General features: G+C 65.2%; 58 protein-coding genes (2 of these 58 running past the window's edge). 21 read left to right on the top strand and 37 right to left on the bottom strand.

The features are described 5' to 3' along the window. The 3 genes in view from CO669_RS01260 to CO669_RS01250 are tightly spaced (each overlapping or abutting the next) and all read right to left on the bottom strand, a layout consistent with a single transcriptional unit that may run on beyond the window. Positions 1-1,076 carry the 5' portion of a nickel/cobalt transporter gene (locus tag CO669_RS01260; RefSeq protein WP_097657385.1) on the bottom strand. 55 nt of this gene lie to the left of the window's left edge, so 1,076 of the gene's 1,131 nt are visible here — the first part of the coding sequence; its start codon is at positions 1,074-1,076; the stop codon falls past the left edge of the window. Beyond that, entirely contained in the window at positions 1,067-1,705 is a 639-nt protein-coding gene (locus CO669_RS01255; RefSeq protein WP_097657384.1) for a DUF1007 family protein, read from the bottom strand. The genes CO669_RS01260 and CO669_RS01255 overlap by 10 nt, the downstream gene beginning before the upstream one ends. Continuing rightward, on the bottom strand, positions 1,705-3,786 hold the full coding sequence (locus CO669_RS01250) for a M3 family metallopeptidase (RefSeq protein ID WP_097657383.1): 2,082 nt from the start codon (positions 3,784-3,786) through the stop codon (positions 1,705-1,707). The genes CO669_RS01255 and CO669_RS01250 overlap by 1 nt, the downstream gene beginning before the upstream one ends. Positions 3,787-3,925: 139 nt before the next feature. On the opposite strand from CO669_RS01250, the gene CO669_RS01245 reads away from it, so the two are divergent. From CO669_RS01245 to CO669_RS01220, 5 genes are all read left to right on the top strand, one after another. Next, entirely contained in the window at positions 3,926-4,180 is a 255-nt protein-coding gene (locus CO669_RS01245; protein WP_097657382.1) for a hypothetical protein, read from the top strand. A 686-nt stretch (positions 4,181-4,866) separates the two neighbouring features. Beyond that, positions 4,867-6,009, top strand: coding sequence for a type III PLP-dependent enzyme (locus tag CO669_RS01235; RefSeq protein ID WP_097657381.1), 1,143 nt, complete (start codon positions 4,867-4,869; stop codon positions 6,007-6,009). A 134-nt stretch (positions 6,010-6,143) separates the two neighbouring features. Then, positions 6,144-6,731, top strand: coding sequence for a GNAT family N-acetyltransferase (locus CO669_RS01230; protein ID WP_097657380.1), 588 nt, complete (start codon positions 6,144-6,146; stop codon positions 6,729-6,731). A gap of 135 nt (positions 6,732-6,866) precedes the next feature. Then, positions 6,867-7,256, top strand: a complete 390-nt coding sequence (locus tag CO669_RS01225) for a RidA family protein (RefSeq protein ID WP_097657379.1) — start codon at positions 6,867-6,869, stop codon at positions 7,254-7,256. Between the two features lie 65 nt (positions 7,257-7,321). Then, the gene (locus tag CO669_RS01220; RefSeq protein ID WP_097657378.1) at positions 7,322-8,764 is read left to right on the top strand and encodes a homospermidine synthase; all 1,443 of its coding nucleotides are present in this window, start codon (positions 7,322-7,324) and stop codon (positions 8,762-8,764) included. Between the two features lie 179 nt (positions 8,765-8,943). Here CO669_RS01220 and CO669_RS35810 read toward each other — a convergent pair whose 3' ends face one another. The 11 genes from CO669_RS35810 to CO669_RS01165 all read right to left on the bottom strand — a co-directional run bounded on the left by CO669_RS35810 (position 8,944) and on the right by CO669_RS01165 (position 17,097). Continuing rightward, entirely contained in the window at positions 8,944-9,270 is a 327-nt protein-coding gene (locus tag CO669_RS35810) for a hypothetical protein (protein WP_198963755.1), read from the bottom strand. 101 nt (positions 9,271-9,371) lie between these two features. Continuing rightward, positions 9,372-10,088: an MgtC/SapB family protein gene (locus CO669_RS01210; RefSeq protein WP_097657376.1), complete on the bottom strand. Its 717-nt coding sequence runs from the start codon at positions 10,086-10,088 to the stop codon at positions 9,372-9,374. A 73-nt stretch (positions 10,089-10,161) separates the two neighbouring features. After that, entirely contained in the window at positions 10,162-11,184 is a 1,023-nt protein-coding gene (locus CO669_RS01205; protein WP_198963802.1) for a WD40 repeat domain-containing protein, read from the bottom strand. Next, on the bottom strand, positions 11,184-12,236 hold the full coding sequence (locus CO669_RS01200; RefSeq protein ID WP_097657374.1) for a CobW family GTP-binding protein: 1,053 nt from the start codon (positions 12,234-12,236) through the stop codon (positions 11,184-11,186). The genes CO669_RS01205 and CO669_RS01200 overlap by 1 nt, the downstream gene beginning before the upstream one ends. 54 nt (positions 12,237-12,290) lie before the next feature. Then, on the bottom strand, positions 12,291-13,154 hold the full coding sequence (locus tag CO669_RS01195) for a metal ABC transporter solute-binding protein, Zn/Mn family (RefSeq protein ID WP_097657373.1): 864 nt from the start codon (positions 13,152-13,154) through the stop codon (positions 12,291-12,293). A 2-nt stretch (positions 13,155-13,156) separates the two neighbouring features. Further along, positions 13,157-14,026: a metal ABC transporter permease gene (locus tag CO669_RS01190; RefSeq protein ID WP_097657372.1), complete on the bottom strand. Its 870-nt coding sequence runs from the start codon at positions 14,024-14,026 to the stop codon at positions 13,157-13,159. Between the two features lie 6 nt (positions 14,027-14,032). Continuing rightward, on the bottom strand, positions 14,033-14,788 hold the full coding sequence (locus CO669_RS01185; protein ID WP_198963754.1) for a metal ABC transporter ATP-binding protein: 756 nt from the start codon (positions 14,786-14,788) through the stop codon (positions 14,033-14,035). A gap of 2 nt (positions 14,789-14,790) precedes the next feature. Then, positions 14,791-15,039: a hypothetical protein gene (locus CO669_RS01180; RefSeq protein WP_097657370.1), complete on the bottom strand. Its 249-nt coding sequence runs from the start codon at positions 15,037-15,039 to the stop codon at positions 14,791-14,793. Positions 15,040-15,138: 99 nt separating this feature from the next. Then, positions 15,139-15,639, bottom strand: coding sequence for a hypothetical protein (locus CO669_RS01175; protein ID WP_097657369.1), 501 nt, complete (start codon positions 15,637-15,639; stop codon positions 15,139-15,141). After that, positions 15,636-16,247 carry a permease gene (locus tag CO669_RS01170; protein WP_097657368.1) on the bottom strand — a complete coding sequence of 204 codons (612 nt, stop codon included), beginning with the start codon at positions 16,245-16,247 and terminating at the stop codon, positions 15,636-15,638. Before CO669_RS01170 ends, CO669_RS01175 begins: the two co-directional genes overlap by 4 nt. Before the next feature lie 253 nt (positions 16,248-16,500). Next, positions 16,501-17,097: a superoxide dismutase gene (locus tag CO669_RS01165; RefSeq protein WP_014491764.1), complete on the bottom strand. Its 597-nt coding sequence runs from the start codon at positions 17,095-17,097 to the stop codon at positions 16,501-16,503. A 243-nt stretch (positions 17,098-17,340) separates the two neighbouring features. Here CO669_RS01165 and CO669_RS01160 point away from each other — a divergent pair, with 243 nt between their 5' ends. The 3 genes from CO669_RS01160 to CO669_RS01150 all read left to right on the top strand — a co-directional run bounded on the left by CO669_RS01160 (position 17,341) and on the right by CO669_RS01150 (position 19,876). After that, positions 17,341-17,868: a GNAT family N-acetyltransferase gene (locus CO669_RS01160; protein ID WP_097657367.1), complete on the top strand. Its 528-nt coding sequence runs from the start codon at positions 17,341-17,343 to the stop codon at positions 17,866-17,868. An 80-nt stretch (positions 17,869-17,948) separates the two neighbouring features. After that, entirely contained in the window at positions 17,949-19,334 is a 1,386-nt protein-coding gene (locus tag CO669_RS01155) for an MATE family efflux transporter (RefSeq protein WP_198963753.1), read from the top strand. Positions 19,335-19,441: 107 nt separating this feature from the next. Beyond that, positions 19,442-19,876, top strand: a complete 435-nt coding sequence (locus CO669_RS01150; protein WP_097657365.1) for a DUF2147 domain-containing protein — start codon at positions 19,442-19,444, stop codon at positions 19,874-19,876. Between the two features lie 4 nt (positions 19,877-19,880). On the opposite strand, the gene CO669_RS01145 is transcribed toward CO669_RS01150, so the two are convergent. Further along, positions 19,881-21,026 carry a DUF3095 domain-containing protein gene (locus CO669_RS01145; RefSeq protein ID WP_097657364.1) on the bottom strand — a complete coding sequence of 382 codons (1,146 nt, stop codon included), beginning with the start codon at positions 21,024-21,026 and terminating at the stop codon, positions 19,881-19,883. Between the two features lie 238 nt (positions 21,027-21,264). Here CO669_RS01145 and CO669_RS01135 point away from each other — a divergent pair, with 238 nt between their 5' ends. After that, positions 21,265-21,663, top strand: a complete 399-nt coding sequence (locus tag CO669_RS01135; protein ID WP_097657363.1) for a hypothetical protein — start codon at positions 21,265-21,267, stop codon at positions 21,661-21,663. A gap of 4 nt (positions 21,664-21,667) precedes the next feature. Here CO669_RS01135 and CO669_RS01130 read toward each other — a convergent pair whose 3' ends face one another. From CO669_RS01130 to CO669_RS01110, 5 genes are all read right to left on the bottom strand, one after another. After that, entirely contained in the window at positions 21,668-21,877 is a 210-nt protein-coding gene (locus CO669_RS01130) for a hypothetical protein (RefSeq protein ID WP_097657901.1), read from the bottom strand. A 126-nt stretch (positions 21,878-22,003) separates the two neighbouring features. Beyond that, positions 22,004-22,726: an SDR family NAD(P)-dependent oxidoreductase gene (locus CO669_RS01125; protein WP_097657362.1), complete on the bottom strand. Its 723-nt coding sequence runs from the start codon at positions 22,724-22,726 to the stop codon at positions 22,004-22,006. After that, entirely contained in the window at positions 22,719-24,101 is a 1,383-nt protein-coding gene (locus CO669_RS01120) for a class I adenylate-forming enzyme family protein (protein ID WP_198963752.1), read from the bottom strand. Before CO669_RS01120 ends, CO669_RS01125 begins: the two co-directional genes overlap by 8 nt. After that, the gene (locus CO669_RS01115; protein WP_097657361.1) at positions 24,088-24,333 is read right to left on the bottom strand and encodes an acyl carrier protein; all 246 of its coding nucleotides are present in this window, start codon (positions 24,331-24,333) and stop codon (positions 24,088-24,090) included. The genes CO669_RS01120 and CO669_RS01115 overlap by 14 nt, the downstream gene beginning before the upstream one ends. Positions 24,334-24,474: 141 nt before the next feature. Beyond that, positions 24,475-26,280: a long-chain-acyl-CoA synthetase gene (locus CO669_RS01110; RefSeq protein WP_097657360.1), complete on the bottom strand. Its 1,806-nt coding sequence runs from the start codon at positions 26,278-26,280 to the stop codon at positions 24,475-24,477. Between the two features lie 252 nt (positions 26,281-26,532). Here CO669_RS01110 and CO669_RS01105 point away from each other — a divergent pair, with 252 nt between their 5' ends. Beyond that, on the top strand, positions 26,533-27,513 hold the full coding sequence (locus CO669_RS01105; protein WP_097657359.1) for a Bug family tripartite tricarboxylate transporter substrate binding protein: 981 nt from the start codon (positions 26,533-26,535) through the stop codon (positions 27,511-27,513). Between the two features lie 55 nt (positions 27,514-27,568). Here CO669_RS01105 and CO669_RS01100 read toward each other — a convergent pair whose 3' ends face one another. The 7 genes from CO669_RS01100 to CO669_RS01070 form a co-directional block, all read right to left on the bottom strand. Continuing rightward, positions 27,569-27,856: a DUF3551 domain-containing protein gene (locus CO669_RS01100; RefSeq protein WP_097657358.1), complete on the bottom strand. Its 288-nt coding sequence runs from the start codon at positions 27,854-27,856 to the stop codon at positions 27,569-27,571. A 9-nt stretch (positions 27,857-27,865) separates the two neighbouring features. After that, positions 27,866-28,144, bottom strand: coding sequence for a DUF3551 domain-containing protein (locus CO669_RS01095; RefSeq protein WP_097657357.1), 279 nt, complete (start codon positions 28,142-28,144; stop codon positions 27,866-27,868). A 128-nt stretch (positions 28,145-28,272) separates the two neighbouring features. Further along, a complete protein-coding gene (htpG, locus tag CO669_RS01090; protein WP_097657356.1) occupies positions 28,273-30,150 on the bottom strand; it encodes a molecular chaperone HtpG in 1,878 nt (625 codons plus the stop codon). Positions 30,151-30,273: 123 nt separating this feature from the next. Then, the gene (locus CO669_RS01085; protein ID WP_097657355.1) at positions 30,274-30,726 is read right to left on the bottom strand and encodes a hypothetical protein; all 453 of its coding nucleotides are present in this window, start codon (positions 30,724-30,726) and stop codon (positions 30,274-30,276) included. A gap of 274 nt (positions 30,727-31,000) precedes the next feature. Next, entirely contained in the window at positions 31,001-31,861 is an 861-nt protein-coding gene (locus CO669_RS01080) for a lysozyme inhibitor LprI family protein (protein ID WP_097657354.1), read from the bottom strand. Positions 31,862-31,906: 45 nt separating this feature from the next. Then, positions 31,907-32,521, bottom strand: coding sequence for a nuclear transport factor 2 family protein (locus CO669_RS01075; RefSeq protein ID WP_097657353.1), 615 nt, complete (start codon positions 32,519-32,521; stop codon positions 31,907-31,909). Between the two features lie 142 nt (positions 32,522-32,663). Next, positions 32,664-33,470 carry a response regulator gene (locus tag CO669_RS01070; protein WP_026201627.1) on the bottom strand — a complete coding sequence of 269 codons (807 nt, stop codon included), beginning with the start codon at positions 33,468-33,470 and terminating at the stop codon, positions 32,664-32,666. A 210-nt stretch (positions 33,471-33,680) separates the two neighbouring features. Between CO669_RS01070 and CO669_RS01065 the strand changes: the two genes are divergently transcribed. Together CO669_RS01065 and CO669_RS01060 are read left to right on the top strand one after the other, a co-directional pair. After that, the gene (locus CO669_RS01065) at positions 33,681-33,914 is read left to right on the top strand and encodes a NepR family anti-sigma factor (protein ID WP_063197653.1); all 234 of its coding nucleotides are present in this window, start codon (positions 33,681-33,683) and stop codon (positions 33,912-33,914) included. After that, a complete protein-coding gene (locus tag CO669_RS01060) occupies positions 33,914-34,462 on the top strand; it encodes a sigma-70 family RNA polymerase sigma factor (RefSeq protein WP_011090521.1) in 549 nt (182 codons plus the stop codon). Before CO669_RS01065 ends, CO669_RS01060 begins: the two co-directional genes overlap by 1 nt. 85 nt (positions 34,463-34,547) lie before the next feature. On the opposite strand, the gene CO669_RS01055 is transcribed toward CO669_RS01060, so the two are convergent. The 8 genes from CO669_RS01055 to CO669_RS01020 form a co-directional block, all read right to left on the bottom strand. After that, a complete protein-coding gene (locus tag CO669_RS01055; RefSeq protein ID WP_097657351.1) occupies positions 34,548-35,246 on the bottom strand; it encodes a nitroreductase in 699 nt (232 codons plus the stop codon). 140 nt (positions 35,247-35,386) lie between these two features. Then, entirely contained in the window at positions 35,387-36,631 is a 1,245-nt protein-coding gene (locus CO669_RS01050; RefSeq protein WP_097657350.1) for an acyl-CoA dehydrogenase, read from the bottom strand. Positions 36,632-36,748: 117 nt separating this feature from the next. Continuing rightward, positions 36,749-37,993, bottom strand: a complete 1,245-nt coding sequence (locus CO669_RS01045) for an acyl-CoA dehydrogenase (protein ID WP_097657349.1) — start codon at positions 37,991-37,993, stop codon at positions 36,749-36,751. 118 nt (positions 37,994-38,111) lie between these two features. Further along, the gene (locus CO669_RS01040) at positions 38,112-39,239 is read right to left on the bottom strand and encodes an acyl-CoA dehydrogenase family protein (RefSeq protein WP_097657348.1); all 1,128 of its coding nucleotides are present in this window, start codon (positions 39,237-39,239) and stop codon (positions 38,112-38,114) included. A 143-nt stretch (positions 39,240-39,382) separates the two neighbouring features. Further along, positions 39,383-41,254, bottom strand: a complete 1,872-nt coding sequence (locus CO669_RS01035) for an AMP-binding protein (RefSeq protein ID WP_097657347.1) — start codon at positions 41,252-41,254, stop codon at positions 39,383-39,385. A 43-nt stretch (positions 41,255-41,297) separates the two neighbouring features. After that, on the bottom strand, positions 41,298-42,104 hold the full coding sequence (locus CO669_RS01030; RefSeq protein ID WP_097657346.1) for an enoyl-CoA hydratase/isomerase family protein: 807 nt from the start codon (positions 42,102-42,104) through the stop codon (positions 41,298-41,300). Positions 42,105-42,296: 192 nt separating this feature from the next. After that, positions 42,297-43,055 (bottom strand): SDR family NAD(P)-dependent oxidoreductase, encoded by a 759-nt coding sequence (locus CO669_RS01025; protein ID WP_097657345.1) that lies wholly within the window; start codon positions 43,053-43,055, stop codon positions 42,297-42,299. A 68-nt stretch (positions 43,056-43,123) separates the two neighbouring features. Next, entirely contained in the window at positions 43,124-43,702 is a 579-nt protein-coding gene (locus CO669_RS01020; RefSeq protein ID WP_245444124.1) for a TetR family transcriptional regulator, read from the bottom strand. Positions 43,703-43,936: 234 nt separating this feature from the next. Between CO669_RS01020 and CO669_RS01015 the strand changes: the two genes are divergently transcribed. Continuing rightward, positions 43,937-45,109 carry an acetyl-CoA C-acetyltransferase gene (locus tag CO669_RS01015; protein ID WP_097657343.1) on the top strand — a complete coding sequence of 391 codons (1,173 nt, stop codon included), beginning with the start codon at positions 43,937-43,939 and terminating at the stop codon, positions 45,107-45,109. 100 nt (positions 45,110-45,209) lie between these two features. Next, positions 45,210-46,754, top strand: coding sequence for an acyl-CoA synthetase (locus tag CO669_RS01010; protein ID WP_097657342.1), 1,545 nt, complete (start codon positions 45,210-45,212; stop codon positions 46,752-46,754). 130 nt (positions 46,755-46,884) lie between these two features. Here CO669_RS01010 and CO669_RS01005 read toward each other — a convergent pair whose 3' ends face one another. Next, positions 46,885-47,427 carry a methylated-DNA--[protein]-cysteine S-methyltransferase gene (locus CO669_RS01005; RefSeq protein ID WP_097657341.1) on the bottom strand — a complete coding sequence of 181 codons (543 nt, stop codon included), beginning with the start codon at positions 47,425-47,427 and terminating at the stop codon, positions 46,885-46,887. Between the two features lie 137 nt (positions 47,428-47,564). Between CO669_RS01005 and CO669_RS01000 the strand changes: the two genes are divergently transcribed. Continuing rightward, positions 47,565-48,383 (top strand): alpha/beta fold hydrolase, encoded by an 819-nt coding sequence (locus CO669_RS01000; RefSeq protein ID WP_097657340.1) that lies wholly within the window; start codon positions 47,565-47,567, stop codon positions 48,381-48,383. Between the two features lie 2 nt (positions 48,384-48,385). After that, positions 48,386-49,198 (top strand): alpha/beta fold hydrolase, encoded by an 813-nt coding sequence (locus CO669_RS00995; protein WP_097657339.1) that lies wholly within the window; start codon positions 48,386-48,388, stop codon positions 49,196-49,198. Positions 49,199-49,246: 48 nt separating this feature from the next. Here CO669_RS00995 and CO669_RS00990 read toward each other — a convergent pair whose 3' ends face one another. After that, the gene (locus CO669_RS00990) at positions 49,247-49,702 is read right to left on the bottom strand and encodes a carboxymuconolactone decarboxylase family protein (RefSeq protein ID WP_097657338.1); all 456 of its coding nucleotides are present in this window, start codon (positions 49,700-49,702) and stop codon (positions 49,247-49,249) included. Between the two features lie 99 nt (positions 49,703-49,801). On the opposite strand from CO669_RS00990, the gene CO669_RS00985 reads away from it, so the two are divergent. The 5 genes from CO669_RS00985 to CO669_RS00965 form a co-directional block, all read left to right on the top strand. After that, complete coding sequence (locus CO669_RS00985) at positions 49,802-50,659, top strand: sigma-70 family RNA polymerase sigma factor (protein ID WP_097657337.1); 858 nt, start codon at positions 49,802-49,804, stop codon at positions 50,657-50,659. 186 nt (positions 50,660-50,845) lie between these two features. Continuing rightward, a complete protein-coding gene (locus CO669_RS00980) occupies positions 50,846-51,523 on the top strand; it encodes a GntR family transcriptional regulator (RefSeq protein WP_097657837.1) in 678 nt (225 codons plus the stop codon). A 116-nt stretch (positions 51,524-51,639) separates the two neighbouring features. Then, complete coding sequence (locus CO669_RS00975) at positions 51,640-52,440, top strand: phytanoyl-CoA dioxygenase family protein (RefSeq protein ID WP_097657336.1); 801 nt, start codon at positions 51,640-51,642, stop codon at positions 52,438-52,440. Positions 52,441-52,584: 144 nt separating this feature from the next. Further along, a complete protein-coding gene (locus CO669_RS00970; protein WP_198963750.1) occupies positions 52,585-53,898 on the top strand; it encodes an NAD(P)H-dependent oxidoreductase in 1,314 nt (437 codons plus the stop codon). 182 nt (positions 53,899-54,080) lie between these two features. Next, positions 54,081-54,786: the 5' portion of a TRAP transporter substrate-binding protein gene (locus CO669_RS00965; RefSeq protein WP_097657335.1), read on the top strand. It continues 383 nt past the right edge of the window; only the first 706 of its 1,089 coding nucleotides appear in the window; it begins with the start codon at positions 54,081-54,083; the stop codon falls past the right edge of the window.

Genomic DNA, 54,786 nt, shown 5'->3' with positions numbered 1-54,786 from the left:
AACAGCAGCACGACGCCTGCAGCCGCGAATTCGATGCCCCTCATGAACAGCGCACCGCCGCCGTCGCGCCCGGCGCTGAGGCGGGCGGCGATGTCCTTGGCGGAGACCGCGACGACCGCGATGGTCGCGACCGTGATCGCGGTGCCGAGCCCCATCAGAAAGGTCGCGGCAATACCGGCCCAGAACAGGCCCTGGGCGAGCGCGAACACCAGCACCAGGATGGCACCCGAGCAGGGGCGGATGCCGACCGTGAGGATAGCGGCAAAACCGCGCCGCCAGCCGCCGGGTCCGGCGAGTTCGCTCGGCGTAGGGCCATGGGAATGGCCGCAATGCTCGTCGTGGACGTGGTCGTGTCCGTGGTGGGCATGGGCGTGCGCATGACCGTGCTCGGGGTGATGGTGATCATGGCCGTGATCATGATGATCGTGGGCATCATGATGATGGTGATGATCATGATGGTGCGGCACGCCGGCCATCGCCGGTACGGGCTGGACCGCCTGCAGCGCGCGGATGAACGTGCGGCCCTTGACCCACACCAGCCGCAGGCCGAACAGCGCGATCAGGGCGTAGCTCGCGATCTCGATCACCCCTTCCGCCTTGCACATGGTCTTGGCGGTCGCATTCAGCACCCAGGCCGAAATGCCGACGATCAGGATCGCCACCAGCGACTGCATGAGGGCGGAGGCAAACGACAGCGCGATGCCGCGTCGCGCGGTCTCGCGATTGGCGACGAGATAGGAGGCGATCACCGCCTTGCCATGGCCGGGACCGGCGGCATGGAAGATGCCGTAGGCGAACGAGATGAAGAGCAGGGTCCACACCGCCGAACCGTCGGACTTGGCCGCACGGATGGTTGCCGACATCTGCCGATAGAACTCCGACTGCTTTGCCAGCAGCCAGCCAATGACGCCCCTGGCCTCGGGCTCGGCAGCCTGCGCGGGTTTCGGTGCGCCGAAGGGGTTTTGCGCGAGGAGATCGTGAAGCGCGGCATCCGCGACGCCGAGTACGACGATGGCTGCCGCACAGGCAAGAAGCCCGCGGAGAAGCGGGGAATGAAGGCGGCCGTTCAAGGGCAATCCACCGTGATCTTGTTGGCGAACATCATGCCGAAATTCGAATTCTCGCCGTTCATGAAGGTCTGCTCGTTGAGCTTCTGCGCGCTCGCGGTGCCGTCGTTCGGGCGCTCCAGCTTCAGCTGGCAGCTGGCGGGCGCGCCCACCAGTTTCACCGGGCTCTCCTTGGCCATCTGGAAGTCGATGAAGAAGGAGCGGTCGAACACTTCGAGCACCAATTGCTTCGGCTTGACCGGGTTCTTCAGCGGCAGCGTGAAGTGCAGGGTCAGGACCGTGTCCTTGTAGTCGAGGAAATAGTCGACCGGCTCCTGGAATCGTTCCTTCTTGCCGTCGGCTCGCGCAAAGGTGAAGTAGGCGTATTCCTTCAGCGACTCGACATTGGTCTGCGCCAGCGGCCCGAGCTCCTCGCGCGTATAGGCGCCCTTGGTCTTGCTCTCGAGCCCCTGCACCGCATAGGCCGAGAACATGTCGTCAAAGGTCCAGGCGTGGCGCACGCCGGTGATGCTGCCGTCCTCGGCATAGAGCAGCTCGCTGGTCGCGGTGATCCAGACATGCGGATGCGCGTGTGCGGTGCCTGCCACGAGCGACAGGCCGACGGCGAACAGCAGGCCGAGAAGAGCGCGCATGTTCATCAGGCGGCCTTGGTGTCGTCGAGCAAACCGCGCCGGCGCAGCAGCGCATCGGGCTCCGGCGGACGGCCGCGGAAGGCCTCGTAGGCGGCTTCCGGGTCGACCGATCCGCCGCTCGAATAGATGTCGTCGTGCAGGCGCTTGGCCACGGCGGGATCGAAGATGTTGCCGGCCTCCTCGAACGCGCCGAAGGCGTCGGCGTCCATCACCTCCGACCACATGTAGCTGTAATAGCCGGCGGCATAATGGTCGCCGGTGAAGATGTGACCGAACTGCGTGGGCCGGTGACGCAGCGCGATCTCCTCGGGCATGCCGATCTTTTCCAACTCCTTCTTCTCGAAGGCCCGCACGTCGCTGGCCGCCGCGGCCGGCTGGGTGTGGAACTCGAGATCGACCAGCGCCGAGGAGACGAACTCGACCGTGGCAAAGCCCTGGTTGAATTTTCGCGCGGCAAGGAAGCGCTGCAGCAGATCGTCCGGCAGCGGCTCGCCGGTCTGGTAGTGACGGGCGAACTTCTGCAGCACCTCGGGGCGCTCCTGCCAGTGCTCGTAGAGCTGCGAGGGCAGCTCGACGAAATCGGTGAACACGGAGGTGCCCGACAGCGAGGGATAGGTCACGTTCGAGAGCATGCCGTGCAGGCCGTGGCCAAACTCGTGGAACAGGGTGCGGGCATCGTCGGGCGACAGCAGCGAGGGCTCGCCGTCGGCGCCCTTGGCGAAGTTGCAGATGTTGAGAACCAGCGGCGCGACGTCGCCGTCGAGCTTCTGCTGGTCGCGCAACGAGGTCATCCAGGCGCCGGAACGCTTCGACGGGCGCGCGAAGTAGTCGCCATAGAACAGCGCCTTGTGCCGGCCTTCCGGCCCCTTCATCTCCCAGACCCGCACGTCGGGGTGCCAGACCGGAACGTCCTTGCGCTCCTCGAAGGTGACGCCGAACAGGCGCGTGGCGCAATCGAAGGCGGCCTCGATCATGTGGTCGAGCGCGAGGTATGGCTTGATCGCGGAATCGTCGAAATTGGCGCGCTGGAGGCGCAGCTTTTCGGCGTAGAAGCGCCAGTCCCAGGGAGCGAGCTTGAAATTGCCGCCCTCTGTCGTGATCAGCGCCTGCATCTCGTCGCGGTCGGCGAGCGCCCGGGCACGCGCCGGCTTCCAGACCCGCTCCAACAGGCTGCGCACCGCATCCGGCGTCTTGGCCATGGAGTCCTCGAGCCGGTAGGCGGCATAGGTCGGGTAGCCCAGGAGATTGGCGCTCTCCTCACGCAGCTTCAGGACCTCGACGATGGTCGCGTTGTTGTCGTTGGCGTTGCCGTTGTCGCCGCGCGCGATGAAGGCCTTGTAGACCTTCTCGCGCAGATCGCGCCGCGCCGAGCTCTTCAGGAACTGCTCGACCGAGGAGCGCGACAGCGTGACGATGGCCTTGCCTTCCATGCCGCGCTCTTCCGCTGCAGCCTTGGCGCTGGCGACGAAGCTCTCCGGAAGGCCCTGGCGGTCGGCCTCGCCAAGCTCCATGAACCACTCCTGCTCGTCCCCGAGCAGATGATGGCTGAAGCCGGTACCGAGCTGGGCCAGCCTCTCGTTGATCTCGGCCATCCGCGTCTTGGCCTCCTCGGAGAGGCCGGCGCCGGCGCGGTGGAAGCGGGTGTAGGTGCGCTCGAGGAGGCGAAGCTGCTCGGGCGACAGACCGAGATTGGCGCGGTTCTCGTGCAGCTGGGCGATGCGACCAAACAGCACGGCGTTCATCATGATCGGATTCCAGTGCCGCGCCATCCGCAAGGAGACATCCTTGTCGATCTCCAGGATGGCCGGGTTGGAATGCGCCGAGACGAGGTCGTAGAACACCGCCGCGACCTTGCTCAGCAGCTTGCCGGAGCGCTCCAGCGCCGTGACCGTGTTGGCGAAGTCGGGTGCGGCCGGATCATTGGTGATCGCCGCGATCTCGGCGGAGTGGTCGGCAAAGGCCTGCTCGAAGGCCGGGAGGAAGTGCTCCGGCTTGATCTCGTCGAAGGGCGGGGTCGCAAACGGCGTCAGCCAGGCCTTCAGCAGCGGATTGGTCCCGGAGTCCGTAGTTTGGCGGGGTTCTGACATCACAAGTCCCGATTTTCATGGGTCGATTGTTGCTGCCAGCTATAGCACGCGATGGGGCTTTTTTGGGCCATTTGGCCTTGCTCCCGGCCGCCTTTTCGGGGAGATTGCGGCCCTCGACAGACCACGGACCCCAGAGCTCATGAACGCGACTTCCTCGTCCTCCCGCCGGATCGTCTGGCCCAGCGTCATCACCGTCATCAGCGCCGCCATCCTGATCGGCGCCGAGGTGTTCGGCGCGGCGTTCGCCGGCGGCTGGGCGCTCGCGATCCTGTTCGGGCTCGGCGATCAGGGCACGCACATCCTGCAGGCCGTGCTGTTCGCGCTCGGCGTGCTCGTGATGACCGCGTTCATCCGCGCAGCTCAGCGCGTCGAGCCCTTCACGAAGCGCGGCTGATATTGCTCGCGCGCGTGACGCGCGCACGGGGCTCAAAAACTTAACGCCCGTTCATCTTCCGCGTCGCTCGCGCAACACTGCGCAAGCAGATGTTAGGCAATTCTGTTCGCAGCCTAAAAAAATTCTTGCGAAGCAGAGTCAAAACGCTTATGTGCGCTCTTGCCCAATTTCGCACGTGCCTGTGGTCGTGTGTCAGTCGGTAGGTATCCGGACAAGAGGCCGGACAGCCGCCAAGGGGTGAAGAAGCCGAGGGGCTCTTCGGAAGTGCGGACGTCGGACGACTGAAGGTCGCAAGATCAGAAGGTCGGACGAGAAAGCAAACCCGGAGCGTCCAGCATCTCTCTCAAAGAGATGCCTTGTCGAAGGTGACTTCGCTCTTTGCAACCGTGACTGGCAGCCGGAGGCGAACCGGCGCACCCCGCTCTCAACGGGGGACGCGACTTAAAGCAACGACGGATCGGGCTTTTTTGGTCTCTACCGGCAGTCCAACGCCGGCGCGGGCTACTGAAAAGGCTTGTCCTTCATTGCCAGGTGTGCGGGCGGGAACACTCCCAACCAATCCACGGCAGCACAGTCTGATTTGAGTCTTTGGCTTGTCACGCCTCCATCGCGTGATCTGGCCGGGGCGCTTATCCGACGACATTTTTTGAACGGATCCCCGTCGCTGGGCCGTTTGGGAGAGTGCTATGACCGAACGTATTCAGGAATTCCTGCGCAACCGCCGCAAGGATGGCCTCGACACCGAGCCGTGCCTCGTCGTCGACCTCGAGGTCGTGCGCGACAATTACCAGACCTTCGCCAAGGCACTCCCCGACAGCCGCGTGTTCTACGCCGTCAAGGCGAACCCGGCGCCGGAAGTGCTGGCTCTGCTCGCCTCCATGGGCTCCTGCTTCGACACCGCCACGGTCGCCGAGATCGAGATGGCGCTGGCGGCCGGTGCGACGCCCGACCGCATCTCCTTCGGCAACACGATCAAGAAGGAGCGCGACATCGCGCGCGCCTTCGCGCTCGGCATCCGGCTGTTCGCGGTCGACTGCGCCGCCGAGGTCGAGAAGGTCGCCCGTGCCGCTCCCGGCGCGAAGGTGTTCTGCCGCATCCTCTATGACTGCGCCGGTGCCGAATGGCCGCTGTCGCGCAAGTTCGGCTGCGACCCGGAGATGGCGGTCGAGGTGCTCGACGCTGCCAAGCGTCTGGGCCTGGAGCCGTGCGGCATCTCCTTCCATGTCGGCTCGCAGCAGCGCAAGGTGAAGGCGTGGGACCGTGCGTTGGCGATGGCCTCGCAGGTGTTCCGCGACTGCGCCGAGCGCGGCATCAACCTCTCCATGGTCAACATGGGCGGCGGCTTCCCGACCAAGTACCTGAAGGACGTGCCGCCGGTCGTGACCTACGGCCGCTCGATCTTCCGCGCGCTCCGCAAGCACTTCGGCAACCAGATTCCGGAGACCATCATCGAGCCGGGCCGCGGCATGGTGGGCAACGCCGGCATCATCGAATCCGAGGTCGTGCTCATCTCGAAGAAGAGCGACGAGGACGAGGTGCGCTGGGTCTACCTGGACATCGGCAAGTTCGGCGGTCTCGCCGAGACGATGGACGAGTCGATCCGCTACGCCATCCGCACCCGCCACGACGGCGCGGACATGACGCCGTGCGTGCTCGCAGGTCCGACCTGCGACAGCGCCGACGTGCTGTACGAGAAGAGCCCGTATCCGCTTCCGGTCACGCTCGAGATCGGCGATAAGGTTCTGATCGAAGGCACCGGGGCCTATACGTCGACCTACTCGTCGGTGGCCTTCAACGGTATCCCGCCGCTGAAGACGTATCACATCTGATCCGCCTCTCTTTTCCAGAGGCCTGACGAACCCGGGAGCCGGCTTGCCGGCTCCTTCCCCAACATCTCGATTTCTGACGACGCCTTGAGCAGGCGTGCCGCGCGCACGCCCGTTCAAGCGGGGACTGATGCGCCATGACTGCTTTTTGGAAGCCACAGATCGCCCTCACCTCGAAAGCCGCTCCGTTCGTGATCCGTGCGGAACGTGCTGCCGACGCCGTCGCCCGTGAAGCGCTGCTGGATGCCAGCTTTGGCGAGGACCGCCATGGCCGCACCTGCCAGCGCCTGCGCGACGGACGTGCACCTGCCGCAGGCCTTGCCCTGTCGGCCGTGCGCGAGGGCAAGCTCGTGGGAACCGTGCGGCTGTGGCACGTCAGCGCCGGAGGCAGGCCCGCTCTGGTCCTCGGACCGCTGGCGGTGGACCCTGCCTGCCGCGAGCTCGGGATCGGCGCCGCGCTGATGCAACAAGCGCTGGCCGCCGCCCGGGCGCGCGGGCATGGCGCCGTGATCCTGCTCGGCGATGCCCCCTATTACGCCCGGTTCGGCTTCTCGGGCGGGAAGACGGCTGCGCTCTCGCTGCCCGGCCCGTTCGAGCGCGACCGCCTGCTGGCGCTCGAGTTCACCGACGGCGCACTGGACGGTGCCGAGGGGATGATCGTCCCGACTGGCGCGGCACTGGCCAAACGGAGGGTAGTTCGTCCCCTCCAGGCGCACGCGGCCTAAGACCTCACCATGATGGTGACGACCGGAGCCGCGTCCCGCGGCGACGGTCGGCTGCCACCGTTGCTTTGGGGTTGCACCGCACCCGGAAACGCCCTTTAACCCCGCGAAACACCCCCTTCAGTCGAGGCCCAAACCATGTCCCGTCGCCTGATCTCCACCGGCTCTCCCCTCGAGAAGTCCGTCGGCTACAGCCGCGCCGTGATCGACGGCGATTTCGCCTTCGTCGCGGGAACCACCGGCTATGACTACAGCACGATGACCATGCCGGCCGACGTCACGAGCCAGTCACGCAATTGCTTCAAGACCATCGAGGCCGCCCTGAAGGAGGGCGGATTCGAGATGGCCGATATCGTCCGTGCGACCTATTACGTCACCGACACGAGCTTCATCGATGCCCACTTCGCCGTCTGCGGCGAGGTTCTCGGCAACATCAGGCCGGCCGCGACCTTGCTGGTCGTCAGCGCTCTCGCCAAGCCCGAGATGAAGGTCGAGATCGAAGTCACCGCCAAGCGCCGCAGCATCTGACAAGCATCGCAGCGCCTGATCCACCCCACCCTTTGCCTGCCAGCACGTTCCGGAGAATCCAGTCCATGAGCCCTCCCTCGCAGATCTACGCGAAGATCACCGGTCCCATCGTCATGGTCGGCTTCGGCTCCATCGGCAAAGGCACGCTGCCGCTGATCGAGCGGCATCTCGACTACGACAAGTCGCGCGTCACCGTGATCGATCCCAAGGACGAGGGTCGCAAGGCGCATTGCGAGAAGCACAATGTCCGCTTCATCCAGAAGGCCGTGACCAAGGACAATTATCGCGAATTGCTGTCCCCGCTGCTCACTGAAGGCGGCGGCCAGGGCTTTTGCGTCAATCTCTCGGTCGACACCGGCTCGACCGACATCATGGAGCTCTGCAACGAGCTCGGCGCGCTCTACATCGACACCGTCAACGAGCCCTGGCTCGGCTTCTATTTCGATGCGTCGAAGGGCCCGGAAGCCCGCTCCAATTACGCGCTGCGCGAGGTGACGCTGGCCGCCAAGAAGGCGCGGCCCAAGGGCTCGACCACGGCGGTCTCCTGCTGCGGCGCCAATCCCGGCATGGTCTCCTTCTTCGTCAAGCAGGCGCTGCTCAACGTCGCCGCGGATCTGAAGCTCAATGCTCCCAAGCCGAAGACCCGGGCCGAATGGGCGGATTTGATGCGGCAGGCCGGCATCAAGGGCATTCACATCGCCGAGCGCGACACCCAGCGCTCCAAGACGCCGAAAGAGCCCGACGTCTTCGTCAACACCTGGTCGGTGGAAGGTTTCCTGTCGGAAGGCGTGCAGCCGTCCGAGCTCGGCTGGGGCACCCACGAGAAGTGGATGCCGGAGAATGCGCGCACCCACGAAGCCGGCTGCGGCGCCGCCATCTACCTGATGCAGCCCGGCGCCAATACGCGCGTGCGCACCTGGTGCCCGACCCGCGGCGCGCAGTACGGCTTCCTCGTCACCCACAACGAGTCGATCTCGATCTCCGATTACTTCACGGTGCGTGACGCCTCGGGCACGGCGGTCTTCCGGCCGACCTGCCATTACGCCTATCACCCGGCCGACGATGCCGTGCTGTCGCTGCACGAGATGTTCGGCCGCGCCGCCAAGATGCAGGAGAAGCACCACATCCTCGACGAGAACGAGATCGTCGACGGTATCGACGAGCTCGGCGTGCTCCTGTTCGGCCACGACAACAACGCCTATTGGTACGGCTCGCAGCTCTCGATCGAAGAGACCCGCGCGCTCGCGCCCTACCAGAACGCCACCGGCCTGCAGGTGACCTCCGCCGTGCTCGGCGGCATGGTGTGGGCGCTGGAAAACCCGAACGAAGGCATCGTCGAAGCCGACGAGCTGGATTTCGAGCGTCTGCTGGAAATCCAGCTGCCGTATCTCGGCCCGGTGAAGGGCTATTACACCGACTGGACGCCGCTGACGGATCGTCCGGGACTGTTCCCGGAAGACATCGACACCAGCGATCCCTGGCAGTTCAGGAATGTGCTGGTGCGGTGAGGGGCCAACTTCGTGCCCCACACTCATTCGTGCCCCACACTCAACTGTCATGCCCCGGCTTGACCGGGGCAGCCAGCACGCCGCGGCTTCTCGGCATGCCATCGCTGTCTCTGGAATACTGCATCCCCCGCCTTCGCGGTGGATGACACCGAGTGCGTGGATGGGCGCGTAGCCGCCAGCTACTTCTTCTCGATCGGCGGCGCGATCTTCTCGGCCGGGGCCGGCGGCAGGGCCGGCTTGGTCGCCGCGCCCTGCGTCTGCGGATCGGGCCGCGCCGGCTCAGGCGCCGGCGTGGTCGGCCGGTCGCCGCCGGGCTTGGCTTCCGCGGGCTTGTTCTGATCGTCGGACGGCGTGCCCTGAAGCGGCGGTGTCGCCTGCGCCAGCTCCATCCGGCTCTCGGCGCGGATTTGCGCCAGCGACATCACCGACACCAGGACGCCTGCTGCGAACAGCGAGCCGGCGATTGTCAGGTCGAACTTCAGTCTGCGCTTGTCATTGACCGTCATGTCGATCACCGCCTTTGTCCGCGGGATCAACGAAATGGCCCGACCAGGGTTCCACCCACGGCAAGATGGGAACTGCCCGTCTGCGCGCCCAAACGCCGCGCCTACTCCGTCGTGCTGACTTCCCATGTCGCGTGCCGGACGCCCGGCAGATGCTGCAGGTCGGTTGCCGCCGCGTTCAGCTCGTTCGGATCGACCGCACTTGCGACCAGCTTTGCCACAATCTCCAGCATGTCCTCGCCGAGCTCGACGACCTCGATGCCCGCCACGGGATATTTTGCGCCCTCGAGCTTCTCGACGAGGCGGTCGCGCATGTCCGGCAAGGCATCGGCCGCGACCGCGAGCTTGAAATAGTAGGTCGCCTCCGAGGTCTTCTCATTCAACGGAATGCGGTTGATGGCATTGACCAAGGGTCGCAACATCGTGTTGCCGGCGATGACAAACACGGTCAGCGCGGCGGCCTGCGCGATCATGTCGGCACCGGCGCAGGAGCCGACCGCGGCCGAAGCCCACAGCGTCGCCGCGGTATTGAGCCCGCGCACGTCCATGCCCTGCTTCATGATGACGCCGGCCCCGAGGAAGCCGATGCCCGAGACGACATAGGCGATCACCCGCACCGCGCCGTCGGCGCCGTCCAGTTGCATGGCGAGATCGACGAAGGCGGCGGCCCCGACCGCGACCAGCACATTGGTGCGCAGGCCCGCAGTGCGCTGGCGATATTGCCGCTCGGCGCCGATCAGCGTGCCCAGCACGAAGGCCGTGAACAGGCTGACCAGCGTGTCGGCAAAATCAGCAATCTGGAAGGTCGTTAGAAATCGCATGAAGGTGAGCCGTCGTCGGATGGGCACGGCGCAACAGCGCCTTTGCCCACCCTATGATCTGAACGATGACGAATTAAAGCTCGAGCAGGCCGCCGTCCCCATTTTCGTCGGCGAACGCCAGCCGCGTACCCTTGGCGTTCCAGCCAATCGCGGCCACCGGCGGGGTGCCGTTGCGGCGGACCAGGATCTCGGCTCCGTCCTCCAGCCGCACCATCAGCACGGTGCCGTCGCTGTAGCCGGCGGCAAGGATGTCGTTCTTCGGATGGCAGGCGACGACCGCCACGCGCGCCTGCAGCGGCGCGAGCATCGCGGGCTCCTTGCCCATCGGACCGTCCTTGCTGCCGAACGGCCATATGATGACCGTGTCGGCGCCCGAGGTCGCCAAGCCTTTGCCGCCCGCGCTCCAGGACATCGAGCGGACGCGGCCGGGATAGCCGGTCATGCGCATATGCCTGTTGTCGGCGAGCCGCCAGCCATGCAGCGCCGGCTCGTGCATCGCGGTGACCAGAAATTTGTTGTCGGGGCTGAAAGTGACGGCGTGATGCGAACCGGCCCAGGGCAGGAATTCGGCCGACCCTTCCATGTTCGGAAACCACAGCGTCGCGCCGTTATAATGCGCGATCGCAAGCCGCAGTCCCTTCGGCGCGAAGGCGAGCCCGCCGACGGTCGAGGGCACCTCGAGCGACTTCTCCTCGGCCTTGCCGCTCTTCACGGTCGCGACCTTGCCGGCCGACCATGCGAACGCGCCGCCGTCGGCCTGCAGCGCCACCGCGTCGATCCAGCGCCGCTTCGGATCGGTCGCGAGCAGCGTCACATCGCCCTTGGCGTCGAGCGAGACGACCTTGCCGTCGTCGCCGCCCATGACGATGCGTTTGCCGTCGGAGGCAGTGGAGAGAATGCCGCCGCTGTGAACGGCGACGTTGGTGATTTCACCCTTGGCATCGACGAAGGCGACGTTCTCCTCGCCCCCGACGAAGGCGGCGCGGTCGCCGAGGAAATACACCGAGGTCACGCCCATGCCGAGCGCAACAGGCTTGACGCGGTCGGTGACGGAGACGATCGAGGCGGAATCGGGGGCCGGCGTAAACTCTTTCATCACGAGACGATGCAGCTCTCGAAACCCTTGCGGATCGCCTCTTCCGGCAATTCGCGACCGATGAAGACGAGGCGGCTCTCGCGCTTCTCGCCGTCCTTCCACTTCCGCTGGTGGTTGCCCTCCAGCATCATGTGGACGCCCTGGAAGACGTAGCGGTCGTCGTCGTCGTGGAAGGCGAGGATACCCTTGGAGCGCAGGATCTTGCCGCCCTCGACCTGCACCAGATTCTGCAGCCAGGGCATGAATACGTTGGGATCGAGCGGCTTGTCGGTCTTGAGCGAGAGCGACTGCATGTCCTCGTCGTGATAGTGCTTCAGGCCGTGGCCGTGATCATGGTGGTGATGGTCGTGGCCGTGATGGTGGTGATGATCATGGTCGTGGTCGTGATCGTCGCCGGCTTCGAGGAAATCCGGCTCGATGTCGAGGATGCGGTCGAGGTCGAACGCGCCGCGATCGAGCACGTCGGCCAGCGCCACCGAGCAGCGCTCGGTGCGATGGAGCTTCGCATAGGGGTTGATGGCGCGGATACGGGCCTCGACCTCGGCGAGTTCGCCCTTGGAAACGAGGTCGGTCTTGTTCAGCACGATGACGTCGGCGAACGCGATCTGGTTCTTGGCCTCGGGCGCATCCTTGAGCCGGTCGGACAGCCATTTGGCGTCGGCGACCGTAACCACCGCGTCTAACCGCGCGTTCTTCTGCACGTCCTCGTCGACGAAGAAGGTCTGCGCGACCGGTGCCGGATCGGCAAGGCCGGTGGTCTCGACGATGATGGCGTCGAACTTGCCCTTGCGCTTCATCAACCCGTCCATGATGCGCACGAGGTCGCCGCGCACGGTGCAGCAGATGCAGCCGTTGTTCATCTCGAACACCTCCTCATCGGCGCCGATGATGAGGTCGTTGTCGATGCCGATCTCGCCGAACTCGTTGACGATGACGGCGTACTTCTTGCCGTGGTTCTCGGACAGGATGCGGTTCAAAAGCGTCGTCTTGCCGGCGCCGAGATAGCCGGTCAGGACGGTCACGGGAATCTTTGGGGAGGTCGCTTCAGACATAACAACTCCGGACATAGGGCTTGTCGCGCGACGCGAGGCGGGGTGGCCCCTGCCCTAATGGTCAAGCGCGCTGGTCAGGGCCTTTATATTGTGCCTGACCATATCAATGTAAGTGGGTGCAAGCCCCTTTTCGCCGGTCAAACCGTCCGAAATCAGGGTCCCGCCGACCTTGGCCCCGGTCTCGGCGGCGATCCGGCGGATCAGCCGGTCGTCGCTGATATTCTCCAGGAATACGGCCGGGATCTTTTGAGCCTTGATCTGGCCGATGATGGCCGCGATGTCCCGCGCGCTGGGCTCGGTTTCGGTGGAGACGCCCAGGGGGGCGATGAACCGGATACCGTACTCGGCTGAAAAATAGCCGAAGGCGTCATGGGTCGAGATCACCTTCCGCCGGTCCGGCGGGATCTTGGCCGCGGCCTCGCGGACCTCGCGGTCGAGTGTTTCGAGCTTTTCCAGATAGGCCTGGGCCTGGGCATCGAAGAATGCCGCGTCATCCGGATTGGCGGCAGCCAGCGCCTTGGCGATATCAGCCACATAGATTTTGGCGTTGGGAATGGACTGCCAGGCGTGCGGATCGGCGGCGGAGCCAAGCTTGAGCGGCGCGATGCCGGCGCTGGCGGTGACGACCTGCGCCTTGCTGCCGGCGGACTGCACGAGGCGCGGCAACCAGCCCTCCAGCCCAAGCCCGTTGACGATGACGAGCTTCGCCTCCGCGACCCGCTTCGCATCGCCGGGCGCGGGCGTGTAGACATGGACGTCGCTGTCGGCGCCGACCAGCGTGGTCAGGTTGATGCGGTCGCCGCCGACATTGCGGACGAAGTCGGCCAGGATCGAGAAGCTCGCGACGACATTGAGCCGCTCCGCCGCGTGCAGTGGCGAGGCGAGCAGCAGCAGGGCGACGAGCAGAAGGAAGCGCATCGTCACGCCTCCAGATGCCGGCCGGGAAACATCTGCCTGACCACGCCGCCGACGCGGCCGAACAGCACGGAGGCGATGTAGATGATGGTCGCGACCAGAATGATGGCGGGCCCCGAGGGCACGCGGGTCTGGAACGAGAGCACGAGGCCGGCATAGCCGGAAACGGCGGCAGCGACGACCGCGATGGAGATCATCGCGGTGAGATCGCGCGACCAGAACCGGGCGATGCCCGCCGGCAGGATCATCAGGCCCACCGCCAACAGCGTGCCGAGCGCCTGGAAGCCGTTGACGAGGTTGATGACGACGAGCGCAAGGAAGGCGAGATGCGCCGGGCCCCCGGCCCGGCTCACGGTGCGCAAGAAGAGCGGATCGACACTCTCGATCACCAGCGGCCGGTAGATCACGGCGAGCACCAGCAGCGTCACGGTGGCGTTGAAGGCGACCACCAGCAGCGTCTGGTCATCCATCGCGAGGATGTTGCCGAACAGCACGTGCAGCAGGTCGATATTGGTGCCCTTGATCGAGACGATGGTGACGCCGAGCGCGAGCGAAGCCAGATAGAAGGTGGCGAGCGAGGCGTCCTCCTTCAGCCCGGTCGAGCGCGCGACCACGCCGGCCAGGATCGCGACCGCAAAGCCGGCGATCAGGCCGCCGGCCGTCATCGCGAACAGATTGAGACCGGAGAGCAGGAAGCCGACGGCCGCACCCGGCAGGATCGCATGCGCCATGGCGTCGCCGACCAGGCTCATCCGGCGCAGCATCAGGAAGACGCCGATCGGCGCCCCCGCGAGCGAGAGCGCGATCACGGCGGCAAGCGCCCGCCGCATGAACTCGAATTCGGTGAACGGGCCGATCAGCGCGTCGTAAAGCATCTGATATCAGGCCGCTTGCGAGCTTGCGTCATCGGCGGCGCAGGCCGCAGCGCTGTCGTCGAAGGCTTCGCACATCCGCATCGCGACCAGCAGGTTCTCCGGCGTCAGCACCTCCGCCGTCGGCCCCCACGCGACCGGACCGCGCGCCAGCACCAGCGTCTCCGTGAAATGGCTTCGCACCATCTCCATGTCGTGAAGCGCCGCGAGCACGGTGCGGCCCTCGCCATGCCAGTGCTTCACCAGCGCGAGCAGGTCAGTCGTGGTCTTGCTGTCGATGGCGTTGAAGGGCTCGTCGAGCACGATCAGGCTGGCGTCCTGGAGCACCACGCGCGCAAACAACACCCGCTGCATCTGGCCGCCCGAGAGCGTGCCGATCGGGCGGTTCTCGAAGCCGTTGAGGCCGACGGACGCGATCGCGCGCAGGATCTTGTCGCGGGCGGCCTTGCCGATGCCACCGAACAAGCCCGTGCCGCGCCACAATCCGGTGCCGACGAAATCGAACACCGAGATCGGGAAGCTGCGGTCGATCTCCGCGCTCTGCGGCAGATAGGCGACGTCCCTGCTGTCGAGCCCGCCGAGATGGATGCTGCCGTCGAGCGGCCTCAGGATGCCGACGATGCCGCGCAGCAGGGTCGACTTGCCAGCGCCGTTCGGGCCGATCACGGCAACCAGCGCGCCTCGCGCAACCTCGCCGCTGAGATGGTGCACGGCCGGATGCCGGTCGTAGCCGAGCGTCACATTATGAAAGTGGAGCGCCGCCATCCTCACCTCATCGCCAGGAAGACCACGCCCCAGAGCACGGCGCAGACGGCGAGCGCTGCCGCGAGACGGCCCGCCAGCGTCATGCGCAGGATCGACCAGGAGGCCGCCTGGGCGGGGTGTGGCGAGGTGGCGTCGTGGACATGGGCGTGGCTGTGGTCGTGCCCGTGCGCATGCCCGTGGTCGTGCGAATGACCATGGGAATGGCCATGAGCATGGTCGGGAGGATGGGCGTGGGATGCGGCGGGAACCATGGCATGACGTTATATTATAACATTACGGCTGTCCACGACCGGTGACCATCGTTCCAGGGCGGCGAGGCTGCCCCCGGAATGACAGCAGATGGAGACGGCTCAGGGCTTGCCGATCACCATCGCGATGGCCGCGGCCACGAACGGAAACGGCACCGACACCGCGCAGCGGAACCAGACGAAACGGGCCGGCATGAACGGGATTTCCCACAGGATCACCCGCTGGAAGGCGAACAGGGCCCAAGCCACGACGTAGGCGACCACCTGGGGCACCCCGCCGCCCGATTTCAGCGCCACCGTGCCGATCGAGAAGCCGATCACGGGCCCGCCGGGCGTGGCCGCGCCGGCGACCACGGCGCTCGCAACCCCGAGCCAGCCGCTGTCCGGCCCAAGCCATCCGGTGATCACCTCTTGCGGGATGATGGCGGCGATGTAGCCCGAGCCGATCACCCCGAGCGCGATCCGCGGCACGATGTTGATGAAATCCATCGCCCCCTCGCGCAGCGAGGCCTTGAACACCGTCGGGCCGCGCCGGAAGGCGATCAACCCGACGCCGAGCACCGAGCCCCACAGCAGGATGTCGATGAGAAGGGCCGCGCTCAACTCTCGTCGTCCTTGGCAATCGGCTGCGGATAAAGCCGGACATAGACGAAGCGGCCGAGCGCACCGGCGAGCACCGGCAGCGGCAGCGAGATCAGGATCCGCCACAGCGTGAAATCTGTGCCCATGATCGGGATTTCCCAGGCCACGGCCCGGCCGTAGCCGATCAGCGTCCAGCTCACGACCATGGCGATGGTGGCGCCGAAATCGGCGCCGACCGCCAGCAGCGCGCTCGCCACCGGATAGGCGGTGAATGGACCGCCGGGCAGGATCGCGCCGAAGGCGGTGCCGATCAAAAGGCCCATCAGCCCGGATTTCGGCCCGAGCGAGCGCGAGACCTTCTCGTGCGGCAGGATTTCCGAGATCAAGGCGCCGAGCAGGCAGCCGGCGAGCACGCGCGGCAGGATGCCCGAGAACAGCGAGAGATCATGGGTCAGAATGTCCAGAACGCCGGCGGTGCCGTCACGCCGCCAGACCAAGACCGCACTCACCGCGACCAGAACCGCGATGATGATCGTGGACCAGCCGATCGGCTTGCGCACGCGTCCCGGCCGCGGCTCGGATTCCGCGTCCTCGGCGGGCGCCGGGTTGTTCGGGGAAGGTTCTGACAATTGGCGTGGAGCGGCTCGAGGGTGATGCCCTTCCTGATTAAGGGCGGTGTTCCCCCGATGCAAACGGCGTGATGACAGACCTGTGCGCACGCCGCGCAGGGCAATTCCGCACAGCAAAAAGGCGGCCGCGCACGCGACCGCCTTGTTGTCGTTCCGGGGCGGCGCGTCAGCGCCGAGCCCGGAATCCATCGGGCGTCAGCCCGAGTGGATGAATGGATTCCGGGCTCGCGCTACGCGCGCCCCGGAATGAAGCTCAGGCCTTGTCGAACAGGGACTCGACGTATTCCCAGTTCACGAGGTTCTCGACGAACGCCTTGAGATAGTCCGGGCGGCGGTTGCGGTAGTCGATGTAGTAGGAGTGCTCCCAGACGTCGCAGCCGAGGATCGGGGTGGCGCCGTGCACCAGCGGATTCTCGCCGTTCGGCGTCTTGGAGATCTCGAGCTTGCCGTTCTTGACCTGGAGCCAGCACCAGCCGGAGCCGAACTGGCCGACACCGGCCGCCTGGAAGTCGGTCTTGAACTTCTCGAACCCGCCGAGGTCTTCGTTGATCTTCTTCTCGAGCTTGCCCGGCAGCTTGGTGCCGCCGCCGTTGGGCTTCATCCAGCTCCAGAAGTGGATGTGGTTGTAGTGCTGGCCGGCGTTGTTGAACACGGCGGGGTTCTTGCCGAACGAGCCCTTGACGATCTCCTCAAGGGACTTGCCTTCCCATTCGGTCCCCTTGAGCGCGTTGTTGCCGTTGGTGACGTAGGCCTGATGATGCTTGTCGTGGTGGAATTCCAGCGTCTCCTTCGACATGAACTGGCCGAGGGCGTCATAGGCGTAAGGGAGTGGGGGCAGCGTAAAGGTCATGGGTTCTTGTCCGCGACTGATGGGGAACTGGCTTAACGGGGACTCTTATAGAAGGTTCCCCGGCCGTTAAATACCGCCAATTTGCGAAAACACGTGATGCGACGACATGGCCAGATTGCACAACTTCACTGCACCTGGGACCCCGCAAGGCGAGACTGCCGGGCGGCCACAAAATATCATTGCCTTTGAAGCGGTTATGACAGAACGAATGGATCGCGCAGCCGCGTAGCGAGAGACAGGGTCATGAGCATCGAGATCGACATTTTGAACGGTGACGCGTCGTGGCGGATCGCGGAGCCGCTGCATCAGGCGGTCTGGGGGCCGGACAGGATCGCGGACAAGCCCTGGGCTCACCTCAAATGGGCCAATGCCGATCTGCGCGTCCTGATCGAGACGCCGGAGGATGGCCTCGTCTGCCATGTCGGCATCTATTTCCGCACCGTCACCTGGAATGGGCAGAAGGTCCATATCGGCGGCATCGGCGGGGTCTGCACGCGCGAGGACCGGCGCGGCCGCGGCTACGCCACCGTGGCAATCGACGCGGCGGTTCACACCATGCGCGCCAACGAGGCCGTCCGCTTCGCCCTGCTGTTCTGCGAGCCTCATAATTTCTCGTTCTACGAGACGAGGAGCTGGCTGCCCTTCAAGGGCGAGGTCTATTGCGAGCAGCCGGAGGGGCGGATCCGTTTCACCGAGATGGCGCCATACGTCTTCAACATCGTCCGCGCGCCGACGCTGGGCACCATCGACCTCTGCGGCCTGCCCTGGTGAGCCCTGCACGGTGAGGGGTGGTGCGGGCCTCGCGCGCCCTATAATATGTCGATCATCATTTAATATTCCGCCCGGTGAGCATGAGGATCGACGCCCCCCTAGACGCCGTCCCGCCGCGCGCACCGGTCGCCTCCCCGATTGCGAGCCTGCTGACCGCGCCGATCCTGCCGACGCTGCTCCGGCTCGCGATCCCCAACATGATCGCGATGGTCGGCAGCACGCTGGTCGCGATCGCCGAGACCTCCTATATCGGCCGGCTCGGCACCGTCCCGCTCGCCGCGATCGCGCTGGTGTTTCCGTTCGCCATGCTGACGCAAATGATGAGCGCGGGCGCGATGGGCGGCGGCGTGTCGTCCGCGATCAGCCGTGCGCTCGGCGCGGGCAATCGCGACCGCGCCGCGACGCTGGCGCTGCATGCCGCCATCATCGGCCTCTGCGGCGGACTGTTCTTCACGGCCATGATGCTGGTCTTCGGCCGTTCGTTCTTCACACTGCTCGGCGGCCGCGAGCGCGTGCTCGAGGAGGCCAGCGACTATTCGCAGGTGCTGTTCTCCGGCGCGGTCGCGATCTGGCTCGTCAACACGCTGGCGTCGGTGATCCGCGGCACCGGCGACATGCGCCTGCCCTCGATGACGCTGATTGGCGCGAGCGTGCTGCAGATCGCGCTCGGCGGCACGCTCGGGCTCGGCCTGTTCGGCGTAAAGCAGTTCGGCATGCCGGGTGTCGCGGCCGGCCAGCTGATTGCGTTCAGCTGCGCCGCGATCTTCTTCCTCTGGTACCTGTTGTCCGGGCGCAGCCGGCTGCAGCTCGATCTTCGCGCCTTCCATTTCGAGCGCGCAATGTTCCTGGATATTCTGAAAGTGGGCGCGGTCGCCTGCCTGTCGCCGCTGCAGACCGTGCTCACGATCTTGATCTTCACGAAAATCCTAGCGACCTTCGGCACCGAGATGCTGGCCGGATACGGCATCGGCTCACGGCTGGAATTTTTGCTGATCCCGATCACCTTCGCCTTCGGCATCGCCTCGGTGCCGATGGTCGGCATGGCGATGGGCGCCGGACAAACCGCACGCGCCCGCCGCGTGGCCTGGACTGCGGCGGCGGTCTCCGGGCTCACGGTCGGCCTGATCGGGCTCGTCATCGCACTCGATCCCGCGTTGTGGGTGTCATTGTTCACGCACGATCCCGGCGTCACCGCGGCCGCGCATAGCTATTTCCACTGGGCCGGCCCGGCCTTCGCGTTCTTCGGAATGGGCGTGTCGCTGTATTTCTCATCGCAAGGCGCGGCGCGTGTCGGCGGTCCCGTGCTGGCGTCCACTGCACGGCTTCTGATCGTCGCGATCGGCGGCATCGCGCTGATGACGGTGCAAGCGCCGGCCTGGACGCTGTTCTCGCTGGTCGGCGGTGCCATGGTGGTGTTCGGCCTGTCGACGGCCGCCTCGGTCGCCTTCAGCCGCTGGGGCAAATGAGCGCAGTATGTAAACGCCCATCGATAAACGCAGGAATGTGATTCCGGCCAGCGTTGCACTATCTCGCCGGCCTGCTATGGAGGCGCTCCATTTTCGGGGCCCATTCCATGACTTCCAGATTCGCCGCTCTCGTCGTCCTCCTTACCGCGCTGCTTGGCGCATCTACCGCGCATGCGCAGAACGTCGACGGGACATGGCTGACCCAGGCGGGCGATGCGCGCGTCAAGATCACCAAATGCGGCGGCGGCATCTGCGGCGTCGTCGCCTGGTTGCGCGAGCCCTACGATACCGCGACCGGCCAGCCTGCTACCGACAGCAAGAATCCCAATCCTGCGCTCGCCAAGCGGTCCATGATCGGCCTGCCGCTGTTCAGCGGCATGGAGCCCGCGGGGCCGAACAAATGGTCCGGCCAGATCTACAATGCCGACGACGGCAGCACCTATGCCAGCAGCATCAGCGTGACGGGCGCGGATTCACTGCGGGTCGAAGGCTGCGTCGGCGCGCTCTGCGGCGGCGAGACCTGGACGCGGGCGGGACGATAGCAGATCAGGCCATCATCGCCTTCAGCGCCGTTGCCGCCGAGGCGTAGCCGCCTCGCGCGCCATCGATGAAGTGCACGTGATCGCTGCGCAACGCCGACGGCGTGAAGCAGGTCATCATGGCGGCGTCCTGCTGATGGAGGCCGTAGCGCACGATGCCCGCGCGCGCGGCCGCCGCCAGACGATCGCTCAGCGCGCGTTCGAGCTCCGGCGTACAGTCGAGGATCATGCGCAGCCCGTCGTCATATTTCCTGAAGTCGGAATTCTCGACGACCTGGCGTTTGTAGACGTTTGGCACGAAGCCGCCGACATTGAGGTCGAAGCGCATGATCAGATAGACGAACAGCGTGTAGGCCAGCACGCTGGCTCTGCGCGCGAGCAGCGGACCGCCGCGCCTGGTCCGCGCCTCGTAGTCCAGCCCCTGCGGCGGCCATTTCAGCGGCGGCCCCTGCGGCGGCACCGGGCGCGCGCCGTCCGGGCTGCGCTCGACGAGGTGGATGACGTCCTCGATCACCTCGCGGAAGGCATGCGGGTCGACGTCCCGTGCCGGCATCACCAGCACCGACAGGATCAACCCGCGCGAGGCCGGCATCACCTCGAAGCGGCAGGACAGGCCGGAGAGATCGGGCTGTGTGCCGGCGGGCGCCTCCGTGACCGCAAACTCGCCGCGCTTCATCGCGGCATCGGCGAAGGCGAGCCCGCCGCCCGAGAACATCGCATAGGACAAATTGGCCGACGGGCCGAAGCGCGCGACCCGCACGTCGAGGCCCTGCGCGCGAATGGCGCTCACCGGCACCAGCGCAACGCGCATGGTCAGATCGAGATCTTCCCGCACCCAGGTCGCGGTCGCCGCCAGCGCCGCGCGCGCAGCATCGAGATCGGACGGCGCGACGGCAAAGCTTGCGCCGTCGCCGCCGAACACGAAGGGGAATTCGCGTCCCTCCAAAGCGTTCGTCACCGCCGCGATCACGGCCGCGCCGGCCATGTTGACCGCCTTGTAGCGCTGCGCCGCGATCGCCTTGGTGGAATCGACGATATCGGCAACGCCGATGCTCCAGTCGTCCGGGAGCGGCGCGTAGAGCGCGGGGTCCATCAGGCTGGTGAAGCCGCGAAAGACGGGAATGCCGTCATAGAAGGATTCGCCTGAGGTCATCGGGGATGCCGGATGGTTGGAATGCGCAACAAATACGTGGCAGGATCGATCCGGGTTCGCCGGTCGGCGCCCCCTTTCGATCATTGGCCGAAACGGGCCAAGACAACAAGATGCCGCAACAAGATGCGGCGGCAACAAGATGCGGCCGCGCTGCGATGCCGCGGCAGGTCATTGATCGGCATCAAACGAACGGCCGGCGAGTGCGGCTATCGTCGTCCAGCTCCACGGGTTTCATGGGATGATCGAGGTGTCCGACTTCGGCAACAAGGACTCCACCTCTCCGGTCCGCCGGCGCACGGGCATCGACCCGATCAGCGCGGTGAAGATGCCCGAAAGATTGACGGAAGCCGTCGATGCCTGGGCTGAAGCCCATCGCCTGACCCGTTCGGATGCCATCTGCAAGCTGATCGAGCTGGGCCTGAAGACCGCGCCCCCGGTGCTGCCGTCAGAACACCCGATCGCGTCGGAGGCCAGCAGGATCGAGGAGATCGCCATCCACGAGATCGAGACACTGCTCGATCCGGCCCTGCCGGCCGACGAACGCGAACGCCGCATCCGCCGCCTCACCGAAGGGCCGCCGGAATTTTCCCACGAACGGATCGACCTGGCGAAGGATCCGCCGAAGCACCGGACGTGAGTAGCTAGTGCAACTTCGCGTCCTGGCGCTTGCGCAAGGCATCAAGGGACGTGTCATGGCAGCCGACCAGGCGCACGAATTGCTGCGGGTACATTTCATAGCCGTGACTGCCGGAATTCTGGTGCGTCATCGGCGGGCAGTGGACGTCGTCCAGCCTGGCGCGGGATGGCTCCATCGGGCCCTGAGTTGAAGCGGTCATGTTTGGGCTGGCCATGGACTGCTCCCTGTCGATTAGGGCAGATCGATTGACGTAACCCAATCGATTGCGGGGCATCTTACGACCAAATCCGGCTGACTGTCATTGTGCCGGATCAACGCAATCATGACGGCCGGGTTCCGCTTATGCGGTATTCCCGGCATCGACGGTGAACACGGATCCGGTGACGTTGCGGCCGCCTTCGCCGAGCAGATATTCCACCATGCGTGCGACGTCATCCGTCTCCGGCAGGCGGCGCAGGGCGCTGCGGCCGGCGATGCGCTTGCGGCCCTCGTCGGACAGATTGTGCGTCAGCTCGGTGTCGATGAAGCCCGGTGCGATCGCGTTCACGGTGATGCCGACCTTGCCCACCTCGCGCGCCAGCGAGCGGGTGAAGCCGGTCGCGGCCGCCTTGGTCGCACCATAGACGGACAGGCCGTTATAGCCGGTCGTCGCGATAATCGAGGAGATGTTGATGATGCGGCCCGCGCCGTCCGCCATCATCTGCCGCGCCACATATTTGGTGAGGATGATCGGCGACAGCACGTTGAGCTGCACCAGCGCTTCGATCTCGGAATTATGCATGGTGGCGAGCAGGCCTTCGGTGCCGAGGCCGGCATTGTTGACGAGGCCGTAGACCGGGCCGAATTCGTCGCGCACGAGCTTTGCGAAGGCCGGGATCGCGTCGATCACGGCAAGGTCGCAGGCGCGGAAATGGAGGCGTCCATCCGAATCCGCGATCGCAGCCTTGAGCTCGTCGCTCTCGCGCCGCGCCGCCGCGATGACGTTGTAGCCGGTGCCGGCCAGGCGCTTGCCGATCGCAAGGCCGATGCCGCGGCTGCCGCCGGTGACGAGGACATTATGCATCGGTGCGCGCCAACTTTCCGGCCGGGGTGACGTCAAGCGCCTCGACGAAGCGGATCACCGCCGGCACCTTGTGGGACGCGAGCTGCGCGCGGCATCGATCGAGGATCTGGTCGCGGATATCCTTCGCACGCGCGGGATCGGTGCCCTCGGTGAGGATCACGTCGGCGACCACGATGCCGCCGGTGATCGGGCTCTTGCGCGATTTTGCCCGCGACATCCGCACGTCGGGATGGCGGTTGATGACCGCCTCGATCTCTTCGGGATGGACCTTCAGCCCGCCGATATTGATGATGCCGCCGCGGCGGCCGACGAAATAATAGCGATCGCCGCGCCGCTCGACGATGTCGCCGCTGTCGACGAACCCGTCGTGATCGGTCAGCGCCGCGGCGCCGCGGCCGACATAGGCATGTGCGGTGCGCGTCGAACGGATCCGCAGCGAGCCGTCCACCACCTTCATCTCGACGCCATTGCGATTGCCGAGATAGTCGGCCGGAAAGCCTTCCAGCCCGTCGTTCACGGCAAAGCCGACGCCGGCTTCGGTCGAGGCATAGGCATGACCGACGGACGATTTTGGAAATGCCGCCTTCAGCCCGTCGAGCACCGCCTGATCGGCAATTTCGCCGGAGAGGCGGACGTAAGCCGGGGCGAATTGCGCGGCCGAACCGCTCATCAAAAGCTTGCGCCAGTGCGACGGGGTGCCGGAGACGTGCGAGACGCCGCGCGCCTTCAGCCGCGCGACGTGATCGCCGAGCGCCTCATGCGGATCCGACAGCACCATCGAACCGCCGGAGAGGATGGCGCGGAGGAAGATCTGCAGGCCGCCATAGCGGCGGATGTCGTAGAACGTCGCCCAGACCGGCGCAGGTCCGCGCGCGGGGCCTTCGGCGACGATCGCGCCAGTCAGCGCTTCCAGCGTGTGGCCGACGATCTTCGGCACGCCCGAGGTGCCCGAGGTGAGCATCAGCCATTCCGTGGCGCGTTCGGTCCTGGCCGGCGCGGTGGCTTTTGGCGGCAATTGTGCGGTGACGACGAGCGACACCCCCGAACCGGCCCAGCGGTCGGGCTCGTCGGTGACGACGGCATCGATCCCGGCATCCGCGATCAGCGCGTCGAGATGGGCCGGGTTGAGATCGGGCGGACACAGCAGCATGCGACGCGCGATGCCGTCGAGCTCGATCATGGCGAGGCCCGACCGGAGCTGGTCGGACAGTTTGAGCAGCACGGCGCGGCCGGACAATTCGTGCAGGCGGCCGCCGAGGACCGTCTGCGACAGGATGTCGGTCAGCGACACGACATCTTGTGCATCGGAGATCGTGCGTCCCTTCAGCTCCGCGCCGAGATGGTCGCGAAGTGCAAAAATCTCACGCGGGGACATTTTCGTAGGCCCGCACGAAATCACCCACCGTGGCGGGGAATGCTGCGTCCTCGGAAATGGTGAAGGGGTCGACGCCGGTATCGTCCTCGAGGCGCGCGACGAGAATTGCGAAGGCGAGCGAGTCGAAGCCCGTCTCGTGCAGCGACAGATCGTCCGACAGCTCCGGAAGCGCGACCTTCTGCTCCTTGGCGATCTGCCGGATCGCCTCAATGACCTTAGACCTTACCGACATGGCTGGCTCGCTTTGTTATCGTTGGCGTTGCGGCGGCCCTTGCTGGCCGCCTCCCCATGGCGGCTTGTTTACCCGAGAGAAGTAAATGGCTTCTTGGACAATTCAGATAAAATTGGACCTATCTGCCGATTTTTGGCCTGCCTACAGCCTGATCGCGCCGTCCAGGATTGCCGCATAGGCCTCGGCGTCCAGCGGCACGTAGGATGCCGAATTTGAATCCGCCATGAACAGCGGATTGGAGATTACGGCGGGATCGAAGCCCTCCCGCGACAGATCGCCCTTCTTCTGCTTGAACGTCTCGGTCGCATCGATCTCGCTGGAGATGCGGATGAACACAGGCCGCGCATAGGCGGGCAGGCGCTGCGCGAGATGTGCAGGCAGTGCTGCGATGTCGAAGCCCTCGTTGACGACGATCGCGCTCATGCCGGCGCGGCCGTCGGCGCCGGGGATGCTGACGCCGTAGGTGGTGGCGTCGACCACGCCGGTGAAATCGCGCATCACCTCGTTCACCTCCGAGGTCGCGACATTCTCGCCCTTCCAGCGGAACGTGTCACCGATACGGTCGACGAAATGGAAGAAGCCCTTGTCGTCGATCCGCATCAGATCGCCGGTGCGAAACCAGGCATCGCCCTTGGCGAAGACATTGCGAAGGACCTTCTTCTCGGTCTCGCCGGCGTCGGTGTAGCCCTCGAAGCGGCCGCCGCCCTCGTCGGCGGTGCCGATGCGGCCGATCGCTTCGCCGGCTTCGCCGCGGGCGCAGGCGATGCAGAAACCCTCGTCATCGCGCAGCGGCGCGCCGCTGTCGGGATCGAGCTTGACGAGATTGGCAGGAAAGCGATGCGCCAGCAGTGGCGGGACCCGGCCGATCGCGCCCGGCTGGCCCTCGACGTTGAACAGCGAGAAATTGCCTTCCGTCGCCGCATAGAATTCGAGGATGCGGGGAATGGCGAAACGATCCTGAAAATCTTGCCAGATGTCGCCGCGCAGGCCGTTGCCGCAGACGAGGCGCAGGCGATGGCGGTTCTCGTATTCCGACGGCGGCGCCTTAAGCAGGTAGCGGCAGAGCTCGCCGATATATTGAAACAGCGTGCAGTCGTGACGGACGATGTCGGGCCAGAAATGCGAGGCCGAGAATTTCTCCGCGATCACCACCGAGCCGCCGGCGGCGAGCATGCTGCACGGCGCGACGATACCGCCGACGGAGTGGAACAACGGCAGGCAATCGTACAGCCGGTCCTGCGGCGTGGCGCCGGTGAGACCGGCAAACCAAAAGCCCCAATTGAGGATGCGGCGGTGGCTGATGCTGGCAGCCTTCGGCAAGCCCGTTGTGCCCGAGGTGTAGATCAGCAGCGCGCGGTCGTCGATGGTGACCTCGCCGCGCTCCTCCGGCGACAGCGGGGCATCATCCAGCGCCGCAAGCGCGACGTCGATGGCGAGATCGCTGCGCGCGTCGCCATGCGTCCACACCTTGGCGTGCGTCGTCAGATGCGGCGCTGCGCCCTGCAGCATCTCCGTCAGCTCGTGCGCCACGACGATATGCGTGGGCCTCGCGACGTCGATGCAGTGCGCGAGCGAGGGTCCGACCAGCCTGGTGTTGAGCAGCGCGACCACGCCGCCGACCCGGCTGATGCCGAGCCAGGCCGCGACATAGTCGATACCGTTCGGCATGATCAGCGCCACGGTTTCACCCTTGGCGACACCGACCGAGCGTGCCCAGCGCGCGTAGCGATTGATGCGCTTCGACAGGCCTTCGTAGGCGAGAATTCCGTCGTCCGTGACCAGTGCGACGCGGTCGGGCTGGCGCTGTGCCCAATCGTCGATGACGTCGGCGAACAGGCGTCCCGGCAGCGTTTCGATCCGCGCGGTGAGCTCGATGGCCTTCAGCCAGATCTTCGAAGCCGAAGGCGCGCGCGCGACTTTTTGCCGTTCGATGACACCGGTCGTCATGCCGCTCTTTCTCTCGGGCTGCCTGCTGATACCGGCAGCTTAGCTCGCGCCGCCTGCCCAGGTGTTAAGAGACAAGGTAAAACTCCGTTAGTGCGCGATTAACTCTAGCGATCCTTTACCAAGCCGGCGGGATCGGCGTGCACCGCAGCGCAATTCTTGCGATAGCAACGATGCCGAGCGGGCACTCTGGACCTCTCCCCTTGCAGGAGCAGGAAGAAGAGCGTGCTTCGGCTTCTTGTTGAGGCAAGACCGATGATCACCAGACGACATGTCCTTCAGACCGCCGCAAGCGCCGCCGCCGTGCTCGCCGCACCGCGCGCCTTCGCCCTCGGCAATCCGTCCTACCCCTCGCGCAGCGTGAAATGGGTGGTGCCCTATGCGCCGGGCGGCGCGACCGACCTGCTGTCGCGGCTGCTCTGCCAGCGGCTGTCCGACCGGCTGGGCCAGACCTTCATCGTGGAGAACAAGCCCGGCGCCGGCAGCAATATCGGGACACAGGCGGTCATCGCTTCGGCACCCGACGGCTACACGCTGCTGCTGACCTCGACCGCAAACGCGATCAACGCGTCGTTCGATCCGGCGCTGCCCTATGATTTCGCCAAGGGCATCGCACCGGTCGCCGGCGTCGCGCGGATTCCGCTCGTGCTGGTCGTCAACAACGACCTGCCGGTGAGGACCGTCGCCGACTTCATCGCCTACGCCAAGGCCAATCCCGGCAAGATATCGATCGCCTCTTCGGGCATCGGCACCTCGCTGCACCTCTCGGGCGAATTGTTCAAATCGATGGCCGGCGTACAGTTCACCCATGTCCCCTATCGCGGCTCGGCGCCGGGCCTGACCGACGTGATGAGTGGACAGATCCAGGGCATGTTCGACAACGTCACCTCGTCGTTCGAGCTGGTACGCGCCGGCAAGCTGCGCGCGCTCGGCGTCACCACACGCGAGCGCTCGGAGATCCTGCCCGAGGTGCCCTCGATCGCGGACACGCTGCCCGGCTACGAGACGTCGTCGTTCTACGGCGTCGGCGCTCCGCACGATACGCCGCGCGAGATCGTCGACCTGCTCAATCGCGAGATCGACGCCGCGCTGTCCGATGCCGGCATCGAGGCCCGCATCGCCGAGCTCGGCGCCGTCCCGCTGCACGGCGACGCCCGTGAGTTCGGCGGCATGCTGACGGCCGAAACCGACCGCTGGCGCAAGGTGGTCGAGCTGTCGGGGATCCGAAAGGATTAGCCTTCGCACCTGCTCGCAAGGCGCGCCGATCACGCGTCGTGGCAATCGCCCGGCGTTAGCCGCTACGGCGCAAGCGGTATCGCTGCGGCGGCGCGTAGGCCGGATAATACGGGTTGGGATCGCAGATCGCGGAACGGCCGGAGGCCGTGGCGCGACATTGCGGCAGAGAGGTGAAGGAGCAATCGTACCACTCCCCGCCACCCCCATTCGCGCCGGAATAGACGTGCATGCAGACCGGATAACGCGGATCAAAGGTCTGCGCCTGCGACGGCGCGGTCGCGAGCAATCCGGCCACCATGATCAGGCCGGACGAGAGGAGGGACAGTATTCCGGTACGTCGCATCGGAAAGCTCTATTGCACCTTTTTGTGACGCTTGCGCGGAGGCGGCGGCTGGTCGAAGGCATAATAGGGATTGACGTCGCAGCTGGCCGAACGGCCCGATGCAGTCGCTCGGCACTGTGGCAGCGAGGTGAACGAGCAATCGAAATAATCACCGCCGCCACCACCGAAGCCGCCGGGCGTATAGACGTGCATGCACACCGGGTAGCGCGGATCATAGGTCTGGGCGCTGGCACCGGTCGCAACGAACAGCGTGGCAATCGCGGTGAGGGTCAAAATCGGCAAGCGCATGGACTTAATCCTCGAATCGACGGCGTCGTCGGGTCTGATGCCGACGGCCTGCTATGGCATAACATCAGGCCGGAGGCGACTGTTCCAAGGGACAGATGACGGCAAGGTGAGCGCAGCGGTCAGCGGCGCTAGCCGCCGAGCCCTTGCAACACCAACCGGTTCAGCCTCGCCGCAAATGCCGCCGGGTCTTCCGGCAGCTCGCCGTCCAGGATCTGCGCCTGCTCGAGCAGGAGCAGGCTGAGATCGTCGACCGTGTTCGAGCCGGCCTGCGCCCTGGTGACCGCCGTGACCAGCGGATGGCGCAGATTGATCTCGAGGATCGGCTTGGTGCGCATGCCGCGGTTCTGCTGCGACAGGATGCGCTCGAGCTCGCGGCTCGGGCCCTGGCTGTCGGCGACGAGGCAGGAGGCCGAGCTGGTCAGGCGCGTCGAAGCCTTGACGTCGCTGACGCGCTCGCCGAGCGCGGCCTTGATCACGGCGATGGTAGCCGCTTCATCGGCCTCAGGCTCGTCTTTCTTCGCTTCGTCCTTGTCGTCGACGCGCGGGATCAGGTCGAGATTGAGATCGCCCTGGCTCAGCGACTTCAGCGGCTTGCCGTCGAACTCCGAGGGCATCGAGGTCCAGAAGGCGTCGACGGGATCGGACAGCAACAATACCTCGATGCCGCGCGCGGTGGCAGCTTCCAGTCGCGGATTGGATTTCAGCCGCTCGATGCTGTCGCCGACGAGGTAATAGATCTCGGTCTGGTTCGGCTTGAAGTCGGCGATGACCTGCTTCAGCGACCGCGTCTCGCCCGACGTCGTGGTGAAACGCGACAGGGCCAGCAGCTTCTCGCGCCGCTCGAAATCCTCGTAGATACCTTCCTTGAGCACCGCGCCGAAGGCGTCCCAGATCTTTGCAAGATTCTCTGGATCCTTGTCAGCGAGGCTTTCCAGCTCCGACACGACCCGGGTCGCCACGGCTTTCCGGATCTGCGCCAGTTGCGGGTTGTTCTGCAGCATCTCGCGGGAGATGTTGAGCGGGAGGTCCTCGCTGTCGACGACGCCGCGGATGAAGCGAAGATAGCCCGGCAGCAGGTCGGCGTCATCGGTGATGAAGACGCGGCGGACGTAGAGCTTCACCCGGCCCTTGCGGTTCGGCTCGAACAGGTCGAACGGCTTGGTCGAGGGTGCGAACAGCAGCACGGCGTAGGAGTAGCGGCCCTCGGCGCGGTAGTGCAGCGTCATGGCGGGATCGTCGAAGGCGGAGGCGATCTGCTGATAGGCCTTCTTGTAGTCGTCTGCCGTCAGCTCGGATTTCGAACGCTGCCACAGCGCGCTGGCCGAATTGATCTGCCGCGGCTCGCCCTCTTCCGGCACCAGCTCGATGGGAAACAGGATGTTGTCGGAATAGGCACCGACGATGCGCTCGATCTCGAAAGCCTCGAGATATTTCCTGGCATCGTCCTTCAGGTGCAGGACGATCTCGGTGCCGCGCGCCACGCGCGCGGCTTCCTCGTCGCTGGCGCGCGCGATCTCGAAGCCGGAGCCGCCGGAGGACGTCCAGGTCCAGACGTCGCTCTCGCCGGCGCGGCGGCTGATCACGACGATCTTCTCGGCGACCATGAATGCGGAATAGAAGCCGACGCCGAACTGGCCGATCAGGCCGAGGCCGTCCTTGGCCTCCTTCAGCTTCGACACGAACGCCTTGGTGCCGGAGCGGGCAATGGTGCCGAGATGGTCGATCAGCTCCTGCCGCTCCATGCCGATGCCGTTGTCGGCGATCGTGAGCGTCGTGGCTTGCTTGTTGGGGATGATGCGGATCTTGAGCGCGTCGCCCTCGCCCAGCAGCGCCGGGTTCGCGATCGCCTCGTAGCGCAGCTTGTCGCAGGCGTCGGAGGCGTTGGAGACGAGCTCGCGCAGGAAGATGTCGGTCTCGGAATAGACGGAGTGCACCATGAGGTGCAGAAGCTCGGAAACCTCGGCCTGGAAGGGCTGCGTATGCACAGCCGTGTCTGACGTCGTCATGCGTTTACCCGGTCAAAACGAAGGGGAAGAAACCCGGGATATAACGCGAGCGGAAGAAGGATCAAGTGGACGTGAACAGCCATCCTCCGGCGGAAGGAGGCCTGGCCCGGCAGGGGCCGCAGATCAGGTCACGCAACGGCCGGGCTGGAGCAGCTTTGCGACCTCGGTCAGCGAGCTGACCATCGGCTCACAGGCGATCGTCGGCCTGGTGCGCACCTTGTTCTGGTTCTGGAGCAGCACCGGCGGCTTGGCGTTACCGGTCTCGATCACCGCGGGGACCCGCAACAGCACCGAGGTGTCGGCGAGGTCGTTCAGCCGCATCGAGACGGTGCGGGTGGGAACCGCGGCCTGCTTGCGTTCGGCAAGGCGGTCGGCCTTGCCGGCACGATTGACGTTATGGCTTGTGACGTTCGGGCTTGTGACATTAGGGCTTGGCGCGTAGCTCAAGCTGTGGCTGTGCACATCGGCGACCGCCTGCCAGCGGTCGGCCAGATCGTGACCGGAGGCCAATTGCACCGCACCGAGCGTAGCAGCAATCGCGACGGCGCCTAAAAATGCCTTGTGAATCTGTGACATGGCTATTGGTCCCTCGCCCCATGGCGATCACGGGAACAACGCGGGCAGAGGACCGGGGGTTCTTGGCCGTTACGATCACTTAACCGTGTGTGACAACGACGGCAGCCCCCAAAAAAATTTCGCAAGGCGCGGAACGACTCGCGCAGACAGGAGTCGTCTCAACAGCCGGCTATTCCCCCCTGCCCCATAAGCCGGCGACGTAGGGCGCGACTGTGGTGATGCCAGTCGCGCCTTACTTTTGTCTGGGGGTATCTGCCTTACGAACCGGCAGAGACTACCGGTTCTTCTCGGCCGGAGCCGGATTAGGTCGGCTCACATCTGGCGGAGGGTAGTTTGGAGCGAATAGGCAGTCTTGCATCCATGGCTCATCCAATCCTGCCGGGCCTTCAGGATCGTATTTCGTGAGACTGCCAGCCCGCGGTGGACCTAAATCACCGAAAGATATCTGAGGGTTCGTGTTCCAGTGAGCGGCGGGTCCAACGCTGGCAATGTTTTCCGGGTCGGGGCAGACCAATCCCGCATAGCCAGTGTAGCAACTCGCGACCGGTCTGGGTTCGCCGTTCGTCGTAACACTGACAAGCCGTCGCTCGGTGGTGTGACCGGAGGCCCACTCCATCCCAACGCTACAGATTCGGCCGTTGTGCTGGCGATGCGTGGTAATCCAGCAGGCATACTCCCAATGACCATAGCGCGGAGGCATGAATCCGCAGGGACCTTCATAGCCTGCAAACGGCCCGCCGCTTTCTTTAGACGCGATTTTCCGCTGCTGCTCCATCGTGCGGATGGGCTCGTTTCCCTTGAGGAAATTGAGGCGATCCCTGGTGATCTTCAACAGCACCTTGCGGTCGTCAGCCTCCTCCTCTTGCTCCCCTTCAATTCTCGGAACACCGCGTGAACGGGCCTCAATCCACCGTCGCTGACTGCGTATGAGCGCTTCGCGGAAGTCGGGATCCGTCGTCCGGCGCAACAACGCGAAATAGGCGACGCTCATCGCCTCGTCGGCCCGCCTCGCCTCCGGAGAAGCGCAGATGAGCTTCTCCGCCGGCAGAGATGCCTTCGCGCAGTCAAGCGCCTGGACGGCCGAGGGAGAGATGACGGCGCAAGCGGCCAACGCCAGAACGGAAACCAGTTTCATGCCATTTCCAGAAGACGAGCTACACACGCCGACTCCGTCTGCGGCCTACGTCGCCTTCCCCGCCAGCCAGTCCCGTCCCTCACCATAGAGCTTCTCGACCTCGGGCCCGATCAGGCCCGGCATGTCGCGCTTGACCTTGTAGCCGATCAGTTCCTGCATGTAGGCGAGGTGCCGGTAGCCCTCGGGCAGCGCGGCGAGCGCCTTCTGGTCGAGCTTAAGCTCTGCCGCGGGATCGACCGGGTCGATCCGGTCCTTCTCGTAGATCGGCTGGCGACGGACGATGCCCCATTTTCCGTTTCCTGATTGGTCCTGCCGCTTCTCCAGGAAGTCGTAGAAGCGTCCGGTGCAGACGACGTCGCAGAGCACGTCGTGAACGAGAGCACGCTGCGAGATCGTCATCTTGGTCTGGGCGATGGCCCGCTCGCCGGCGAGGTCGATGCTGGTGCCGCCGAGGAAATGCAGGATGCGCACGCCCCTGGCAAAGCCCTCCTGGCTGACGCGCATGAATTCCCGCGCCGGTCCCTGAAACCAGGTGGCGGACATCCAGCCCTCTTCGTGCCAGACCGTGGCAAAGCGCTCCCAGTCCCCGGCATCGCGCCAGACCGCCCAGTTCTCGACGAGATCGCGGATGGCAAGGCGATCGAGCAGCTGCTGGTCCATGGCGCGTCTCCGATTGGCATCAATGCACGAGGTATGAGCGGCGAATTCGATAGCCGTCAAGCGCGGCGGACGGCACGAAAAATCCGGCGCGCCTTGCAGCACGCCGGATCAATCGTTGGCTGGATATCGGCCCGTCGGAGCCTTACGCCGCCGGCGCCTTCGGCGTGCGGTTGCGCGAGTTGCGCTGGAAGAACAGCGCCTGGCTCGCCACCGCCGACACCATCGCAGGCTGGAACGGCTTCGAGATCAGGAACGCCGGCTCTGGACGCTCGCCGGTCAGGAAGCGCTCGGGATAGGCGGTGATGAACACCACCGGCACCTCGAAGGTGCGCAGCAGCTCGTTGACGGCGTCCAGACCCGACGAGCCGTCGGCGAGCTGGATGTCGGCGAGGATCAGGCCGGGCCGCTTGTTCTTGGCCAGTGCCACCGCGTCGGCATGGGTGCGCGCGACGCCGACGACATTGTGGCCGAGATTCTTCACCAGGCTCTCGAGGTCCATGGCGATGAAGGTCTCGTCCTCGATGATCAGCACGTCGGTGGCGATCTCGGCCGCCATCTCGCGCCCCGCGGCATCCGCCAGCCGCCGCGTCTCGGCGACGTCGGTGCCGAGGATGTAGCCGACTTCCTCTTCCGAGAACCCTTCCAGCGACAGCAGCAGGAAGGCCTGCCGCGGCAGCGGCGTGATGTTCGACAGCCGCCGCTCGGGCGGCATCGGCAGGGTGGTCACCTCCGAATCGTCGTTGACCGACACCGAATTCCAGATCTGGGTGAACAGCCGAAACAGGCCGGCGCGCGGCCCATGGCTCTCATCGAGCACGCTGGGATCTCCCAGCATGGCTTCCAACATGGCTGCGACATAGGCGTCGCCGGATGCCTGGCTGCCCGTCAGGGCGCGCGCATACCGGCGCAACAACGGCAAGTGTTCAGCAACGAGCTGTGAACGGGACATCCCCACTCCATTCATCTTCGGGCCGGCCTTGCGTGACGCGGGGGGCCCGGGTTCCCCTGCTGGGCTGTTTACGCCTCAGGCCAAGAAAAGTTCCCCCCAACCGGGAACTTTTTGTCGAACCTGGAATTGTGCCTATCCAGGGAACGGCTCCCGGTTGAGAAAACTTCTCGAATTTACAGTCACTTAACTCGGGGAAACGTGGAACAGGTCATGAAAGATCTCAAGTCTCAAGCCAGCAGAAGCACGACCCCCGGCAAGGGAGGGCTCACTCCGGAGATTCAATCCCGGATCGGCCATCAGTTGCGCGCCATGTACGACGATGTCGTACGACAGGGGGTTCCAGATCGGTTCGCCGAACTGATCAAGAAGCTTGATGCGCCGGGGGCCACACCCCAATTGGGCGATGAGGGCGGATCCAACGACAACAACAATGGGAGGGATTAATGCCTCTCACGGACTCCCTGCGTAACGACATCCTGGCGGCCGTGCCGAGCTTGCGCGCGTTCGCCATTTCGCTCAGCGGCAATGCGGACCGCGCCGACGATTTGGTGCAGGAGACGCTGCTCCGCGCCCTCGCCAACATCGACTCGTTCCAGCCCGGCTCCAATCTGCCGGCGTGGCTGTTCACGATCCTGCGCAACCTGTTTCGCTCGGACTATCGCAAGCGGCGGCGCGAGGTCGAGGACGCCGAGGGCAATTACGCCAAGACGCTGAAGACACAGCCGTCGCAGAACGCGCATCTCGAGTTCGAGGAATTCCGCACGGCGCTCGAAAAGCTTCCGCAGGATCAGCGTGAAGCGCTGATTCTGGTCGGGGCCTCCGGCTTCTCCTACGAGGACGCCGCCTCGATCTGCGGCTGCGCCGTCGGCACGATCAAGAGCCGCGTCAACCGTGCGCGCTCGAAGCTCGCCGCGCTGCTCTATGTCGATGGCGCCGAGGATTTCGGCCCGGACGAGACCGTGCGGGCCGTGATCGGCGGCAGCGGCGGCTGACGGCCGGCGTCAAACGGATTGAGACAAGGATGAAGGCGGCCGTTTCCACGGCCGCCTTCGCGCATCTGAACGATTGCGTCCTCGATCACTCGTCCACGAAGGTCACGGTGTCAGCCACGCTCGCACGCGAAGTGCGGTAGCTGTTGACCTTGTGGGCGTGGTCGGCGTAGCCGAACGAGATACCGCAGACGACGCGCCGGTCGTCGGGCAGGCTGAAGTGGCGGCGGATCAGGCCGGAATGGCGCGCGAGGGCGGCTTGAGGAATCGTGCCGAGGCCGAGCGCCTGCGCGGCCAGCATGAAATTGCTGACATAGGCACCGCAATCGATCGCACCGTAAATGCCGAGCGGCTCGTTGGTGTGGATGATGGCGACATGCGGCGCGCCGAAGAAATTGTAATTCTCCAGCGCCTGCTTGGCATACGCCATCTTGTCACCGCGGGCGATGCCGAGCGTGTTGTAGAGCTGGAAACCGCTCTCGCGGCGGCGGTCGAGATAGACGCCGACATATTCACGCGGCGGCGTGAAGTCGTAGTCGTCGCCAAGTCCGCCTGAGGCCTCCTTGTAGATCGCCTTGCGGAAGCGCTCCTTGGCCTCGCCGCTGGCGATGACGACCTGCCAGGGCTGGCTGTTGCACCAGGACGCGGTGCGCTGCGCGGTGGTCAGCACGTGCTCGATGGTGGCGCGGTCGACCTGCCTGGGCAGGAAGGCGCGGACGGAATAGCGCTCGTTGAGCAGCTCTTCGAGCACGCCGATGCGGTCGTTCTGGTTGACTTTTGCGTCCATGGATCAGCTCGCGCTCTTCTCTTCGTAGGGCGGGCAAAGACGCGCAGCGTCGTGCCCGCCGACAGACTAACCCCGACGCATCTGCATATGGTGGGCACGCTTCGCTTTGCCCACCCTACGAGATACCGCGAGACGTGAGTTCACCGCCCCTTGGTCGGGATCTTGTTGTAAGGCACGTCCTTGTCGACACGGATGTCGCCGGGCAGGCCGAGCACGCGCTCGGCGATGATGTTGCGCAGAATCTCATCGGTGCCGCCAGCGATGCGCATCGAGGGCGAGGACAGCAGCATCTGCTGGAACTGGCCTTGCACCGTCTCCTCGTCACTGCCGGTCAGCACGCCGGCCGCACCCTGCAGGTCCATGGCGTAGGTCGCGATGTCCTGCAGCATCATGCCGGAGACGAGCTTGCCGATCGAGTTCTCCGGTCCCGGCCGCTCGCCCTTCGACAGCGCCGAGATGGTGCGATAGCTGGTGAATTTCAGCCCGTTCGACTTCGCCGCCCAGCTCGCAAGCTTCGAACGCACCGCGGGATCGTCGATGGCCAAGCCCTCCTCCAGCATCAGATTGGAGCAGAACTCGAACATCTCAGGCACGCCGGTCGCAAGCCGCGCGCCGATCGACATGCGCTCGTTCATCAGCGTGGTCAGCGACACGCTCCAGCCTTCGCCGACGGCGCCCAGCCGCTGGCTGTCCGGAATCACCACGTCGGTGAAATAGACCTCGTTGAATTCCTGCATGCCGTTGGCCTGCTTGATCGGCCGCACCTCGACGCCCGGGCTCTTCATGTCCAGGAAGAACATGGTGAGCCCCTTGTGCTTGGGCACGTTTGGATCGGTGCGCGCGATCAAAAGGCCGTAGTCGGAATAATGCGCGCCCGAAGTCCAGATCTTCTGGCCGTTGACGACCCAGTTGTCGCCCTTCTTCTCCGCGCGGGTACGCAGCCCCGCGACGTCGGAGCCGGCGGACGGCTCGGAGAACAGCTGGCACCAGATCTCCTCACCCGAGGCAAGCTTGGGCAGATAGCGGCGCTTGGCCTCCTCGCTACCGAACGCCATCACGGTCGGACCGCACATGCCCTCGCCGATCTGGAACGGCTGCGTCAGCTTGCCGTAGACGCCCTCCTCCTGCTGCCAGATCACCTTCTCGATCGGCGTCGCGCCGCGGCCGCCATATTCCTTCGGCCAGTGCAGGCAGGCCCAATTGCCCTCAGCCTTCTTCTTCTGCCAGGCCTTGCCGACCTCGACCATGTCATGCTTGGCGAGCCGGATGCGACCGAGCGAGGATTTTGAAAGCTCCTCCTCGAACTCCTTCGGCGCGTTGGCGTCGATCCATTTGCGCGCGGTCTCGCGGAATGCGGCTTCCTGCGGGGTGTCGTCGAAATTCATGGCGGCCTCTTTCTTTCTGTCATTCCGGGGCGCCCGAAGAGCGAACCCGGAATCTAGAGGTTAGTGACTCATCTCGAGATTCCGGGTTCGATGCTTCGCATCGCCCCGGAATGACGGCTAATTTCTTCCCTTCGTCGGGATCTTGTTGAACGGCACGTCCTTGTCGACACGGATATCGCCGGGCAGGCCCAGCACCCGCTCGGCGATGATGTTCCGCATGATCTCGTCGGTGCCGCCCTCGACGCGGGTGCCGGGCGCGCGCAGCAGCATGGCCTGGAAGCGGCCGGCCAGCTCGCCATCCTCGCCGCTGACGACCCCGTTCGCACCCTGCAGGTCCAGCGCGTAGGTCGCGACGTCCTGGATCATCGAGCCCGCGACCAGCTTGCCGATGGAGTTTTCCGGCCCCGGCCGCTCGCCCTTCGACAGCGCCGAGATCGCCCGCATGCTGGTGTATTTCAGCCCGCTCGCCTTCACCGCCCAGTTCGCGAGCTTCGAGCGCACCGCGCGATCCTCGATCGCCGGACCATCGTCGAGCATCAGGCTGGAGCAATACTCGAACAACTCAGGAAAGCCGGTCGAGACCGCCGCGCCGATCGCGCTGCGCTCGTTCATCAGCGTGGTCAGCGAGACGTTCCAGCCGTCACCGACCTCGCCGAGGCGCTGATGGTCGGGAATCCTGACATTGGTGAAGTAGACTTCGTTGAAGTCGGAGGCGCCGCTCGCCTGCTTGATCGGCCGCACTTCGACGCCCGGGCTCTTCATGTCCAGGAAGAACATGGTGAGGCCCTTGTGCTTGGGCACGGTGGGATCGGTGCGCGTGAGCAGAATGCCGTAGTCGGAATAATGCGCGCCCGAGGTCCAGATCTTCTGGCCGTTGATGACCCAGTCGTCGCCATCCTTTTCCGCGCGGGTGCGCAGTCCTGCGACGTCGGAGCCACCAGCCGGCTCGGAGAACAGCTGGCACCAGACCTTTTCGCCGGAGGCGAGCGGCGGCAGATAGGTGCGCTTATGCTCCTCGCGCGCGAACGCCATCATGGTCGGCCCGCACATGCCGTGGCCGATGATGAACATGCGGGAGAGCTGGCCGAACGGACCCTCCTCCTGCGACCAGATCACGCGCTCGATCGGCGACGAGCCGCGGCCGCCATATTCCCTAGGCCAATGCAGGCAGGCCCAGCCGGCGTCGGCCTTCTTCTTCTGCCAGGCCTTTGCGACCTCGAGAATGTTGGCGTTCTTGAGCACGGTGCGGCCGAGCGAGGATTTGCGCAGCTCCTCCTCGTACTGCTTCGGCGCATTGGCGCCGATCCAGGCGCGGGCGGTCGCGCGAAATTCGGCTTCCTGCGGAGTATCGTCGAAGTTCATGATCTTTTCTCTCTGTCATTCCGGGGCGCGCACAGCGCGAACCCGGAATCTCGATGTTATTCACTCATCTCGGGATTCCGGGTTCGCCGCTGTGCGGCGCCCCGGAATGACGACATCATCACGCCGCGTTCTTCTTGCGCATGCGATCGATCAGCTGGTCTTCCCAATAGGTGAGGCTGCCTAGACCCAGCGCCATCGCGTTGGCGCGGCGGTAGTACATGTGGCAGTCGAATTCCCAGGTGAAACCCATGCCGCCGTGAACCTGGATGTTGTTCTTGGCGCAGTGCTGGAACGCCTGCGTCGCGCTGATGCGCGCCGCGGCAGCGGCCTCCGGCAGCTCGGCCGCGTTGGTCGAGAGCGCCCAGGCGCCGTAATAGCTGTTGGAGCGCGCCAGCGTTGCCGACACATACATGTCGGCGAGCATGTGCTTGACCGCCTGGAACGAGCCGATCTGGCGGCCGAAGGCGATGCGATCGAGCGCGTAGTCGCGGCCCATCTCCAGCGCACGGTCGGAGCCACCGACCTGCTCGAAGGCGCAGAGCACCGCGGCGCGGTCGAGCACCTGGGTCAAGATGCTCCAGCCCTCGCCGGCGGCGCCGAGCGGCTCGGCCTTGGCGTCCTTGAAGATGATCTCGGCCTGCCCGCGGGTCGGATCGAGATTGGTGAGGCTCTTTACCTCGACGCCACCCGCCTTGAGATCGACCAGGAACAGCGAGACGTCGCTGTCGCGTCCGCTCGACCCGGTGCGCGCGGCAACCACCGCAAAGTCGGCAATGGCGCCGTCGGCAACCGGCTTCTTGACGCCGTTGAGCAAACCATTCGCAGCGGTCAGGTTGACGTTCTTCGGCGCCGGATTGCCCTTGCCCTCGAACAGCGCCAGCGTGCCGATCGCCTCGCCCGAGGCAATCGCAGGCAGCCATTTCTTCTTCTGCGCCTCGCTGCCGGCAATCAGCAGCGCCTCAGCAGCAAGGTACACGGTCGAGGAGAACGGCACCGGCGCGTTGGCCCGGCCCATCTCTTCGGCGATCACGCAGAGCTCGAGATGGCCGGCGCCGGCACCGCCGAACTCTTCGGGGATCGCAACGCCGAGGAAGCCCATCTCGGCGAGGCCCTTCCACAGCTCCCTGTCGTAAGGCGCCTTGCCGTCAAGCACGACGCGCACCGCCTTGGGCGAGCATTTCTCGGCAAGGAACTTGCGCGCCTGATCGCGCAGCTGCTTCTGGTCGTCGGAGAAGTCGAAGTTCATGGCGGGCTACCTTCTTCTTGCTGTCATTCCGGGGCGCGACGAAGTCGCGAGCCCGGAATCCATTTTGCCACGTGCTTGCGGCCCGATGGATTCCGGGTTCGCGCTATGCGCGCCCCGGAATGACGAGTGGAGAGATTGTTGACTCATTTCAGCACGATCACATCCTGATCCGGCTTGTCGGCATACAGCCGCTCCACCAGCTCAGCGCGGCGTTCCAGGCCCGCGCGCTGGTTGATATAGCCCTTGTCGGTCAGCTCGTTGCCGTCGATCGAGGCCGGCTCGACCATCAGCATCGCGCGCGCGATGATGCGGCTGCTGGCGCCCTCACACTCCCTGTTGTGAGCCTCCAGCCCGCGTTTGAAGCAGGCAATCACCTCGGGATGTTTTACGGCGTCCTCGAAGCTGAGATCGGGATTACCGACGAGCTGCCGGCAGGCGTGCAGGTTCGGCCAGGCCAGGAGGCCAATGAAGGCACGATCCTGACCCGCGACCAGCGCGTCATGCACGACGGGCGTTGCGGCTGCGATCGCGTCCGTGCGGAGCGAGCCGACATGCACAAACGTCCCCGTGGTGAGCTTGAAGTCCTCGACCACACGCCCCGCAAAGATGATGCCCTTCACCGGATCGGCATCGTCGACAAAAATGCCGGCGTCACCGATGCAGTAAAAGCCTTCCTCGTCGAACATCTTCTTCGTCAGCTCCGGCTGGCCGAAATAGCCGGGCGTGACGTTGACGCCGCGCAGGCGCAATTCGTATTTCGAGCCGCACGGCACCATCTTCAGCTCGACGCCGGGGAACGGCAGGCCGATCAGGCCGACGCGCTCGGTATCCCAATAGGTACCGGTCGAGGTCGGCGCGGTCTCGGTCGAACCCCAGCCGGTGTAGAACACGATGCGTTCGCCGGTGGTCTTCACGGCAAGCGCCTGCATGCGGTCGTAGAGATCGTCCGGCAGGCGTGCGCCGCCATAGGCCATGATCGAGAGATTCTTGAAGAAGGAGCGGCAGAGCCCGTCGTCCTTCTCCATCGCGGCGGCGAGCGCCGCGTAGCCGGCCGGCACGTTGGCGTAATAGGTCGGCGAGATCTCGCGCAGGTTTCGCAATGTCTCCTCGAACTGGCCGGGCATCGGCCGGCCGTCGTCGATATAGAGCGTGCCGCCGTCGACCAGGATCGGGTGGAATGCCGCGTTGCCGCCCATCGTGTGATTCCAGGGCATCCAGTCCAGCATGGTCGCGATAGGACCATCAGGCGCGCGCGGACGAACCTGCATCATCATCGCAGCATTCGCGCACATCATCGCCTGCGTGTTGATGACGGCCTTGGGCATGCCGGTCGAGCCCGAGGTGAACAGCAGCTTGCCGACGGTCTGCGGCGTGATCTTTGCAATCGATTCCTCGACGGCCTTCGTCACCGGCGTGGCCGCCAACTCGGCGAAGCTGACGCTCTTGATGCCGTCGCAGGGCCGCGCGACGTGGACCACGGTGACGCCACTGAGATCGAGCGCCTTCAGCGCCTTCTCGAAGGTCGGGCCGTCCTGCACCACCACGACGCCGGGCTTGATCAGGTCGAACAGGTATTTCAGCTTGACGTGATCGTGGCTCATCAGCGAGTAGGCCGGCGACACCGGCGCCGCCGGCGAGCGCGCCTGCATCGCGGCCTGCGTCATCAACGCATGCTCGATCGAATTGCCCGAGAGGATCGTCACGGGGCGACCGTCGAGTCCGAGATTGAGCAAGCCCTGCGTCAGCGCGTCCACCGTGCGCTTGGCTTCGCCGTAGGACACCTTGCGCCATTCGCGGTTCGGACCGCCGCGCTGCGCCAGCCAGATGCGCTCGGGCGCTTCCTTCGCCCATTTCGCCAGCGATGCGGGAATATGCGTCTCGTACGGCTGCAACGGAATGCGCGACTTCAGCACCACCGTGCCGTCGCTACGGCGCTCGACGTCGATGTCGCGCGCCAGCCACTCGATCTTGCGAAAGGCGGGCTTCGTCATCACAGCCGCCGCGCTTCCACTCATTTTGCGTCTCCCGGAATTATCGTCCTTTGCGGATCGTTCTCGTTCAGCGCTTGATATAGACAGGCTTTCGCTTCTCAAGGAAGGCCCTGATGCCTTCCGAAAATTCCTCGGAACGGCTGCACAGGACCTGGTTGCGATCCTCCATCGCGATCGCAGCCTCCAGCGATCCGGCATCGACGCTCATGTTGAGACATTCCTTCGACAGACGCAGGCCCACCGGCGAGGCCGTCATCATCGCCTCGACATAAGGCTCGGCCGCTTCGTCGAGCTTGTCCTCGTCGACCACTTCAGAGACCAGCCCGACCGCGAGCGCGCGCTCGGCGCCAATGAAGCGGCCGGTGAGGATCAATTCGGAGGCGACGGAGACGCCGACGAGACGCGGCAGGAAGTAACTGGTGCCAATGTCGCAACCACCGAGACCAAGCTTGATGAAGGCGCAATTCATTCGCGCCGACCTCGTGGCGATGCGGATGTCGGAGGCCAGCGCCAGCGCAAAGCCGCCGCCGGCGGCCGCGCCCTGCACCAGCGACAGGATCGGCTGCGGGCAACGCCGCATCAGCATCACGATGTCGGCAATGCGCCGCTGCGAGTCCAGGGACTCCGTCACGCCGGGCGGCTCCTGCTGTCCGGCCCGGCGCGCCATCGCCGCCTTGAGATCGAGGCCCGCGCAGAAATTCTTGCCGGCGCCCCGGAGCACAACGACGCGCGTGTCGCGATTGCGCTGCAGGCCCTGGAAATAGGCGTTGAGCGCATCGATCAGCGCGGGATCGAGCGCGTTGAGACTATCGGGACGATTGAGCGTCACCCGGTCGACACCGTCGTCGTGCTCGATCAGCAGCAGTTGGGACATTCAAGCGTCCTCCATGCGAGTCAGGCGCCGGTCTTTCACCCTCCCCTGGAGGGGGAGGGTCGATCGCGCGCAGCGCGAGCGGGGTGGGGTGACGGTCTCTCCCCAACGCGCACTGCCCGAGTGGAGAGATCACCCCACCCCGGCGCTTCGCGCCGACCCTCCCCCTCCAGGGGAGGGTAAGAAGGCAGCGCTTTACCGCGGAGCCATGCGGATGGCGCCGTCGAGACGGATGGTCTCGCCATTCAGCATCGCGTTCTCGACGATGTGCACCGCGAGCGCGCCGTATTCCTTGGCATCGCCGAGACGCGAGGGATGCGGCACCTGGGCGCCCAGGCTCTTGCGAGCTTCCTCGTTCAGCCCCATCAGCAGCGGCGTGAAGAACAGGCCGGGCGCGATGGTGTTGACGCGGATCTTCTGGCTGGCGAGATCACGCGCGGCCGGCAGCGTCAGGCCGACGACGCCGCCCTTCGAGGCCGAGTAGGCGATCTGGCCGATCTGGCCTTCATAGGCCGCGACCGAAGCGGTGTTGATGATGACGCCGCGCTCCTCACCGACCGGCTCGATCGTGACGAGGCGCTCGGCGAACAGACGCAGGCAGTTGAAGGTGCCGATCAAATTGACGTTGATAATGCGCGCGAACTTTTCGAGCGGATAGACGCCATCGCGGCCGACGATGCGCTGCGAGCCGCCGATGCCGGCGCAATTCATCAGCACGCGCGCAACGCCGTGCGCGGCCTCCGCCTTGGCGATCGCGGCCTTGATCTGCTCCTCGGAGGTCACGTCGGCATGCAGCGCGACGCCCTTCACTTCGGCGGCCACCTTCTCGGCGTTGTCCTTGTTCTGGTCGATCACGCCGATCTTGGCGCCTTTGGCCGCCATGGCGCGGGCCGTGGCTTCGCCGAGGCCCGAACCACCACCCGTGATGAGAACGGCTACGTCTTTCAACTCCATCGTATTCTACCTTTCCTCTACCTTTTCCTTGGGCGTTTCTTCTCTCGACTTGCAGCGCTTCAGCCGGATTATCCGGCCGCGGCAGCTTCCGCGGCTTGCGTGAGGATGCCGCCGCAGATCAGCGTTTCCATGTGCTTGATGTATTGCCGGCAGACGTCATCGGTAACAGGACCGACGCCGGTCGCGCGAGACATCGCGTGCCGGCCGAAGAACAGGTGATCGCAGGCGCCGATCAGGCTGGTGTAGAACAGCACCGGATCGGTGGCGCGGAACTCGCCGCGGCTAACGCCTTCGGCGAGCAGGCGGCGGTGGAAGTCGAGCAGCGGCGCGACGAAGAATTTCGAGACCTCGTCCGCAGAGCCGGCGCTGGTCTCATGCAGCAGATAGTGGATCAGCCGGTTCATGTAGGGGAACCGGTGATAGGCGCGGATGATGCCGGCGATGTGCAGCTTCAGCTTCGCGGTCGCCGTGATCGGCTGCGCCAGGAGATATTCGAGATTGGACATCTCCGTCGCAGCGTCCCGCGCGAGCAGCGCCAGCAGCAGGCCGTCCTTGTTGCCGAAATGATATTTGACCAGCGCGGCGTTGGCGCCCGACTTCTGGGCGATGTCGGACAGCGAGATCTCGATCGACGAACGTTCGATCATCAGCTCGCTCGCGGCCACGAGCAATTTCTCCGCCGTGGAATTCTTCCCGCTGGGGAGCCTGTTCGGTACGCTGGTAGCCACGGAAGATCCCTGTTCGCCGCTCGAAGCGGGGCGCAGATAAGCTCAAGCAGCGCCTCATCACAAGAGTTAATTGATCGATTGACTAAATGATCCTGCGACCCTTAAATCCGTCCCCGACAACCAACCCAATCAAGAATTCAGGGAGAAACCGACATGGCCGAGGCTTACATCGTCGCCGCCGCGCGTACCGCCGGCGGGCGCAAGGGGGGCCGCCTCGCCGGCTGGCATCCGGCCGATCTCGCCGCCAAGGTGCTGGACGAGCTGGTCGATCGCACCAAGGTCGATCCGGCCCTGGTCGAAGACGTGATCATGGGCTGCGTGATGCAGGTCGGCGAGCAGTCCAACAATGTCGCGCGCAACGCGATCATGGCCTCGAAGCTGCCGGAGAGCGTGCCGGGCACCTCGATCGACCGCCAGTGCGGCTCCTCGCAGCAGGCGCTGCACTTCGCCGCGCAAGCCGTGATGTCCGGCACGATGGACGTCGTGATCGCGGCGGGCGTAGAATCGATGACGCGGGTGCCAATGGGCCTGTCCTCGCAGCTCCCGGCCAAGAACGGTTTTGGCAATTACAAGAGCCCGGGCATCGAGGCGAGATATCCGAACATCGTGTTCAGCCAGTTCACGGGCGCCGAGATGATGGCCGAGAAGTACGGCCTGTCGAAGGATGATCTCGACGAATACTCCTACAACAGCCATCAGCGCGCGATTGCGGCAACGCAGGCCGGTCACTTCAAGAAGGAGATCGTGCCGCTCGAGATCACCCGCGCCGACGGCTCCAAGGACACCCATCACATCGACGAGGGCATCCGCTTCGACGTCACCCTCGACGGCATCAAGGGCGTCAAGCTGATCGCCGAGAACGGCAAGCTCACCGCGGCCAGCGCCAGCCAGATCTGCGACGGTGCCTCCGGCGTCATGGTGGTCAACGAGCGCGGCCTCAAGCAGCTCGGCGTCAAGCCGCTGGCGCGCATCCATCACATGACCATGACCGGCGGCGATCCCGTCATCATGCTCGATGCTCCCCTGCACGCCACCAAGAAGGCGCTGGAGAAGGCCGGCATGAAGGTCGACGACATCGACCTGTTCGAGGTCAACGAGGCCTTCGCCTCGGTGCCGACCGGCTGGCTGAAGACCACCGGCGCCGATCCGGCGCGCCTCAACGTCAACGGCGGCGCCATCGCGCTCGGCCATCCGCTCGGCGGCTCCGGCACCAAGCTGATGACGACGCTGGTCCACGCCCTGCACCAGCGCGGCAAGCGGTACGGCCTGCAGACCATGTGCGAAGGCGGCGGCATGGCCAACGTGACGATCGTCGAACGGCTGTAAGAAGAAAAGCGAAGAACAAATGGCGAGTGGTGAATGGCGACAGGGAGCGGCTTCCGCCCCTGCCGCCATTCACCGCTCGCCTCTTTTTTGAGGAAACGCCATGACCCATCCGTCCGTCTACGCGAAGACGACGCCAAACAAGATCGCCTATCAAATGGCCGGGACCGGCAAGGCGATCACCTATCGCGAGCTCGACGAGCTCTCGAACCAGGGCGCGCAGCTGTTCCGCTCGCTCGGCCTCAAGGCCGGCGACCATATCGCGCTGCTGATGGAGAACCGCCTCGCCTTCATGGAGCTGTGCTGGGCCGCGCAGCGCAGCGGGCTGTATTACACTGCGATCAGCCGTTATCTGAAGCAGGACGAGATCGACTACATCATCGCCGATTGCGGCGCCAAGGTCGTGATCACGACGCCGAAATGCGCGGACCAGATCAAGGGCCTGATCAAGGGCACCGCTGACGAGCCGATCTTCTACATGATGGACGAGCCGCTGCCCGGCTTCCGCTCCTACGACAAGGAAGCCGCAGCGCAGCCGACCACGCCTGTTGCGGACGAGGTCGCCGGCTATGACATGCTGTACTCGTCCGGCACCACCGGCCGGCCGAAAGGCATCAAGAAGGCGTTCGAGGGCAACAAGATCGACGTTCCGAACGCCTTCCTGCGCGTGCTCTGCGCCGACATGTGCGGCATGAACGAAGAGAGCACCTATCTGTCGCCGGCGCCGCTGTATCATGCAGCGCCCTTGCGCTTCAACATGATGGCGGTGGTGCTCGGCGGCACCTCAATCATCATGGAGCACTTCGACGCCGAGGAATTCCTCAAGCTGGTCGAGAAGTACAAGGTCACGCAGTCCCAGCTGGTGCCGACCATGTTCGTGCGCATGCTGAAGCTGCCGGACGAGGTACGCACGAAATACAACGTCTCCACGCTGAAGGGCGCGATCCACGCCGCCGCGCCCTGCCCGGTCGATGTGAAGGCGAAGATGATCGAATGGTGGGGACCGATCCTGATCGAGTATTACGCGGGCTCGGAAGGCAACGGCGTCACCGTCTGCAACTCGCAACAATGGCTGGAGCATCGCGGCAGCGTCGGCCGCGCCGTGGTCGGCAAGATCAAGATCCTGGACGAGAACGACGAGGAGCAGCCGGCCGGCGAGATCGGCACCGTCTATTTCGCCGACGCGCCCGTCTTCACCTATCACAACGACCCCGAGAAGACGAAGAAGGCCTACAACGCCAGGGGCTGGTCGACGCTCGGCGACGTCGGCTATCTCGACAAGGACGGTTTTCTGTTCCTCACCGACCGCAAGTCCTACATGATCATTTCCGGCGGGGTGAACATCTACCCCCAGGAAACCGAGGACGTGCTGATCACCCATCCTGACGTCGCCGACGTCGCGGTGTTCGGCGTGCCGAACGAGGAGATGGGCGAAGAGGTCAAGGCGGTGGTGCAGCCGCACGACATGAGCCGCGCCGGCAAGGCGCTGGAAGCCGACCTGATCGCCTATTGCAAGGGTCGTCTCTCCGCGATCAAGTGCCCGCGCTCGATCGATTTCGAAGTTGAGCTGCCGCGCACGCCGACGGGCAAGCTGGTGAAGCGGCATCTGCGGGATAAATACTGGCCGAAGGCTGCGGCGAAGATCTAGTGAGTTTCGTAGGGTGGGCAAAGGCGCGAAGCGCCGTGCCCACGACCTGTAAATGTTACGACGCGATCGTGGGCACGCTTCGCTTTGCCCACCCTACGGCACCTGCGTCCGGGGCACGAGACCTCGTGCCTCAATCAAACAAGCTCGGCGTGTGGTTCACCAGCGCGCCTTCGATCTCGAGCATCTTCAGCTTCGTCACCACGCCGCCATTGGCCGAGAAACCGCCGGGCTTGTTGCCGGCCGCGAGCACGCGATGGCAAGGTACGACGATCGGGCACGGGTTGCGGCCGAGCGCCTGGCCGACATCGCGCGACAGCTGCACGCCACCGAGCTGCTTTGCGATGTCGCCATAGGTGATGGTCTTGCCGGGCGGAATGGCGCGGGCAATCTGGTAGACGCCGCGATTGAACTCGGGCACGCCGTCGAGATCGAGCTCGATATCGGTGAGGTCGTCGTTCCCGCCCGCAAGCAATTGGACGATGCGGTCGATCGCCTGCCGCACCTCAGGGGTCGGCTCGGCTTCGGTCGCGTCCGTGTGACGCTGGCTGATGCGGGTGCGGATCTGCTGCTCGCCGCCCATCGGCAGCTGCGTGCCGTTGATGCCGCGCGGGCCCCAGGCAATGGCGCAAAGGCCGATCCTTGTGTCGAACAGGGCAAAATGCTGGTCGGTCATGGCCTGGTTCCTGGGCTTTGCGTCCTCGTCGCATGCCCCCAATGTGATCTCGGCCTCAATCTAGGCTTGGAAATAGTTGCGATCCACCCGGTTTCCGGGAATCTTGCACAGGAGTTCCGCCCCGCCGCGAGTCCCGAATGCAAAGCCTTCCCGTCAACGGATACGACATGACCTATCTCGACGTCGGCGAGGACCGGAATAGACCGCCACTGGTCTGCGTGCATGGCTCGCTCTCGGACTTCCGCATCTGGGGCTGCGTGCTCGGGCCGCTGACGCAGCGTCATCGGGTGATCGCCGTCAGCCTTCGGCACTTCTTCCCGGCACGATGGGACGGCGTCGGAGACACCTATTCGATCGCCCAGCATGTCCAGGACGTGATCGCCTTCATCGAGAAGCTCGATCTCGGCCCGGTCGATCTGATGGGCCATTCCCGCGGCGGGCACATCTGCTTCCGCGTCGCGCAAGCGCGCCCCGATCTGCTGCGACGGCTGATCCTGGCCGAGCCCGGCGGCGAGCTCGATGCGAGCCTTGATCCCGACTATGTCGGCGGCCCCTCGCCGCTGCTGGCGCGCTTCACCGCCTCGGCCGAGAAGATCGCGGCCGGCGATGTCGACGGCGGCCTTGCCGTGTTTGTCGACACGCTGGAGGGCGCCGGCACCTGGCCGCGGCTGCCGGCGATGGTGAAGCAGAACCTGCGCGACAACGCCACCACGCTGATCGGTCAGGTTCGCGACAATCGCCCGCCGTTCTCGAAGGCGGATGCGGAATCGATCAAGATGCCGACGCTGTTCATCCTGGGCGCACGCACCAAGGGCCTGCTGCCGAAGGTGCTGCATGCGCTGGCCGCCCATGTGCCCTATTCGAAGACCGCGGTGATCCCGAACGCGACGCATCCGATGTTCGAGCAGGCGCCGCAGAAATACTCCGAAGTCGTCCTGGATTTTCTGGCGAGCTGACCATGCAGACATTCCGCGTCAACGGTTACGACATGGCCTATCTCGACGTCGGAGAGGGCCATCCACTGGTCTGCGTGCACGGCACGCTGGGTGATTTCCGGACCTGGTATTCGGTGCTCGGGCCATTGTCGAAGACCCATCGCGTGATCTCGGTCAGCCTGCGGCATTTCTTTCCCGAGCATTGGGATGCCGTCGGCGACGACTACAAGATGGCGCAGCACGTCGCTGACACGATCGCCTTCATCGAGCAGGTGCAGCCTGGCCCGGTCGATCTGATGGGTCATTCGCGCGGCGGGCACATCGCGTTTCGCGTGGCGCAGGCGCGGCCCGATCTGTTGCGAAAGCTGGTGCTGGCCGAGCCCGGCGGCGACCTCGATGCCAGCCTGCCGGTCCCCGACGGCACGCCGGCCCATCCACCGCTGGCGGCACGCACCGCGCGCTCGGTCGAGATGATCCGCGGCGGCGACCTCGAAGGCGCGCTGCAGAATTTCTACGAAGGCATCGAGGGCGACGGCTCCTGGCGGCGCGTGCCGGCCGCGGCCAAGCAGCAGCTGCGCGACAACGCGCTGACCTTCCTCGGCCAGATCAATGAGCAGCGCCGGCCTTACACGCTCGCCGACGCGCAGGCGATCACAACGCCGACGCTGCTGATCGGCGGCGGCGCCACCACCGGCAGCCTGTCGGTGATGTGGCGCGTGCTGGCCGAGCACATCGCGGGCGCCAAGACCGCGGTGATCCCGAATGCCGGCCACTGGATGTTCGAGCAGGCCCCGCTGGAATATGGCGAGGTCGTGAACAGGTTCCTGGCCGAGTAGATCCGCTCTTCGCCCCTCCCCGCTTGCGAGGAGAGGCGCAGAACGGCCTCACACCTTCCAGACACCCACCGGCATCTTGATGGCCGCGTTCAACCTGTTCCAGACATTGATGGTCGCGATCGACAGGATCAGCGTGGCGAGCTCGCGCTCGTCAAAATGCTTGTCGGCCTCGCTCCAGATTGCATCCGGCACCGGATCCTCGCGATCGGCGAGGCGCGTGACCGCTTCGGTCAGAGCCAGCGCCGCGCGCTCGGCGTCGGTGAAATAGGGCGCCTCGCGCCAGGCGGACACGGCGAACAGGCGCTCGTCGGTCTCGCCCAGCTTGCGGGCGATCTTGGGGTGCATGTCGACGCAGACGCTGCAGCCATTGATCTGGCTGGCGCGCAGGTGCACCAGTTCCAGGAGCTTTTCCGGCAGGCCCTGCTTGGTCAGGTTGCCGAGGGACTGCAGGACATTCATGGCCTCGGGGAGGACCATGACAGGGTGATTCATGCGGGCGTGCATCATTTTCGTCTCCATCTCACAAATCCCGAAGTTTCCGGTCACATCGGCCGGATCGGCTTCGTCATCGCCATGACGGATCGCGACGAGGGAATGTGACCGATGAGCGAAGAAAATTTTCTGACCCGGCAATTCGAAGCCAGCAGGGACCATCTGCGCGCGGTCGCCTACCGCATGCTGGGCTCCCGCGCCGAGGTCGACGATGCCGTGCAGGAGGCCTGGCTGCGGGTCAGCCGCTACGACATGTCCGACATCGCGAATCTGCGCGGCTGGCTGACCACCGTGGTCGCCCGCATCTGCCTCGACATGCTGCGCGCACGGAAGTCACGCAAGGAAGATCCGATGGGCCCGGATGTGCCGGAACCCGTCGACGAGACGCGGGAGCGCGAGGCCGAGATGGCCGACTCCGTCGGCGCGGCGCTGCTTGTCGTGCTGGAAACGCTGCAGCCGGCGGAGCGGCTCGCCTTCGTGCTGCATGACATGTTCGCCGTGCCCTTCGAGGAGATCGCGCCGATCGTCGGCCGCTCGGTCGAGGCATCGCGGCAGCTCGCGAGCCGGGCGCGGCGGCGCGTGCAGGGGGTGCCGGTGCCCGAAACCGACCTGTCACGTCAGCGCGGCATCGTCGATGCCTTCCTCAAGGCGTCGCGCGAAGGCGATTTCGAAGGTCTGCTTGCCGTGCTCGATCCCGACGTCGTCTTCCGCGCCGACCAGGCCGCAATGCGGCTCGGCACGCTGGCCGAGATCCGCGGCGCCGATGCGGTCGCACAACTCTACAAGGGCCGCGCCCATGCGGCGCGGACGGCGCTGGTCGACGGCGAGATCGGCGTTGCCGTCATCTTCGGCGGACGGCTGCGCATCGCGCTGCGCGTCACGTTCAGGGAGGACCGCATCGCCGGGATCGAGGCCCTGGCCGATGCCGAACGGATCGCCGCGCTGGATGTGGAGGTGCTGGACGGCTGAAGGCCCGACGCAATTTCGCGAAAACAACCCCATGCACAGTAGAAGAGCCCAGCGAAATCAATGACTTACCGGGATCGAAAAGGGCCTCTCGCACCATCCTCGGATACCGCTTGACGGGCCATGACTGCGAGGCGTAGCTTCGAATACGGAATTCCGTATTCCCCTTTGTCATTCGGAGCCGCCGGCGTGATCCCTCTCGACCCGCTTCCGAATCTGATCGACCAGGTCTATGCGCGCATCCTGGAGGCGATCTCCGACCGCACGCTCCAGCCCGGTCAGCGCATCCGGCAGAACGAGCTCGCCGACAGGCTCGGCGTCTCGCGCCAGCCGGTGTCGCACGCGCTGCATCTGTTGCACCGGCAGGGTCTCGTCGCCGAGAGCGGCAAACGCGGCTTCGAGGTCACCCAGCTCGATCCCGCACGCATCCGCCAGCTCTACGAGGTGCGCGGCGCAATCGATGCGCTGGCCGCACGGCTTGCCGCGGAGCGCGCCGCAAGCGACGCCACAGGACGCGCGCGGCTCGACGCGGCGCTGACCGCCGGCCGCCACATCGATCGCACGACCACGCTGGCCGAGCTCATCGCGCTCGATGTCGATTTCCACCGCGCGATCTACCAGCTCGCCGGCAACCCCGTGATCGAGGAGACCATCGCGCCGCAATGGCCGCATATGCGGCGCTCGATGGCAACGGTGCTGTCGGAGCTCGACTATCGCGGCAGCGCCTGGGCCGAGCATGCCGATATCGCGGGGCACATTCTCGCGGGGAACGCAAAGGCCGCCGAACGCACTGCATTGGCGCATGCGCAGACGGCGGGACGGATGACCGAGGAGAGATTGCGGGCGACGAACGAGGCGGCGGCGTAGCTATTTGCGCGACGTCATTCCGGACGCGCGAAGCGCGATCCGGAATCTCGAGATTCCGGGTTCACGCTACGCGTGCCCCGGAATGACAGAAAATAATCAAGACAGGAGGACGACCCATGAAACTGTCTCAGGAGCAATTGGAGTTCTTCCACCGCGAGGGCTGGCTGTTCCTGCCCGAGCTGTTCACCCCGGAGGAGGTCGATCTGCTCGCGCGCGAGGCGGTCGGCATCTACGATGCCAACCGGCCCGAAGTCTGGCGCGAGAAGAGCGGCGCGCCGCGCACGGCGTTTGCCGCGCATCTCTACAACGAGGCCTTCGGCATTCTCGGCGCGCATCCGCGCATGATCGAGCCCGTCGAGCAATTGTTCGGCGAGCCCGTCTACATGCACCAGTTCAAGATCAACGCGAAATCGGCCTTCACCGGCGACGTCTGGCAGTGGCATCAGGATTACGGCACCTGGAAGCGCGACGACGGCATGCCGGAGCCGCGCGCGATGAACATCGCGATCTTCCTCGACGAGGTGATGCCGATCAACGGACCCCTGATGCTGGTGCCGCGCAGCCAGAACGCCGGCGATCTCGAAGCCTCGCACGACCTTGCCACCACCTCCTATCCGCTGTGGACGCTGGACGAGGCCACGGTGACGCGCCTCGTCGCGCAGGGTGGCATCGTTGCGCCGACCGGCAAGCCCGGCGGCATGCTGATGTTCCACGGCAATCTCGTGCACGGCTCGGCCGGCAACATCACGCCCTTCCCGCGCAAGATCGTGTATCTGACGCTGAACGCGGTCTCGAACCATATCCGCACCCCGACGCGGCCGGACTACATCGCCCATCGCGACTTTGCGCCGATCAAGACGGTGGACGACGACGCCCTGCTGCGGCTTGCGCGTGCGCCAAGGCAGGCGGCGGAGTAAGTTCTGACTGTCATTCCGGGGCGCGCCCTCCTGGGCGCGAGCCCGGAATCCATACTCCCGACCGTGGTTATGGATTCCGGGCTCGACGCTGCGCGTCGCCCCGGAATGACGAACCTTGTTTGTTTCGATCACTGGATATCCCCCATGAACCTCTTCCGCCTCCTCCAGGCCCGCGCCTCCGCCGGCAAGCCGGTCCGGGTCGCATTGATCGGCGCCGGCAAATTCGGCTCGATGTTTCTGGCGCAGGTGCCGCACACGCCGGGGCTGGAGGTGCCCATCATCGTCGACATCGACCGCGAGCGCGCGCGCGAGGCGTGCCGCACGGTCGGCTGGAGCGCCGAGCTCATCGCGAAAACCGTATTCACCGATGACGGCGCGCGGGCCATCGCCGGCGGCGCGATGGATGTCGTGGTGGAGGCAACAGGCAATCCCGCCGTGGGGATCCGCCACGCGCGCGCCGCGATCGCCGCGGGCAAGCATATCGTCATGGTGAACGTCGAAGCCGACGTGCTGGCGGGCCCCCTGCTCGCCGAGGAAGCGCGAAAAGCCGGCGTGGTCTATTCGCTGGCCTATGGCGACCAGCCGGCGCTGACGGCGGAGATGGTGGATTGGGCCCGCGCGACGGGATTCCGCGTCGTCGCGGCCGGCAAGGGCACGAAATATCTGCCGGCCTATCACGACGTGACGCCCGACGGCGTCTGGCAGCATTACGGCCTGACCGCGGGCGAAGCGCAGTCGGCCGGCATGAATCCGCAGATGTTCAACTCCTTCCTCGACGGCACCAAATCGGCCATCGAGATGGCCGCGATCGCCAACGCCTGCGCGCTCGACGTGCCCGCGGACGGCCTGCTGTTTCCGCCATGCGGCGTCGACGACCTGCCGCACATCATGCGGCCGCGTTCGCATGGGGGCGTGCTGGAGCGGCCGGGCGTGGTCGAGGTCGTGTCCTCGCTCGAACGCGACGGGCGGCCGGTATTCCGGGATCTGCGCTGGGGCGTCTACGTGGTGCTGGAGGCCCCGAACGATTATGCCGCCGACTGCTTCAGGCAATACGGCCTGAAGACCGACGGCAGCGGACGTTATGCTGCGATGTACAAGCCGTATCACCTGATCGGGCTCGAGCTGAACATCTCGGTGCTGTCGGCCGCGCTGCGGGGCGAGCCAACCGGCCAGGCGAGCGGCTTCCGCGGCGACGTCGCGGCGATCGCCAAGCGCAATCTGCGCGCAGGCGAGATGCTGGACGGCGAAGGCGGCTACACCGTGTGGGGCAAGCTGGTACCTGCGGCGGCGAGCCTGAAGGCCGGCGCGCTGCCGATCGGCCTCGCGCACCGTCTGAAGCTGAAGCACGACGTCGCGCACGGCGCGGTGGTGCGCTGGAGCGACGTCGAGTTCGACGCGAACAACGAGACGGTAAAGACGCGCAAAGCCATGGAGGCCGCGTTCGCAGCGCAACATTGAGCGGCGCCATCGCAAGCTCAACCAAAGCACGCTTGATTTGCGATCCCCCTTTGGTCATCCTGCCCTCCGATCCGGGAACACAGAATTTCGGACGCCAATAAAACGTCGGCCACCGGCGAAGACAAAGCGACGACAAGATCGCGATCCCTCGTCGAGGACTCGACAGCACAGGGAGGGAATGCATGGAACGTCGTAAATTTCTGACGGCGGGCGGGCTGGGCCTGGCCGCGAGTGCCGTTGCCGCGCCGGCCGTGGCACAATCGATGCCCGAAGTGAAATGGCGGTTGGCTGCAAGCTGGCCGAAATCACTCGATACGCTCTACGGTGGCTGCGAATATTTCTGCAAGCGCGTCGCCGAGATCACCGACAACCGTTTCCAGATCCAGCCCTTCGCCGCCGGCGAAATCGTGCCGGGCCTGCAAGTGCTCGACGCCGTCTCCAACGGCACCGTCGAGATCGGCAACACCGCGCTCTATTACTATTGGGGCAAGAACCCGGCATTCACCTTCGGCACCTCGCTGCCGTTCGGACTCAACACGCGCCAGCACATTTCCTGGCTGTTGTGGAATGGCGGGCAGGAGATGCTCAACGACCTGCTGAAGGAGCACAATGCCATCGGCGTTCCCACGGGCTCGACCGGCGCCCAGATGGGCGGCTGGTTTCGCAAGGAGATCAAGACCGTCGACGACCTCAAGGGCCTGAAATTCCGCGTCGGCGGATTTGCTGGGACCATCATCGCAAAACTTGGCGGGGTGCCTCAGCAGATCGCCGCCGGCGACATTTATCCTGCGCTGGAGAAGGGTACGATCGACGCGGCCGAATGGGTCGGGCCGTATGACGACGAGAAGCTCGGCTTCGTGAAAGTGGCAAAGTATTACTACTATCCCG

Source organism: Bradyrhizobium sp. Y36 (assembly GCF_002531575.1).
Taxonomy (GTDB): domain Bacteria; phylum Pseudomonadota; class Alphaproteobacteria; order Rhizobiales; family Xanthobacteraceae; genus Bradyrhizobium.
This window is presented reverse-complemented; position numbering and strand designations above follow the sequence as displayed.

Excerpts from the sequence above, each read along its gene's own strand:
- CO669_RS01035 (WP_097657347.1), bottom strand. The coding sequence starts at position 41,254 with ATGAGTGGAAGCGCGGCGGCTGTGATGACGAAGCCCGCCTTTCGCAAG.
- CO669_RS01205 (WP_198963802.1), bottom strand. The coding sequence starts at position 11,184 with ATGAAAGAGTTTACGCCGGCCCCCGATTCCGCCTCGATCGTCTCCGTC.
- CO669_RS01200 (WP_097657374.1), bottom strand. The coding sequence starts at position 12,236 with ATGTCTGAAGCGACCTCCCCAAAGATTCCCGTGACCGTCCTGACCGGC.
- CO669_RS01145 (WP_097657364.1), bottom strand. The coding sequence starts at position 21,026 with ATGACCTCAGGCGAATCCTTCTATGACGGCATTCCCGTCTTTCGCGGC.
- CO669_RS01150 (WP_097657365.1), top strand. The coding sequence starts at position 19,442 with ATGACTTCCAGATTCGCCGCTCTCGTCGTCCTCCTTACCGCGCTGCTT.
- CO669_RS00995 (WP_097657339.1), top strand. The coding sequence starts at position 48,386 with ATGCAGACATTCCGCGTCAACGGTTACGACATGGCCTATCTCGACGTC.
- CO669_RS01005 (WP_097657341.1), bottom strand. The coding sequence starts at position 47,427 with ATGACCGACCAGCATTTTGCCCTGTTCGACACAAGGATCGGCCTTTGC.
- CO669_RS01080 (WP_097657354.1), bottom strand. The coding sequence starts at position 31,861 with ATGAAACTGGTTTCCGTTCTGGCGTTGGCCGCTTGCGCCGTCATCTCT.
- htpG (WP_097657356.1), bottom strand. The coding sequence starts at position 30,150 with ATGACGACGTCAGACACGGCTGTGCATACGCAGCCCTTCCAGGCCGAG.
- CO669_RS01245 (WP_097657382.1), top strand. The coding sequence starts at position 3,926 with ATGAACGCGACTTCCTCGTCCTCCCGCCGGATCGTCTGGCCCAGCGTC.
- CO669_RS01050 (WP_097657350.1), bottom strand. The coding sequence starts at position 36,631 with ATGAATTTCGACGACACCCCGCAGGAAGCCGCATTCCGCGAGACCGCG.
- CO669_RS01230 (WP_097657380.1), top strand. The coding sequence starts at position 6,144 with ATGACTGCTTTTTGGAAGCCACAGATCGCCCTCACCTCGAAAGCCGCT.
- CO669_RS01235 (WP_097657381.1), top strand. The coding sequence starts at position 4,867 with ATGACCGAACGTATTCAGGAATTCCTGCGCAACCGCCGCAAGGATGGC.
- CO669_RS01105 (WP_097657359.1), top strand. The coding sequence starts at position 26,533 with ATGATCACCAGACGACATGTCCTTCAGACCGCCGCAAGCGCCGCCGCC.
- CO669_RS00970 (WP_198963750.1), top strand. The coding sequence starts at position 52,585 with ATGAACCTCTTCCGCCTCCTCCAGGCCCGCGCCTCCGCCGGCAAGCCG.
- CO669_RS01225 (WP_097657379.1), top strand. The coding sequence starts at position 6,867 with ATGTCCCGTCGCCTGATCTCCACCGGCTCTCCCCTCGAGAAGTCCGTC.
- CO669_RS01020 (WP_245444124.1), bottom strand. The coding sequence starts at position 43,702 with ATGATCGAACGTTCGTCGATCGAGATCTCGCTGTCCGACATCGCCCAG.
- CO669_RS01010 (WP_097657342.1), top strand. The coding sequence starts at position 45,210 with ATGACCCATCCGTCCGTCTACGCGAAGACGACGCCAAACAAGATCGCC.
- CO669_RS00985 (WP_097657337.1), top strand. The coding sequence starts at position 49,802 with ATGAGCGAAGAAAATTTTCTGACCCGGCAATTCGAAGCCAGCAGGGAC.
- CO669_RS00975 (WP_097657336.1), top strand. The coding sequence starts at position 51,640 with ATGAAACTGTCTCAGGAGCAATTGGAGTTCTTCCACCGCGAGGGCTGG.
- CO669_RS01115 (WP_097657361.1), bottom strand. The coding sequence starts at position 24,333 with ATGTCGGTAAGGTCTAAGGTCATTGAGGCGATCCGGCAGATCGCCAAG.
- CO669_RS01250 (WP_097657383.1), bottom strand. The coding sequence starts at position 3,786 with ATGTCAGAACCCCGCCAAACTACGGACTCCGGGACCAATCCGCTGCTG.
- CO669_RS01015 (WP_097657343.1), top strand. The coding sequence starts at position 43,937 with ATGGCCGAGGCTTACATCGTCGCCGCCGCGCGTACCGCCGGCGGGCGC.
- CO669_RS01185 (WP_198963754.1), bottom strand. The coding sequence starts at position 14,788 with ATGGCGGCGCTCCACTTTCATAATGTGACGCTCGGCTACGACCGGCAT.
- CO669_RS01255 (WP_097657384.1), bottom strand. The coding sequence starts at position 1,705 with ATGAACATGCGCGCTCTTCTCGGCCTGCTGTTCGCCGTCGGCCTGTCG.
- CO669_RS01180 (WP_097657370.1), bottom strand. The coding sequence starts at position 15,039 with ATGGTTCCCGCCGCATCCCACGCCCATCCTCCCGACCATGCTCATGGC.
- CO669_RS01060 (WP_011090521.1), top strand. The coding sequence starts at position 33,914 with ATGCCTCTCACGGACTCCCTGCGTAACGACATCCTGGCGGCCGTGCCG.
- CO669_RS01195 (WP_097657373.1), bottom strand. The coding sequence starts at position 13,154 with ATGCGCTTCCTTCTGCTCGTCGCCCTGCTGCTGCTCGCCTCGCCACTG.
- CO669_RS01095 (WP_097657357.1), bottom strand. The coding sequence starts at position 28,144 with ATGCGCTTGCCGATTTTGACCCTCACCGCGATTGCCACGCTGTTCGTT.
- CO669_RS01135 (WP_097657363.1), top strand. The coding sequence starts at position 21,265 with ATGATCGAGGTGTCCGACTTCGGCAACAAGGACTCCACCTCTCCGGTC.
- CO669_RS01070 (WP_026201627.1), bottom strand. The coding sequence starts at position 33,470 with ATGTCCCGTTCACAGCTCGTTGCTGAACACTTGCCGTTGTTGCGCCGG.
- CO669_RS01075 (WP_097657353.1), bottom strand. The coding sequence starts at position 32,521 with ATGGACCAGCAGCTGCTCGATCGCCTTGCCATCCGCGATCTCGTCGAG.
- CO669_RS01100 (WP_097657358.1), bottom strand. The coding sequence starts at position 27,856 with ATGCGACGTACCGGAATACTGTCCCTCCTCTCGTCCGGCCTGATCATG.
- CO669_RS01040 (WP_097657348.1), bottom strand. The coding sequence starts at position 39,239 with ATGAACTTCGACTTCTCCGACGACCAGAAGCAGCTGCGCGATCAGGCG.
- CO669_RS01190 (WP_097657372.1), bottom strand. The coding sequence starts at position 14,026 with ATGCTTTACGACGCGCTGATCGGCCCGTTCACCGAATTCGAGTTCATG.
- CO669_RS01085 (WP_097657355.1), bottom strand. The coding sequence starts at position 30,726 with ATGTCACAGATTCACAAGGCATTTTTAGGCGCCGTCGCGATTGCTGCT.
- CO669_RS01055 (WP_097657351.1), bottom strand. The coding sequence starts at position 35,246 with ATGGACGCAAAAGTCAACCAGAACGACCGCATCGGCGTGCTCGAAGAG.
- CO669_RS01000 (WP_097657340.1), top strand. The coding sequence starts at position 47,565 with ATGCAAAGCCTTCCCGTCAACGGATACGACATGACCTATCTCGACGTC.
- CO669_RS01220 (WP_097657378.1), top strand. The coding sequence starts at position 7,322 with ATGAGCCCTCCCTCGCAGATCTACGCGAAGATCACCGGTCCCATCGTC.
- CO669_RS01155 (WP_198963753.1), top strand. The coding sequence starts at position 17,949 with ATGAGGATCGACGCCCCCCTAGACGCCGTCCCGCCGCGCGCACCGGTC.
- CO669_RS35810 (WP_198963755.1), bottom strand. The coding sequence starts at position 9,270 with ATGACGGTCAATGACAAGCGCAGACTGAAGTTCGACCTGACAATCGCC.
- CO669_RS01120 (WP_198963752.1), bottom strand. The coding sequence starts at position 24,101 with ATGTCCCCGCGTGAGATTTTTGCACTTCGCGACCATCTCGGCGCGGAG.
- CO669_RS01025 (WP_097657345.1), bottom strand. The coding sequence starts at position 43,055 with ATGGAGTTGAAAGACGTAGCCGTTCTCATCACGGGTGGTGGTTCGGGC.
- CO669_RS01045 (WP_097657349.1), bottom strand. The coding sequence starts at position 37,993 with ATGAACTTCGACGATACTCCGCAGGAAGCCGAATTTCGCGCGACCGCC.
- CO669_RS01210 (WP_097657376.1), bottom strand. The coding sequence starts at position 10,088 with ATGCGATTTCTAACGACCTTCCAGATTGCTGATTTTGCCGACACGCTG.
- CO669_RS01030 (WP_097657346.1), bottom strand. The coding sequence starts at position 42,104 with ATGTCCCAACTGCTGCTGATCGAGCACGACGACGGTGTCGACCGGGTG.
- CO669_RS01165 (WP_014491764.1), bottom strand. The coding sequence starts at position 17,097 with ATGACCTTTACGCTGCCCCCACTCCCTTACGCCTATGACGCCCTCGGC.
- CO669_RS01130 (WP_097657901.1), bottom strand. The coding sequence starts at position 21,877 with ATGGCCAGCCCAAACATGACCGCTTCAACTCAGGGCCCGATGGAGCCA.
- CO669_RS01125 (WP_097657362.1), bottom strand. The coding sequence starts at position 22,726 with ATGCATAATGTCCTCGTCACCGGCGGCAGCCGCGGCATCGGCCTTGCG.
- CO669_RS01160 (WP_097657367.1), top strand. The coding sequence starts at position 17,341 with ATGAGCATCGAGATCGACATTTTGAACGGTGACGCGTCGTGGCGGATC.
- CO669_RS01065 (WP_063197653.1), top strand. The coding sequence starts at position 33,681 with ATGAAAGATCTCAAGTCTCAAGCCAGCAGAAGCACGACCCCCGGCAAG.
- CO669_RS00990 (WP_097657338.1), bottom strand. The coding sequence starts at position 49,702 with ATGCACGCCCGCATGAATCACCCTGTCATGGTCCTCCCCGAGGCCATG.
- CO669_RS01110 (WP_097657360.1), bottom strand. The coding sequence starts at position 26,280 with ATGACGACCGGTGTCATCGAACGGCAAAAAGTCGCGCGCGCGCCTTCG.